Raw genomic sequence first — 57,116 nt, forward strand, 5'->3', positions numbered from 1 at the left:
GGTGCCCGTGGGGACCGGGTTGCCCGTGGGGACCGGGTTGCCCGTGGGGACCGGGTTGCCCGTGGGGACCGGGTTGCCCGTGGGGACCGGGTTGCCCGTGGGGACCGGGTTGCCCTTGTGGTCCCGGCTGCCCATAAGGCCCGGGCGGGCCCGGCGGCCCGGGCCGTCCAGGCGGGCCGTACGGGCCGTAGGGGCCGCTCATAGGCCCATGCTCCGTTCCTCGCCCTTCTGCGCGAGACGGTCACGCAGGAGCGCGGCCTCCGCGGAGGGGAGCCCCGGAATCGTCGCGTCCGTCGCCGCGGCCGCGGTGTGCATCCGGACGGTGGCGACGCCCATCCACCGCTCCAGGAGCCCCGCGGTGACGTCCACGAACTGCATCCGGCCGTAAGGAACCACGATGAGCCGCCGGACGAAGACACCGTGGGTCACGATGAGGTCGTCCTGACGCTCGACATAGCCGTAGGCCCTGCGGTCCAGTTCCGCGACCAGCCAGGTGAGGATCACCCCGAGCACGACAGCGGCGACCCACATGGAGGCCGCCACGACGGTGCCGTTCCTCCATACGATGAATGCGCCCACACCACCGACGGGGATCGCCCAGAGGACCGCGGTGAGAAGCCTGTGCAAGGCGTGGCGTTTCGAGATGGGCGACCAGTGGAGGCCGGCCCCAGGCGCGAACGCCTGATCCGCCTGGTAGAGAGGCGGCCCTTGCTGCGGCGGGTAAGGTGCCCCTACCTGTCCCTGACCAGGGGGCTGACCGCCGTGGCCCGGGTCGGACGGCGCGGGCGGACGCACCGCGCCCTGCGGTCCAGGATGCGCGGCGGGATCGTATGGCGGTTCGCCGTGGCTCGCGTTCATTGCCCCCTAGTCAATCGGATAACGACTACCGCTCGCCATGGGACCATGAAGCGGTGATCGGAGTGGCGGAGGCGCGACCATGACCACCGAACGGATCGTCGGGATCGGTGCGGGCGCCAAGGAGCTCGCCACCGAGGACATGACGCTGAACATCGGCCCCCAGCACCCGTCCACGCACGGTGTGCTCCGGCTGAAGCTCACCCTGGACGGCGAACGCATCTCGGCCGCGGAGCCCATCGTCGGGTACATGCACCGCGGCGCGGAGAAGCTGTTCGAGGTGCGCGACTTCCGGCAGATCATCGTCCTGGCGAACCGGCACGACTGGCTGTCGGCGTTCTCCAGCGAGCTCGGCGTCGTGCTCGCCGTCGAACGCATGCTCGGCATGGAGGTCCCGGTACGAGCGGTCTGGGCGAGGACACTGCTGGCCGAGCTGAACCGGATCCTCAACCACCTGATGTTCCTCGGCTCCTACCCGCTGGAAGTCGGTGCCATCACTCCGATCTTCTACGCGTTCCGCGAGCGCGAGGTCCTCCAGCGGGTCATGGAGGAGATCTCCGGCGGGCGCATGCACTACATGTTCAACCGGGTCGGCGGGCTGAAGGAGGAGCTTCCCGCCGGTTGGACGGCGCGCGCGCGGACGGCGGTCTCCGAGGTGCGCGCCCGCATGAGCGACATCGACGGCCTCATCATGGGCAACGAGATCTTCCGCGCCCGCACCCGGGGGGTCGGCGTCCTCACGCGGGAGCAGATCCTGCAGTACGGGGTGTCCGGGCCCATCGCGCGCGCGTCCGGTGTGGACTTCGACCTGCGCCGGGACGAGCCCTACCTCGCCTACGGCGACCTGGACGTCCGCGTGGTCACCCGGTCGGAGGGCGACTGCCTGGCGCGCTTCGAGTGCCTGCTCGACCAGGTGCACGCGTCCCTCGACCTGGCGGACGCCTGCCTCGACCGCCTGGCCGAACTGCCGCCCGGCCCGATCAACCAGCGGCTGCCGAAGGTCCTGAAGGTCCCCGAGGGCCACACCTACGCCTGGACGGAGAACCCGCTCGGCCTCAACGGCTACTACCTGGTCTCACGGGGCGAGAAGACCCCGTGGCGGTTGAAGCTGCGTTCCGCGTCGTTCAACAACGTCCAGGTACTCGCCGAACTGCTGCCCGGCAACCTGGTCGCCGACATGATCGCCATTCTCGGCTCGATGTTCTTCGTCGTCGGCGACATCGACAAGTAGCACCGCGGCGGCGGTCGCTCAGGCGCGGGACGCGCCGTGCCCCTGGTGCTCGTCGTCCGGGCCCTTGGGCACCCGGCACGCGTACTCCAGGAAGAACGCCGCCGCCACCAGCACGACCGCCGCGAGGAACGTGGCGCCGCTCACGAAGAAGTCGTGCCGGGGGGTCGACTTCTCGAGCGCGCCGGCGAGGCTGATGGCGAACCCGCCGAACACGCCCGCGATGACCGCCGCGGAATGCGCGCTGGCCTTCCCCAGGGCCGCCAGGCGCGCCACCGCCATCGGATCCAGCGGCTTGGGCACCGGCTTGCGCGCGGCGTCGACCGCGCGCCGGTCGGTGGGCTTGCGGCGGATGCGGCGCAGCACGTTCAGGCCGGTGAAGGCCTCGCCCAGGGCGAGCAGCAGCAGCGTCGGCACCGCGGTCCACGGCAGCGGCGGCAGCGACAGGTAGGCGGAGCGCAGCACCGCCCAGGTGATCACCGCTATGACGACCACGACGGCGACGAGGAACAGCGGGCGGGAGGGCTTCATGCAGGCTGCTGGAGGGCCAGGTCGTCGCGCCGCCGGCAGGCCGAGGGGCCGCCCTCCGCCTGCTTGGCCTCGGCCAGGTCGCCGACGCGGCCGTGTCCGGGGAGCAGCACGTCCGGCTCGATGTCGGACCACGGGACGAGGACGAAGGCGCGCTCGTGCGCGCGGGGGTGCGGGAGCGTCAGATCGGGATCGTCGGACGTGATGTCGCCGAAGGTCACGATGTCGATGTCGAGGGTGCGGGGGCCCCAGCGGACCTCGCGCTCACGCCGCATCGAGTTCTCGATGTTCAGGACCCGCTCCAGGAGGTTCTCCGGTGGCAGGCGGGTGTCGGCGATGAGCACGATGTTGAGGAAGTCGCCCTGCTCGGGGATGCTCTCCCCGGGCGGCGCGTAGGGGGCGGTCTCGTAGACCGGGGAGAACGCCACGAAGTGCAGGCCGGGTGCGTCGAACAGCGCGTCGACCGCTTCCTGGATGTTGTCCATCCGATCGCCGAGGTTGCTGCCGATCGAGAACACGACACGGTGCTGGACCAGCATGTGCCCGCCGGTGGCGGTGCGGTCGGGCATGCGGTCGGACGCTGTCATGGGCGACTCCTCCTGATCTTCACGGCGACGTCCGTGAAGGGGTGCGGGATCGGGGCGCTCGGCTTGTGGACGGTGATCTCGACCTCGGACACCGTCCGATCTTCCAGACATATCTTCGCCAACCGGTCGGCCAGCGTTTCGAGCAGGTTGAGGGGCTCACCCTCGACGGCGGCGACCAGCTTGCCGGCGAGCGTGCCGTAGTCGACGGTACGCGAAAGGTCGTCGCCCTCCGCGGCGGGGCGCGTGTTGAGGCCGAGGACGGCGTCCACGACGAACTCCTGGCCCAGTTCGCGCTCGGCGGGCAGGCATCCGTGCCGTCCCCGCGCCCTGAGGCCGCGCAACTCGATGCGGTCGAGAGTCATTCTTCCTCTGCATCCACGACGTTGAGGACGGGTGAACCGTGGTGAAGCAGAAGCCGCCACTCACCGCCCGCCCGTACGAACACGTTCGTCGCCACGATGCTTCCACCCGCGAGGAATCCGGCTTCGGTGTCCTCGTCGGCGGTCAGGATGTTCTCCTTGCACGTCACCACGGCGTGGTCGCCGTAGACGTCCGTCTCCACGTCGGTCAGCACGAACTGGATGTAGGACGTGTTGGCCATGATGAGCGCCCACGAGCGCAGCACCGCCTCTCGTCCGCGCAGCATCGTCCAACCGGGGTGCACGCAGGAGACGCCGTCCGCGTAGGGGCCGTCCGCCCAGACCGCCGACATGCGGTCGAAGTCGCCGGCCTCGAACGCGGCGTAGAACTCGGCATGGACCTCGTCCACGTCGGCGCGGTTCACGGCACGGCTCATAGGCGGGGACTCCCATTGTCGTAGCTGGCGCTGTCGTCGCCGGCACTGTCGTCGCTGGCGCTGTCATCAGTGGCGCCGTCGTAGCTGTAACTGACCGGACGCGCCGCGCGCATCGCGGCCGCCACTCGTACCGCGTCCGCGTTGGGCCGGACCCTGTGCACCCTCACGCACCACGCCCCGGCGGCCGCCACGAGAGAGGTGATGGCCACGGTCGCGTCGTCGCATTCGCCGAAGGGGCGGCGCGTCCCGTCCGGTTCCGCTAGGAGCCTTGTCAGGAATCCTTTGCGGGACGCTCCCACGAGGACGGGGTAGCCGAGGCTCGTGAACGCGTCGAGATGGGCGAGCAGCGACCAGTTGTGCCCTGTCTCCGGGTTCTTGGCGAAGCCCAGCCCCGGGTCGAGCACGATCATCGAGGGGTCGACGCCCTCCCCCAGCACGGCGTCGACCCTGTGCGACAGCTCGTCGCGAACCTCGCGCACCACGTCCGTGTAGACGGCGCGGGTCTGCATGTCGTGACTGTGGCCGCGCCAGTGCATGACCACGTAGGGGACGCCCGCGGCGGCGACCACTCGCGGCATGTCAGGGTCGGCCAGGCCGCCGCTCACGTCGTTCACCAGCCGGGCGCCCGCGTTGACGGCGGCCTCGGCGACCTCGGCGCGCATGGTGTCGACGCTCACCGGAACGTTCTCGGCCACGAGCGCCTCTATGACGGGGACGACGCGGCGCAGTTCCTCTTCCTCCGTCACGCGCTGCGCGCCGGGGCGCGTGGACTCGCCGCCCACGTCGACGATGTCGGCGCCCTCGGCCACGAGGTCGAGCCCGTGGCGGATGGCCTTCTCCGGGTCGAACCAGGCGCCGCCGTCCGAGAAGGAGTCGGGGGTCACGTTCACCACGCCCATGACGAGGCAGCGCCCTGGCTCGGGCAGCCCCGGAACGGCGGCAGTGGTCATGTCACCCCACCCTATGCCTTGGAATCGACCTGCCAGGGCGGCGCATCGACCGCCTCATCGGTCCGGCATACCCTCTCTGGAAGCAGCAGAACGGGCCTCAGCGCGATGCTGAGGCCCGTTCAGACGTTCAGGCGACTCGGGGAGCCCCGAAGTCGCGTCAGCGGCCGAGAATCAGGCTCATCGCCTCGGACCGCGTCTCGGGGTGGTCGCGGAAGTCGCCGCGCACCGCCGACGTCACCGTCTTCGCGCCCGGCTTGCGCACCCCGCGCATCGTCATGCACAGGTGCTCGGCCTCGATCACCACGATGGCCCCGCGGGGCTCCAGCACGGTCATCATCGCGTCGGCCACCTGGCTGGTGAGGCGCTCCTGGACCTGCGGCCGGCGCGCGTACACGTCCACCAGCCTGGCCAGCTTCGACAGACCGGTGATCTGGCCCTTCTTGTTGGGCGTGTAGCCCACGTGCGCGACCCCGTGGAAGGGCACCAGGTGGTGCTCGCACACGGAGTAGACCTCGATGTCCTTCACCAGGACCATTTCCTCATGGTCGGCGTCGAACACCGTGGTCAGCGCGTCCTCGGGCTGCTGGCGCAGGCCCGCGAACTGCTCGGCGTACGCGCGCGCCACCCTGGCGGGGGTGTCGCGCAACCCGTCGCGGTCGGGGTCCTCCCCGATGCCGATCAGGATCTCGCGGACGGCCTTCTCGATGCGCGCGTGGTCGAAACGCCCGCCGTGCAGGGTCTCGCCCGGCGGGTCGTTCTCGATCGGCGCCTCGTCGTACGGGATCGCCAAGGCCGTCAGCTCTCGCCCGAGGCCGGGTCGACGGCCTCAGAGGTGACGCCGCCCTGGCCGTTGTTCTTGGTCAGGTCGGTGACGTCCTGCGGGCCGAGCAGGGCGAGCTCCTTGGGCGTGAGCACCGGCGGACGGTCGGACGGGAGGCGCTTGCCGTAGCCGGTGTAGGAGTTCTGGTGCGGCCGCTTCTGGATCGGCGCGAAGATCTCCAGCACCTGGTTCTTGGACAGCGTCTCCTTCTCCATCAGGTTGACGACCAGCTCGTCAAGGACGTCGCGGTACTCGACGAGGATCTCCCACGCCGTGTCGTGCGCCGCCTCGATGTAGCGCCGGACCTCGTCGTCGATCGCGGAGGCGATGTCCTCGGAGTAGTCGCGCTCGTGGCCCATGTCGCGGCCGAGGAAGACCTCGCCCTGCCCGGTGCCGAACTTGCGCGCGCCGAGGCGCTCGCTCATGCCGTACTCGGTCACCATGTTGCGGGCGATGGAGCTGGCCTTCTCGATGTCGTTGGCCGCGCCCGTGGTGGGCTCGTGGAAGACCAGTTCCTCGGCGGTGCGCCCGCCCAGCAGCATGGCGAGCTGGTCGGTCATCTCCGAACGGGTCGTGAGGAACTTGTCCTCCATGGGGAGGGTCATGGTGTAGCCCAGGGCCCGCCCGCGCGGCAGGATCGTCACCTTGTGCACCGGGTCGGAGTTCGGCAGCGCATGCGCCACCAGGGCGTGGCCGCCCTCGTGGTAGGCGATGATCTTCTTTTCCTTCTCCGACATCACCCGGGTCTTGCGCTCCGGCCCGGCCATGACGCGGTCGATGGACTCCTCGAGGGTGTCCATGTCGATCAGCTTGCGGTCGAAGCGCGCGGTCAGCAGCGCCGCCTCGTTGATCACGTTGGCCAGGTCGGCGCCGGTGAAGCCGGGGGTGCGGCGCGCGATCACGTCCAGGTCGACGTCCTGCGCGAACGGCTTGCCGCGCCCGTGCACGCGGAGGATGCCCTTGCGGCCCTCCAGGTCGGGACGGTCCACGGTGACCTGGCGGTCGAAGCGGCCGGGGCGCAGCAGCGCCGGGTCGAGGATGTCGGGGCGGTTCGTCGCGGCGATCAGGATCACGCCGCCCTTGACGTCGAAGCCGTCCATCTCGACCAGCAGCTGGTTGAGGGTCTGCTCGCGCTCGTCGTGGCCGCCGCCGAGGCCCGCGCCGCGGTGCCGGCCGACGGCGTCGATCTCGTCGATGAAGATGATCGAGGGGGCGTTGGTCTTGGCCTGCTCGAACAGGTCGCGGACCCGGGACGCGCCCACGCCGACGAACATCTCGACGAAGTCGGAGCCGGAGATCGAGTAGAAGGGGACGCCGGCCTCGCCGGCGACGGCGCGCGCCAGGAGCGTCTTGCCGGTGCCGGGCGGGCCGTAGAGCAGCACGCCCTTGGGGATCTTGGCGCCGATCGACTGGAACTTCGCCGGGTTCTGCAGGAAGTCCTTGATCTCTTCGAGCTCCTCCAGGGCCTCGTCGGCCCCGGCCACGTCGGCGAAGGTGGTCTTCGGGGTGTCCTTGGTGATGAGCTTGGCCTTGGACTTGCCGAAGTTCATCACGCGCGAGCCGCCGCCCTGCATCTGGTTCATGATGAACAGGAAGATCAGCACGATCACCACGATGGGCAGCAGGCTGAACAGCAGGTTCAGGAAGAAGCTCTGCTTCGGGACATCAACGTTGTAACCGCCGGACAGCTTGCCGGCGTCGGCCTGCTTCTGCAGCTGCTGCTGCAGCTGGAGGCCCTGGCCGTCGACCCAGGAGGCCTGCTGCTGCTTGCCGTTGGTGAGCGTGAGCTCGATCCGCTGGTCCTTGTCAATGATCTTGGCGGACTTCACCTGGCCCGCGTTGATCTCCTGGACGACCTTGGAGGTGTCGACCTTCTCGAACGAACGGCCGGGGTTGACGCCCCACATGACAAGGGCGACCAAGAGGCCGAACAGCAGGATCCACAGCAGCGGCCCGCGAAAGTAGCGCTTCACGTCCATTTATCCGGTTACCCCTGAGGGGCCCGTCCCTCCTGACCAACGTCTGTGTGTGATCCTCGCCCGTCCCTGGGGACGAACGCCACTGCGACCAACAATGCGACCGACGGAAGGCCCGTCGCCCGGGGCTCCGGTCCCTCCGTGGCGGCTTCCCTCATTCGACTTCCCGAACCCGGGGTCCGGGACACCGACGGTACACCGCAGGCGCAGGAGACGCAGCCGACGCCGTTCTCCCGCATCCCTTCCCTATACCCGTCAACGACCTTTGCAACGATTCGTCACGGTCCCTTGTTCCCTGGGAGCGTTGGTACGCCTCTGACCAGTGTGGCCCTGTCCGGGGCGATCGGCCCTCCAGTCGCTCGGGTCCGTCCGGTCGCCCGGGCTCCGTCGGTGGCTCAAGTCCCAGGGTGCTCAGGCCCCGTCGCCGCCGTACACGTGCGGGGCCAAGGTGCCGACGAAGGGGAGGTTCCGGTACCGCTCCGCGTAGTCGAGCCCATAGCCGATGACGAACTCGTTGGGGATGTCGAAGCCGATGTACTTCACGTCGATGTCGGTCTTGACGGCCTCCGGCTTGCGCAGCAGCGCGCAGATCTCCAGCGAGGCGGGGTCGCGCGAGCGCAGGTTGCTCACCAGCCAGGACAGCGTCAGGCCCGAGTCGACGATGTCCTCAACGATCAACACGTGCCGGTCGAGGATGTCGGTGTCGAGGTCCTTGAGGATGCGGACGACGCCGGACGACTTCGTCCCCGAGCCGTAGGACGACACGGCCATCCAGTCCATGGAGGCGGGCGAGTGCAGCGCCCGCGCCAGGTCGGCCATGATCATGACGGCGCCCTTGAGGACCCCGACGAGCAGCAGGTCCCTGCCCTCGTAGTCGGCGTCGATCTGCGCGGCGAGCTCCCTCACCTTGGCCTGCAGGTCGTTTTCGGGGATCAGTACCTTCGCCAGGTCGTTGCCCAGGTCCTTCTCGTCCACAACCCCACCCTCATAGCTCAGACCTCGCCCGTCCGGTGGGACGGACGTCGGACGGACTCCGCCGCGCGCCGTTCAGGTGCGCGGCGGACGCGGCACGTGGCGATGCGCACACGCCGCGACGTCAAACCGGGCCGAACAGCAGCTTCCCAGACCTCCGCAGGGCGCGCAGCCCCCCGGGCAGATCCACGTGCCGCTGGCCGTGCCAGGCCGTGACCAGCCGATCCACTGCATCGACATGGACCGCCGCGAGCGTACCCGGTGGGCTGCCGGCCCTCACCGCCGCCATCCGGAGGACCCTCGTGCGGACGGCTCTGGGCAGGTTTCCGAGCCCTTCCAGACGGACGGCCGCGCCGTAGCCGTCTTCGGACGCTTCCAGGTCGGAGTAGGCGCGAGCGGCCAACTCGTCAAGGGCGTCTGCGTCGTCGCGCAGCATCCTGGCCGTCCTCGCCAGCGCTTCGGCCACTCCCGGGCCGAGCGCCTTCTCCAGGGCGGGAAGGGCCTCGTGCCGGACGCGCACGCGCGCGTAGGCGGGGTCGATGTTGTGAGGGTCGTCCCAGGGATCGAGCCCCATGGCCTTGCAGGCACGTCGCGTAGTGACGCGATCCAGCCCCAGCAAGGGCCGCAGATACAAGACGCCCTGGGAGCGCCTGAAGCCGGCGGGCATCCCGGCCAGCGACCGGGCGCCGGAACCACGCGCCAACCCCAGCAGGACGGTTTCGGCCTGGTCGTCTTGGGTGTGACCGAGCAGGACGGCAGCGGCCCCCAACCGATGGGCGGCATCGTCCAGGGCGGCGTATCTGGCGTCGCGGGCGGCGTTCTCCGGGCCGCCGGCCCCACCAACGGTGACGGCGACGGATCCTGATGGGTCCAGGCCAAGGTCCGCCATGGTGCGGACCACCGCATCAGCACGCTCGTCCGAACCGTCCTGCAGGCCATGGTCGATCGTGATGCCTCCGGCCGGACGCCCCGCCCTGGGCGCCTCAAAGGCCAGCGCCCCAGCGAGAGCGAGCGAATCGGCGCCCCCGCTGCACGCGGCTAGCACCATCGCCCCCTCAGGGAGGTCGGCGAGAACCCGGCGCACCGCAAGACGTACCGCCGCCACAGCCGGATCAGGGCCCATGGCAAACGTTTACCATCACACGCCGCCGCCCGCCCGGGGCAGGGGCGGCCTGCGGTCCCGGCCGGGACGGCGCGTTGGTTCAGGCCTCGTTGGCCGTGGGCGGGGCGTCAATGGCGCGGGTGCCCACGACCCTGCTCATCCACAGGGTCGGTTCCTTGATCTCGTCGTGGGTCGGGAGCGACTCCGGCGACTCCCAAACCCGGTTGAACCCGGTCATGCCCACCTCGGTGACGACGCGCCGCACGAACCGCGACCCCTCCGCGTACTGCTTCATCTTGAGGTCGATGCCGAGCAGGCGCCGGATCGTCTTGTCGAGCTTGGAGCCGCCGCTGCGCCGCCCCTGGAAGCGCGACCGGATCTGCTGGACGGACGGCACCACCTCTGGGCCGACGGCGTCCATGACGTAGTCGCCGTGCCCTTCGACGAGCGTCATCACGGCGGTGAGGCGGTCGAGGATCTCCCGCTGCTCCGGGGTCTGGATCGCGTCGATGAGGTTGGAGTCGCCACCGCGCACGGCGTCGGCGACGGCCTCGGCCGCGTCCCGGATGCGGTCCAGCATCATGCCGGGATCGAGGTCTGACGCCAGAAGGAACTTGGTCATCTGGTCCTGGACGTACTCGCGCAGCCATGGGACGCCGGTGAACTGGGCGCGGTGCGTCTCCTCGTGCAAGCAGACCCACAGGCGGAAGTCGCGCGACTCCACACCGAGCTCCTGCTCCACATGGACGATGTTGGGAGCCACCAGGGTCAGCCGCCCTGTCGGCGCACGCCCTGACGGGTCCGGCGGCAGGAACAGCTCGTACTGTCCAAGGACGCGGCTGGCCATGTACGCCAGAATCGCGCCCACCTGCATGCCCGTGACGCGGGATCCGACGGCCTGGACGACGACGTTCCCCGCGCCGCCCAGCGGACCGGCGCTGCGCCGCTCGGACATCTGCTCCATGAGCGGCTCGAGCACGACCCGGAAACCGTCCACGTTGGCACGGATCCAGCCCGGCCTGTCCACGATCGTCGCAGGGTCGGGGTCGAGCTCGGAGGCCATGCCGGTGAAGTCCCGCACGTGCCCGTGCGCGAGCTTCGAAAGGCCCCGCAGCTCCTTCACGACCTCACGGGCCTCGGTGTGCGTGACCTGCGGCCCCGGCCTGACGAGCCTGGTGCCGGCCTGGACCGCGAGGTTCCAGTCGATCATTGAGGCGCTCATGTGACTCCACCGTACGTTGACAACGTGGCGCCGGGGCGCCCTGCACGGTCGTTCAACGAACGACCGTTCTGGTTATCTCCCGTACGGCCGCCCCCACACCCGAGCCAAGGCCCGGCCGCAGGAACGCGCGGATCAGCCGCACCCGCAGGACGCGACCGCGGCGGCGAGCTGGTCGAGCTTGCCGGGGTCGACCGGCCCCTTGCCGTCTCCGGCCATGAACGCGAAGGCGAGCAGCCGTCCGTCCGCGTCGTGGGCGAGCCCCGCCAGCGTGCTGACCCCCGCCAGGGTGCCGGTCTTGGCGCGCACCGTCCCCGCGCCGGCCTGACTGGCCGCGACGGTGTAGCGGGGCGGGCTCAGCGTCCCGGAGAACCCCGCGATCGGCAGGCCGGTGATGACCGGGCGCAGCTGCGGATGGTCCTCGCCCGCGGCGAGCGAGACGATCCGGGCCAGCGCGATCGGCGAGATGCGGTTGAGGGGCGACAGCCCGCTGCCGTCGTTGACCGAGACCCCCTCGGCCACGCCCAGCCCGGCGAGGACCTGCCGGACCGCCTGCGCGGCGTCGGCGAACGTCGCGGGACGCCCCGCCTTGATGGCGACCTGGCGGGCCACCGCCTCGGCCACGTCGTTGTCGCTGTCGGTCAGCAGATGCTCCACGAGCGCCGACAACGGCGGCGACTGGACGGCGCCGAGTTGCGCGGCCCCGTTCTTCGCGACCGTCAGTCGGCCCGCCCTAGCGCTGACGCCGTTCTTGGACAGCAGACGCGCGAACTCCTTCGCCGCGGTGGCGGGCGGGTCCGAGACCCGCGTCTTCCTGGACGGGTCCGACGGGGCGACACGTCCCTCATCGACCGTCAAGGCGCTGACAGGGGCGACCTCACCGTCCGGCAGGTAGTTGGGCTTCCACCCCGCGGCCGTACGGGGCCCCTGGTAGGCGGACGCGTCGTAATCCACGCGCACCTGGCTCGCACCGGACGTCTTCAGAGCCGTGGCCGTCTGGCGGGCCAGGTCTGCGAGCGACGCGTAAGGCGGATGCCCGGCCCCAGGGCGCGGGGGAAGGGCCGTCAGGGTAGGATCCCCGCCTCCGACCAGAACGATCCCCCCGCCGGAGCCGCGCACGACCCGGGTGGTGATCCGGTGCGCGGGACCGACCGAGGCCAGCGCCGCCACCGACGTCGCCAGCTTCGTCGTCGAGGCCGGGGTGGCGGGCTGGCCGGCCCGCAGCTCGTACAGCGGCCGCCGGGTCTCCGCGTCGACGACGACCGCGTTGATCTTGGCCTGCGGGCCGCCGATCAGCGCCGACAGCCGTCCCGCCAGGGCGGACGGGTTCGGCGCGCGGCCCGCCCCGGGCTCGGCGGCGAGGATCACGGCGGAGGACCGCGGGACCTGGACCAGGTCGCGCGCCGCCACACTCGGCGGTTGCGGCGACAGATGGCGCGCGGGTGTGAGTTTCACCACTGCCAGACCTGCGGCGACGGCGAAAACGTTAAGGAGGGACAGCGACAGGACTGCGAGGGCTCGGCCCCGTCCAGGCACGTGACCGCCCCTCTCCCACTCACCACTCACCAACGTGCGACATCCTTATACAGGGGAACACTCACCTGTGGTGCCGGCCTCGCCCACAGGCTCCCGAAAGACTATTCACTGCGAGCGCGCAGGGAGCGGAGGACATCTTGGATTTCGACGTCACGATTGAGATCCCGAAGGGCCAGCGGAACAAGTACGAGGTGGACCACGAGACCGGGCGCATCCGGCTCGACCGCATGCTCTTCACCTCCACGCAGTACCCGGCCGACTACGGGTTCGTCGAGGACACGCTCGGCGAGGACGGCGACCCCCTGGACGCCCTGGTCCTGCTGCAGGAGCCGACGTTCCCCGGCTGCCTCATCCGGTGCCGCGCCGTGGGCATGTTCCGCATGACCGACGAGGCCGGCGGCGACGACAAGGTCCTGTGCGTCCCCGCCACCGACCCCCGCATGGAGCACCTGCGCGACATCCACCACGTCGCCGAGTTCGACAGGCTGGAGATCCAGCACTTCTTCGAGGTCTACAAGGACCTGGAGCCCGGCAAGTCCGTCGAGGGCGCCAGTTGGGTGGGACGAGTGGAGGCCGAGCAGGAGATCGAGCGTTCCTTCAAGCGCGCCTCCGACCAGGGCGGCCACTGAGCCGTCCCCGCCCCGTGCGGCACGGCCGGGCCGTGCGGAGTCGCGGACGGCGCTGATCCGCTCCCCGCTGCTTACGCGACGCGCCTTGCGAGGAACCCTTCCGCAGACCCTGCGGAAGGGTTCCGGCTTTCCGGGGCTGGAGCGGAGGCTCCGGTGAAGCGGGGTCTGCATCAGCCTGCGGGACGCGTCGCACCGATCAGGTCGGACCGGTGGATGCTCGCGATGCGCACCCGTGCCCCGGTGTAGGGGGCTTCCACCATGCGGCCGCCGCTGAGGTAGAGGCCCACGTGGTGGATGGAGGCGGGGTCGGACCGGCTGGTCGCGAAGAAGACGAGGTCGCCTGGACGCAGTTCGCTGATGGGGACGTGCGGTCCGGACGTCCACTGCGTGCCCGTCCAGTGGTCGAGCCGTACACCAGCCTGGCCCCACGCGTACATGGTGAGGCCCGAGCAGTCGAAGCCGACGATCCCGGCGCCCTGGGCGATGCCGTATGTGGGTCCGTTCGCGTCGCCCCCGCCCCAGGAGTAGGGCGTGCCGAGCCACTTGAGCGCCGCCTGGACCGCGACGGCTCCGCGAGTCTCCGACAGCAACCCCGCTGGAGACCTGGGGACGGGGAAATCCGCTCGTGCTTTGCGCGCCTTCGCCCTCTCCAGGGCACGTTCCCGCGCGCGCTTGACTTTCGCAGCCTTCGCCTGGGCCTTGCCCAGCCTGTGTTCCAGACGGCGCTTGTCAGCCTCGATGCGTTGGACCGCCTCCTGTTGCGTCGCCACCGCGTCCTGCGCGAGCCGTTTGGCCTCGTCGGCGCGCCTCGTCGCTGCCTCCTGCTCGTCCAGCGCCGTCTTCGCCTGGCGGCGGAACAGGCCCGCGACCGTCTTGGACGCTTCGACCTCGCGGAACATGGCGGTCCGCCGTTCGGCGAGCATCTTGACCATGCTGGCGCGGTCCATGAACCCCTGGGGCCCGCCCTCGCCCGCGACGGCCGAGGACATGGGGTCGTAGCCGGTGTTGTCGCGGTAGACCTGCGCGGCGAACGACGCCAGTTCGGCTCTGGCCTCCTCCGTTCTCCGGTTCGCCTCGGCAAGCCGCCCCTGGACGTCCCTGTACGCCTCCTGCGAGCGCCGTAGGCTCACCAGTTCGCCGTTGTAGCGCTCCACCGCGGCCTCCGCGGCTATGGCGAGCCTGTCGAGTTCGCCGTCCGCCTGGGCGAGCATCGCCTTCGTCCGCCCGACCTCGGCGGCACGCTCCCTGACGTCGCGTTCGCTTTGTTCGACGTCCTTCGCGCTGGGGCCGGGAGGATCGGACGGGCGGGCCGACGCGAACGGCACCAGCAGGCTCATGCCGATCGCCACTCCGGAGGCGAGGGCGACCACGCGCAGCGCCGTGCTGCGGGCGGGAGACGGGGTCACGCGACGGCGACGGATCTCTGGAGCGCCAGATGCCATGATCACCTTCTCCCCGCCCGCGATGCTGCTTAGCGCAAATGATCGGCTACGAAGCGTAGTGAATTCGGGAAACGGCAGGTAGGCACGCCACACGGGGGTAGAACACGCCGCTCGCCCTCGGGCGCGGTGCTCTTGTTCGGAGTCGGGCGCAGCGCTCGTACTGGGCGCGGTGCTCGTGTGCTGGGTCGGGCGCGGCGCTCGGTCTCAGGCGCCGTGCGCTGGGCCCGGCCCGGACGACGCTGCCCCTGAGGGCGTGGGCACCGTCGACTCCGAGGGCGGTGCGCTTGACGGGACGGTGGACGGCAGGCGTTCCGGTACCGAACCGGCCGACGGCAGGCGTGGGCCGCGCCTAGAACGAGAGTGGCGTCGGGGAAGGTCGGAATCACCGGGATGCGCGTCCGACCGCCGCCCGGACCCGGGCCGCTGGGAGATGCCGGGTATGGCCGTCGGATGCGGGCCCGCGTTCCGGTACGCGTCCTCCCGCCCGGCACCTACGCCGTACATGGAAGCGACCCCACCCGCGGATAGGAGCGCCACAGCCACGAGCACGGCGGCGGCGCGAACGACCTGCGCGTAGAGCCTGGCCGCCCCCTTCTCCTTTGCCGCCTCACCCTCCTTCGGCTGGTCCTCCTTGGACGCTCTCCGGGGGCGCCCGAACCGCCGCCGCCTGCCTCGGCGAGAGACCCGGCCGAGGCGTCCAAAGGCGGTCTGGACGGGAAATCCATCGGACCTGAACTCCGTCACACGGGTGGCCACGAAGAGCCTGTAGCCGACGAGTTCCGGATCCAGAAAGCAACTCATCACCCTGAGCCGCATCTCGGGCGCGGGAGTCACTACCGGCAGCATCCCGTACACCTTGGCCGCGGACACGGAACGGGGACGGAGGGCTCCACAAACGGGGCAGCCTTGCGCATGCTCCATCAACCGCTCGCTGATGTCCCAGGCAGGGTCATCTTGCCGCTCACGCAGAAGCAGCGCCCGCTCGTCGCAACCGCATGGCCCCTTATGCGCGAGTATCTCCGCGGTCAACGCCACTTTGAGTTCGTCTTGCGCGTCGTCGAGCGCGGCTTCGGCGGCCGTAACCGACATACCGAACACGGCGGCGAGGTCAGGGACGGACAACCGGTGCCGGACGTGAAGCTCCAGGATCTCGCGGGAGATGGGCGGCAGCGCCAGCACCGCCTGCCACGCAACGATGCGCTGGTCGGCGTCCTCCTGATCCGGGCCGACGACCGGTACGTCCGGCGCCTGATGCCGGCGAGGCATGCGCCGGGCGCACTCCAACCGGGCGATGGCGTAGAGCCATGGCCCGAACCGCTCGGGTTCCCGCAGCTTGCCGATGTACGCCTCGGCCACGATGAAGGTGTCGCGTAAGGCGACCTGTGCCGCGTCGCGGTCCCGCAACTGGAACCAGCAGTACGCGTAAAGCCCGTCGGCGTGGGCGTCGTACACCGCGGCCGCGGCACCCGGGTCACGCTTCCGGAGCGCCTCGACCAGGACATGGTCGCTCATACCGAAAAAGGTAAATGCTCCGGGCGCTCTCTACCAGGAAATTCAAGAGATCGCAGTCCGATACCGGACATCACCATCCTCTTTTAATTTAGACTTTTTGTAGAGTGTCCTACTTGAGCAGTTTGAGAGTTTCGCCCGAGATACTGCAAGGTTCGCATGGTTCATGTGACCAGGGCGTCATGGCGGCAAGTGATCATCAAGACACCGAGAGTGATGAGAATAATTCGGATTTCCAGCCTTGCTTGATCACATGAGACGGCCGTCCACGGGACGCCGGGAGATTATCCGTGCGCCAGGAACGATCAATTCCGCTGTCACGATGCCGGAGAAGGCAATTCGACGAAGACTTCGTCACTCCCCAGCCTCCCGAGACGCGCTACGACACTCGACATGCCGCCGCCACCACGCCAAGGACAGAGGCCCGAGACCACGAGACCGCACACGTCGCGCACCGCCACGGCGCAGGCTCGGATCGAAGCCGCCCGGCGAGATCTATTTGACACTGTCATCGTGACAGTGTCATCATCGGGCCATGGACGACACCTGGACGATCGCCGAACTGGCGGACCGTGCCGCCGCGGCCCTCGCGGCGGACGGGTCCGCGCAGGCCAGCGGCCGGGTGCGCGACCTGCCCAACGAGCGGCTGATCCGCTGGTACACCACGATCGGCCTGGTCGACCCGCCCCTCGGCCGCCGCGGCCGCACCGCCCTGTACGGGCCCCGCCATCTCCTCCAACTCGTCGCGGTGAAGCGGCGCCAGGCCGCCGGCCGCTCCATCGCCGAGATCCAGGTCGAGCTCGCCGCCGCGACCGACACGGCCCTCGCCCGCATCGCCGCCCTCCCCGCCCCGCAGGACTCCGCGTCGACCGACCTGCCGCCGACTCCCCGCACGCCCCCAGGCCCAACAGCGAGTCCCCCGGGCTCGAACGCCCAGATCGCAGAGGACGGCGATCCCTCCCTCAGCCATGACGGCCCGGCAAGGCCAGACGACCAAGGCACTTCCCCGACGGCGCCCAAGGGCCCGGAGGAGGCAGCGGGAGGCGGCGACGGAGGGAGCTTCTGGAGCCGGCGCCCCGATGTGTCGTTCCGCCAGAACATCGTCGCCTCCGGCTACGGAGAACCCGCTCCCGCGGTCGTCCAGGGAGTCCGCCTGGCGCCCGGCCTCACCGTGCTCCTCGAGGTCCCGGCCCTCAGCGGCGACGACCTCGCCGCCATCGAGGCCGCCGCACGTCCACTGCTAGACGAGCTGCGCGACCGCGGCCTGCTCGCCCCCGCGAAGAACACCGCCGAAAGCCCCGCCTTCCAGCACGCCGACCCACCCGGGAGGACCCAGTGACCGTGCGCATCCTGCCGCTACCCGACACCGCGCCACCGGCACCCGACCACGGGCTCGGCGCGCTCAGCACCGACATCGGCAATCTGCCGCTCGACTCCGTGGACGTGCACGCGTCCATCACCGGCCTCGCCGCCGGAATCGAGATCGTCCAGGGCTTCCGCAACCCGTCCGACAGGCCGCTGGAGGCCACCTACATCTTCCCCCTGCCCGACCGCGCCGCCGTCACCGCGCTCCGCATGGAGGCCGCCGACCGGGTCATCGAAGGGAAGCTGAAAGAGCGCGGGCAGGCGCGGCAGGACTACGACACCGCGATCGCCGCGGGTCAACGCGCCGCCATCGCGGAGGAAGACCGCCCGGACGTGTTCACCATGCGGGTGGGCAACATCCTGCCGGGCGAGAGGGTCACGATCAGGCTGTCCCTCGACCAGCCGCTTCCGCACGAGTCGGCGTCGAGCGCGACCTTCCGGTTCCCGCTCGTCGTCGCCCCCCGCTACATCCCCGGCGCTCCGCTCGCCGGCGGGCGCGCCGGATCGGGGGTGGCCGACGACACCGACGCCGTCCCGGACGCGTCGCGGATCAGCCCGCCCGTCCTGCTGCCCGGCTTCCCCAACCCGGTCCGCCTGGCCGTCACCGTCGACATCGATCCGGCCGGGCTCCCGCTCACCCAGATCCGGTCGGCGCTGCACGTGGTGGCCGAGGAGGGCGACGGCGAGCGGACGACCGTGCGTCTGCAACCGGGCGAGCGACTCGACCGCGACTTCGTCCTCCGCCTCGACTTCGCCCCGCACGAGAGCGCCGCCCTGTGCCTCATCCCGGACGAGGCCAGCCAGGAGGGGACGTTCAACCTCACCGTCCTGCCCTCCGGGGAAGCGAAGCCCCGCCCGCGCGACGTGGTGCTCGTCCTCGACCGGTCCGGCAGCATGCACGGCTGGAAGATGGTCGCCGCGCGCCGCGCCGCCGCCCGCATCGTCGACACCTTCCGCGCCGAGGACCGGTTCGCCGTCCTGTCCTTCGACACCGTCATCGAGCGCCCGCGCGACCTCGGCTCCGGGCTGGCCGACGGCACCGACCGCAACCGGTTCCGCGCCGTCGAGCACCTGGCGGCGCTGGGCGCGCGGGGCGGCACCGAGATGCTCACCCCGCTCGACGAGGGCTGCCGCCTGCTCGCCGACTCCACCCGCGACCGGGTGCTCGTCCTCATCACCGACGGCCAGGTCGGCAACGAGGACCAACTCCTCGCCCACCTCGAGCCGCGGCTGCGCGGCGTCCGCGTGCACACGGTCGGCATCGACCAGGCCGTCAACGCCGGCTTCCTGAACCGCCTCGCCGCGATCGGCGGGGGCCGCTGCGAACTGGTCGAGTCCGAAGACCGCCTCGACGAGGCGATGGAGCACATCCACCACCGGATCGCCGCCCCGCTGGCGACCGGCCTCACCCTGCACGCCGACGGCCTGGAGATCGTCCCCGACACGGTGGCGCCCGCCCGGCCGAGCGCCCTGTTCCCCGGCGTCCCCCTCCAGATCGCGGGCCGGTTCCGAGGCGCGCCCTCCGGCACCCTGTCCGTCAGGGGTACGGCGTCCGACGGCACGCCCTGGGAGCAGCACGCCACCGGCATCGTGGTCGAAGACTCGGCCGCCCGATCCATCTGGGCCCGCGCACACCTGCGCGACCTGGAGGACCGCTACACGGTCGGCGGACCCGACGACCTGGAACAGCGCATCATCGCGACGTCCCTCCGCTTCGGCGTCCTGTGCCGCTTCACGGCGTTCGTCGCCGTGGACAGCCGGGTCGCGACCGAGGGAGAAGCACCGCACCAGGTCGTCCAGCCGGTGGAGATGCCCCGGGGCTGGGGAGGCGCCGCACCGATGGCCGCCCCGCGCATCGCCCCCGCCACCTTCTCGATCGATATGGACATGGAAGTCCCCGACGCTTTCTCAAGCGCTCCGGCCGCCCCCTCCGGCCCGCCCCCGATGCCGCCCGCATCCATGCCGCCCGCTCCCTCCGGCCCGCCGCCGATGCCGCCCGCCCCTTCGGGCCCGCCCCCGATGCCGCAAGGCGCCCCTCCCGGCTACGGCGCCCCGCCTCCAGTCTCCGGCCGCCCCTCCGGCCGCCCCCACGGTCGATCCGCCGCACGGACTCGCCGACCGGCGGGCTCCGCGCCCCCCGCCCTCACCGGATTCCAGCAAGAACTGGCCAACGTGCTGGGCCGCCTACGCCAGGTCCCCGAAACGCGAGAGGAGCGCATCCACCGCCTGCTGAGCGAGCTCCTCCCCATCCTGGAGTCGATCGTCCAGCGAATGCAGGCCCTGTCCCTGGACGCCACCCCTCTCGCCGCCCTTCGCGACGACCTGCACCGCCTGCCACCCACCGCAGACGAGACCACCGTCAACGACCAGTGGACCAGTGCCTTGCAGGTCCTGGCCGACTTCACCGGCGAACCCCAACCCCGCCGCCCCTTCTGGAAGCGCCCCAGATAACCCATGGCGGGGGCGGCCCCACGAGAGACCGCCCCCGCCACCCGCTCGCCCCCACGTCCAAGAAACCCGCCCGGGCAGACCACCCCGGGCGGGCCTGCGGTCAACACTCCGCGCTTGGGGTGGCGCTACTGAAGACAACGAAAGCCGTCCGATCTCCACTGCCCGCGCGAGTCGCCAGGCCAAGCGCCACAGTGCCGAAGGCGAAGAGTGTTGAGAGCTAGGGGCAGGGCTCATGCGAGCAAAGAAGTGTCGGCCGCGAGCAAGGGTCGGGCCGCAAGCAGAGGGCGAGGCCGCGCGAGCAAAAGCCCCTCGGCGGAGGCGAGGCCGCGCGCGTAGAGAGTGGGGCGGCGCAAGCACTGGGCGAGGCGGCGCGAGCAGAAGCCCCACGGCGGAGACGAGACGGCGCAAGACAGGGCCAGATGGCTCGGGCAGAGAGTGGGGCGGCGCAAGCACAAGGCGAAGCGACGCAAGCAGAAGCCCCACGGCAAAGGCGAGGCAGTGCAAGCACAGGGCGAAGTAGCTCGGGCAGAGAGTTGGGCGGCGCGAGCACAAGGCGAGACGGCGCAAGCAGAAGCCCCACGGCGGAGGCGAGGCCGCGCAAGCACAGAGCCAGATGGCTCGGGCAGAGAGTGTCGGCCGCGCGCGCTGAGTAGGGGCCACGCCAGCAGTGGTAGAGGCGGCGCGAACGGAGAGGGGCTGCGCCGGTAGCGAGTATGGGCCGCGTCGGAGGGGGAGGCCGTGTCAGCAGCGAGCGACTGGCGGGTCGTCTGGGAGGAAAGGGTGTGGGCCGGGCCGCGGGGTGGAAGGCGCGGCCCGGCCCAGATCGGCGGAGGGCGGTCAGACGTGCTTCGGGTGGTAGCGGCGGATGAGCGGGATGAGGTTCAGGGCCAGGCCGACCACGGCGACCGCGCTGACCAGGTTGACGCCGGGGTGGAACTCGGCGAAGCCGTCGCCGCCCGCGGCCGTCCCGCCCGCGACCAGGGCGGTGACCACGGCCAGGACCAGGGCGGCGCCGACCTGGCCCGAGGTCTGGACGAGGCCCGAGGCGAGCCCCTGCTCGGAGTCGTCGATCCCGTCCGTGGCCTGCGCCATGATCGAGCTGAAGCCGAACGCGAACCCGCCGCCCAGCAGCAGCATCGTCGGCAGGATCGTGAACACGTAGTGCGGAGCGTTCCCGGCCGTGCCGAGGAACCAGGCATATCCGAGGCTCAGGGAGGTCATCGAGCTGATGATCAGGCGGGGCGTCCCGTACCGGTCGATCAGGCGGCCGACGAAGGGCGAGCCGAACGCCACGAGGAGCCCGGCCGGAAGCAGCGCCATGGCCATCTTCAGCGGCGACCAGTGCAGCACGTCCTGCAGGTAGAGCGTCATCATGAACTGGAAGCTCAGGTACGAGCCGAACAGCGCGACGATGCTCAGGTTGGCCCGGACGATCGAGCCGATCCGCAGGATGCCGAGCCGGATCAGCGGGTGCCGCACCTTGTTCTCGGTGACGAAGAACGCGATCAGCAGGGCCGCCGCGACCCCGATTGAGCCCAGCGTGAGCGGGTCCAGCCAGCCGCGATCGGGAGCCGACACCACGGTGTAGACCGCGAGCAGCATGCCACCGGTGAGCGTCACGGCGCCGAGGACGTCGTGCCCTCCACCGGCTGCGGGCCGGTCCCGCGGGATCAGCGCGATGCCCGCGACAAGGGCGAGGATGGCGAGCGGCACGGGCGTCAGGAACGTCCAGCGCCACCCGAAGCTGGTCAGCAAGCCGCCGAGGATCAGCCCGGACGAGTAGCCGCTGGCTCCGAAGACGGAGAACACCGACAGAGCCCGGTTGCGTGCCGGCCCCTCATGGAAGGTGGTCGTCAGGATGGACAGCGCGGTCGGCGCGGTGAAGGCGGCGGCCAGACCCTTCACGAAACGGGTCGCGATGAGCAGCGCGCCGTCGTCGACAAGACCGCCCACCAGCGAAGCCAAGGCGAACACGGCGAGGGCGGCGAGAAAGACCCGGCGGCGGCCGAGGAGGTCGGCGGTGCGTCCGCCGAGCAGGAGCAGTCCGCCATAGCCGAGGACGTAGCCGTTGACGATCCACTGCAGTGACGTGGTCGAAAGGCCGAGCTCCGCGCCGATCGACGGCAGCGCGACGCCCACCATCGAGACGTCGAGTCCGTCGAGGAACAACACGGCGCACAGGACGGCCAGGACTCCCCACAACCGCGGGGTCCAGGTCTGCTCGGCCGGTGCGCCCACGGCGCCCGGCGCACCGACAGCGGAGTCGGGTGAGGTCTCGGTGATAGTCACGTCGCAGGACAGTACATGCATATGCATCAAATGTCCACGCACAAAATTCTGCGGAATTTAATTCCTGTGCATCTGATGCGTGCGCATGGTAAGGTGCGCGGCATGGAGGCGGAGTCTGCTCTGGTGAGCCGCTGGCGCAAGCTGGCGACCTGCTACAACACGGTCGCGTGCGCTCTGGACCGCGCCCTGCAGGACGTCCACGGCCTGAGCATGAGCGAGTACGAGACGCTCGACCGCCTCGTGGACCAGGACTGTGAGAAGCGCCGCATGCAGGACATCGCCGCGGCCATGTACCTCAGCCAGAGCGCCCTGTCACGGACGGTCGCCCGCCTGGAGAAGCACGGCTACGTCCAGCGCGGGCTCTGCGAGGCCGACCGCCGCGGCGTCTTCGTGGAGATCACCGATGCCGGCCGCCGCTGCCACGCCGAGGCGCGCGACACCCACCTGAAGATCCTCGCCGAGCACCTGACCGACTGACTGTGCCGGTGCTCGTGGTGCCGCCGCCGGGCGGAGCCTGACCCGCCGACTGACTGTGCCGGTGTTCGTGTGACGTGCCGGGATCACTGAGATCCCTGGCCCGGCCACTCGGTGAGAGGGGCGCGTGACGTCCTGGCCGGGGCGTCCGGCCCGGGGCTACTCGCCGGTCGTTCCGTCGATCAGTTCGCGGGCGACATCGAGGTGGCCCACGTGGCGGGCGTACTCCTGGAGCAGATGGAAGAGGATCCGTCCGAGGGAAGGGGCCTCTTCGGACGTCTGGAAACGACCGCCCAGCCGGGCCTTGTCGTTCAGCGAGGCGCCCTCCACCAGATCACGTGTCCTGGCGACCTCCAGACGGTAAGCGGCCATGATCTGCGCGCTGGACCGATCGAGAGGGACGGTCCATTCCGCCTCGTCGTCCCCGGGCGGGTAGGCGAGGACGTCTTCGGCGGCGAATCCCCACCGCATCCAGCGGCGCTCGACCCAACCGAGATGCTGGACCAGCCCGAGCGGTGACCATCCCAGCGGCTCGACCGGCGCGCGGAGCCGGTCGTCGGGCAGCCCGGAGAGCTTGCGCATCAATGCCTCGCGATACCACTCCAGGTAGCCGAGGAGGAGTTCACGAGCGTCCGTCACCTCGACGCCTGGGCCATCGAGGGACGCGGGAACCTGGTCTGGAGGGTTCTGCATCCGCCGAAGGGTAGTGCGGTCCGGGCCCCGCAGCGGGGCTGTGATCAGGCGGATGACGACGAGCTCATTGGCTGGGCCCCTCGATCCCTGTCACGCCGTCTCGTCAGCCGAAATCGGCTTCTGTCATCCCAGCCGGATGGCCCGGTGGCCATTGCACGAGCTCGATCCTGTAGCCGTCGGGGTCGGTCAGCCATGACGTCCTGATCCCCGGCCCGGGGTCGGCAGGCGGCTCGGCAGCGACACCCTTGGCGGCGAGATCAGCGATCGTGGCGTCCAGATCGTCCACCTGTACGACGAGATGGTTGACGGCGCTGATGTCCTCGACCGGCCTCTGGGGATCGTGCACGAGCTCAAGGCTGACGAACGGATCGTCGGGCAGCTTGAGCATCGTGAGGCTGCCGAAACCCGTCTCGGGGACGCTGCCGAGTTTGGTGTATCCGAGCGCTGTGTAGAAGGCGAGCGAGCGCTCCAGGTCGGTGACCCGCAGCCCGATGTGCAGCATGCGCATGGACGGCACACTAGGCCGTCCCGCACCAGGCCACCATGATCCCAGGTGCCCCAACACGAGCAGGGAAGCGTTAGCGGAAGCCGTATACGCCAGCCCGCGACAAGCCTTCAACGTGGGAGCCGCCTCTCGAAAGGCAGCCGACAATCCGCTCGTCCCAAGGTGCCCCACCTCGACGCTGCCGCCCTTTCCAAGAGGGGCATCGGGGTCGCCGGGTGGCAACCGGTCGCGGGCTCAGGAGGCCTCTCGCACGGGAGTGAACCTGATCTGCCAGTTGCCTTCGGCTCGCACATGGAGATAGGTCGGGCCCGACAGGTGGGCTTCGGCGTAGCAGGAACCCTTGCCGGACAGGACGTGCGGTCCCTGCTCAAATTCCGTTGTGAGCTCGGTGAGGGAGAAGTCGCCGTCCTCGGTGTGGGTCATCTGGACGATCGCGGGACCTCCCGTGTAGCGGAAGACAAAGGAGCCGCGTGAGGATATGCGGTCGTCGACCATCGGGACAGTGTCGAAGGGCTGCAGCCATGCAGCCCACCGCACCTTGGAGTCGATACGCAAGTGAACGTGCTTGTCCTCGCGCACGGGGAGAGGTTCTACGACGCGGTTCCGCTCCTGGCGACCTCGTAGTAGCACCCTCGCGTATCCGTCCTCGAAGAGCTTGACCACGCTTTTCCGATCGCCGCCGTGCAGGCGGACGACCAGCACCTGGGGCCTGCGTGGTTCACGGTGGGGGAACTTGAACTCTCTGTTCCCGCCTCCCTGGGCTTGTTGAGTCTTGCGCACGCCCGGCGGGCACGTCTTGAAGGGCGCGGGCTGTGCGGGAGGACGCGGAGCCTGGGCTCTGGGTTGGGGCTTGCGCGGCTGAGGCCTGGACTGAGGCTCGCGCGGCTGAGGTCTAGTGGCCGGCACGCGCGGTTTGGGTTCCGGGCGCGCGCGCCGACCGGTGTCGATAGGAGCCATGCCCTCTCGGATCCTCACCGCATCGGCGGCGCACACGTCGATGATCCGGGTGGCGCCCCCTTCAGGCGTCCAGGAAACGCGATCGGCGGACGACCCGTGGCGCGGGTCGAAGAAGCACAAGGGTCGGCGAGGCGGCGTCGGGCGACCCGCAAGACGGGCGTCGACGCAGGCGAGCGCGTGACGACCCTCGTCCAGCGCGATCAACACATCTGCGGCGTCCGCCAGGTCGCGGTCTCCGACGAAAGCCCTCTTGGCCTGCTCGTAAGCGTCGAGCGCACGCGAGTAGTCGGCCAGGAGCCCGGCGTCCGCGGCGTGCCGCTCAGGTACGAAGGGATGCCCCGCCAGCGCCTCCCCGAGGGCAGTGATCTCTGCGTCGATGACGGCCAGTTCATCCTCGCGTCGCCGACGGAAGATCCTGAACATAGGTCCGACCTCGCCATCCCCCGAATTCCCACAAGATCGTACCGAACGCCCCCTCCACGCGGCGCTCCCTGTGTCCGGTTGGTCCCATCTGCAATCCGAGCGCATGCCCTGGGAGGCAAGCCGGCCACTACCCGACCGTCGCAAGGCGCGGCGACGACCCCGGCCCCCTCGGCGGGCGTGTGCCGGACGTGGTTGACGAGCGCCCCGACGAACTGGATCGCAAGGATCGGCGGCAGCGCCACCATCAGCCACACAAGACCGCGCCCGACGACGACGCGCGTCGGCTCAGCGGCGTCAGCCCAAGCTGGCGCAGCCACCCGAGGCTCTTGTCCTCTCGGCGATGCCGCTGTTGAGAACGGCGTCCATCGCGCCGAACGCAGCCATGGTGACGGTAAGGAGCATCAACGTCACGGCGCGGTCCGGGTCCTTGGCGCTGTTGCCGAGCACGAAGTACATGAGCATCGGCGTGATGGGGCCGACGTCGAGGTAGAGGCGGGTGCCTTCCAGGCGCAGTAGGCGAACATGGCCGCTAGCAACTCGACCAGGCGCTCGACCTCCCTGCTCCTAGTCCAGCGCGGACGTCCAGAAGGACATGGCGTGGGGCCTGCCCGCTCACACCGATCGCGGGGAAGCCGAGTCTGCGCATGAACCCGAGTCTGGGCAGAACCTCGGCATCCTTGGACGTACCCGGGCAGCCGACGGGCCGGGGCCCAGGTGGCGGGCGCGGCGAGGGAGCGGCGCCAGCCACCTGAGCCTCCGGGTCTACCCCCGGCGCCACCGTGACCGCGCGTCGCCTGGTCGTCCTGGACGACCGCAGTGACGGCCGATCACCTCCGAAGTGAGCGCGGAAGTGCGACGGCATCGCCCCCTCGCACTCGACATCGGCGGAGCGCCGCTACTCACTGCTCGCGTCCCTTGTGGGTCTTCGTGGCCTTACCGGACGGAGTCGTGCAGGGCGCATCGCCGGTCGCGCCGCAACGCGGGCACGCGGCAGCCTTCGTGCTCGACTCCGCGTCCGTCTCAGCGGCCGTCTCAGCGGTCGGCTCAGCGGTCGGCTCAGCAGCGGGCTCAGCAGCCGCCTCGGCGGCCGGCTCAGCAGCGGACTCCGCAGCCGACTCAGCGTCCCGCTCCGCAGCCGCCTCCGCGGCCGGCTCAGCAGCGGACTCCGCAGCCGACTCCGCAGGCGCCTCGGCAGCGGGCTCCGCAGGCGCCTCCGCGGCCGGTTCCGTGGCCGACTCAGCGGCCGACTCGCCGGCGGACTCCGCAGGCGGCTCAGCGTCCCGCTCCGCAACCGACTCAGCCGCCGACTCCGCAGGCGCCTCGGCAGCGGACTCCGCAGCCACCTCCGCGGCCGATTCCGTGGCCGATTCCGTGGCCGACTCAGTGGTCGGTTCGGACTCCGGCGTCTCGGGGGTAGTGGATTCCGCGAGCTTCTTGTCCTCGCGGTCCTGCTCGTGCTCAGCGCGGTCGCGCTCAGCCGGGGCGGGGTCGACGTCGCGTCCCGTTATCTTTCGGGCGTACGTCTTGACGCGGTCGATGATCTTCACAGGTGGGGGCTCCTTTGCGTCGGGCACCAGGCTGGGCGGGTAGTTCGGACATGGCCTCTCGGGATGGCGTCGGTGCGACCCGGTGGTGCTCCTCGAAGGTCATCAGTTCGTAGTGTGATCCAGTCGAGTACGGCCAGATGTTACGCCTTAAGCCCGAGTGTGAATCGTCCCCGTCGCCGCAGAGGACGCCCGGTCAAGCGATGCGCCAGGTAGTCATGCAGAAGACCACCGCAGTGACCGCGATGGACCTGTCAGGTCAGGGCCGCTGTCAGTGCCCGCTCAACACAGACCTCGGCGACGGCGAACGGCATCGTCAGCGGAAGCGGAGGACTTTGGGATGATCGAACGCGGGGTCGTCGATGAGGACCTCGGCCAGTCGGGCCGGTCGGCTTCGGCGATGTAGCAGCGTTCGGCCGGAGTACCGGTCTCGATGCAGAGCTTCAGTTCCGCCACCGGCGCCGAAGCCCTGGAAGGTGGCGTTCCTGCACTCGCCGAGGCCAACGCTGCTGTGCACCGACCGTGAACATGCTCGATTCGCTGCCCCGCCGATCCGGCTACCCGTCGAAACCTCGGAAGGTACCCGTCTCGTCCGCGCCGTCCGCGAAGTCGTCGAAATCCAAGTTGGCGATGCTGAGATTGGCCGAGACCTCGCCGTACCAGCGAGCCGGTACCCGGAAAGTCCGGCCGGGGTCCGTGTACAGGTCAACTGCGAGCAGCGGCCGTTCGTCGTCGCTCAGGGTGGCTGCGTCGGCGAGAAAGAGGTAGGTGAGCTTGTCGTCGTCATCTGCCGCGGCGTTCAGGTCGACGAGCCTGGAAATACTGATGCCGGAGTACTTCGGGTCGCTGACGTAGGTCGCGTTCGCGCACTCCTGCTGCCCGTCGATCGCCGCCTTCAGCGCGGCCCACGCCGAGTCGCCGCTGAAGTCGGTCCGCAGGATCAGCGACGTCAGGTCGCGAGGTTGAGGCAGGGGAGTCACCCCGCCGATCTTTCCAGTCCGCCGAGCTGCGTCGAGACGGCTCATAGCGAGGCCATGCGGAAGGCAGTCATGCAGAAGGCCCATCGCGGGTGGTCGCGATGGGCCTCTGAGCTGGGAGCCGCCTATCGGAATCGAACCGATGACCTATTCATTACGAGTGAATCGCTCTGCCGACTGAGCTAAGGCGGCCTGCCGTGCGGGGCACGGCGGGAAGAAGTCTACCGGGTGTTGGAGGTGGGTGTGCACCGGTTAATCAGCGGCAGGTGGTTCCGTCCTTGGGCGGGTCGGTGGTGATCAGGTAGTCGTCGGTGGTCTTGGTGATGCAGGAGTTGCCCTGGAGGTAGGCGGTGTGGCCGTCGCCGTCGAAGGTGAGCAGGACGCCGCTGGAGAGCTGGCCGGCGAGGCTCTGGGCCCACTTGTAGGGGGTGGCGGGGTCGCGGATGGTTCCGATGACGACGATGGGGGCGGCGCCTTGGGCGGTGATGGGCTTGGGCGCCTGCTTGGTCTGGACGGGCCAGTAGACGCACGGGAGGCCGCCCCAGACGACGAACGGTCCGAAGCGGGGGGCGACCTTCTTGGCCTGCTCGGCGGACTTGCCGTAGGCGGCGAGGTCCGGCGGGTTGGGCTTGTCGACGCAGTTGACGGCCATGTTGGCGTCGGTCTGGTTGCTGTAGGTGCCGTTGGGCTTGCGTTCGACCATCTCGTCCGCGAGCGCTAGGAGGAGGGTGCCGTCGCCCTTCTGCATCGCCTGCGTGAGCGCCTGGCGCAGGACGGGCCAGTACTCCTTGACGTAGAGGGCCCGGGCGATGCCCATCACGGCCAGCGACTCGGTGACCTTGCGGGAGTCGCGCGTGTTGGTGAGGGGCTTCTTGTCCGTGGCGGTGAGGAAGGACGAGACCTGACCGATGACCGCGTCCGGGGTGGCGCCGAAGGAGCAGGCGCCCGACTTGACGCAGTCGTCGGCGAAGGCGCGCAGGGCGGTCTCGAAGCCCTTGGCCTGCTCGATCAGGAGGTCCGTGGAGGAGAGCTTCGGGTCGACGGCGCCGTCCAGGACGAAGGCCCGGATGTTCTTGGGGAACTGCTCGGCGTAGAAGGCGCCCAGGTAGGTGCCGTAGGAGGCGCCGTAGTAGGTGAGCTTCTGGTCGCCCAAGGCGGCGCGTAGGACGTCCATGTCGCGGGCGGCGTTGACCGTGCCGACGTAGGGAAGCTCAGAGTCGGCCTTGGCTTTGCAGCGCTCTGCGAAGGCCTTGCTCGCGCTGCCCAGTTGGTTGGTCTCCTTCGGGTCGTCCGGGGAGGCGTCCGTGGCGAAGAACTCGTCCAACTGCGGCCCGGTGTTGCAGCGGACAGGGTCACTGGACGCCACGCCGCGCGGGTCGAAGCCGACGATGTCGAAGCGGCGGCGCAGGTCGTCTCCGAAGGAGCGGGCGGCCTGGCGGACGAAGTCGACGCCGGAGCCACCCGGGCCCCCAGGGTTGGTGAGCAGGGAACCGATCCGGTTCTTCTCGTCTTCCGCCGGAAGCCTGATGACCTTGATACCGACCTTCTCGCCGGACGGCTTGGCGTAGTCCAACGGGACCTGTACGGTCGCGCACTCGAACCCGTTGCCGCAGCCCTTCCAGGAGGGCTTCTGCCCGTAGAACTGCCCGAGGCCCGTGGGAACGCCCGCGGCCTGGGTCGTGTTCTTGTCACCGCTGTCGCAGCCGGTGGCCGTCGCCAGGACCAGCATGATGGCCACGCTGATGAATCTCGCTGCCCGCACCTGGCCCCCGTCTCGTCGTCGCGGCACGTACGCCGCCGCCTACGCTACGTCGGCACGATGGTCGACGGCTACTTGCCTCGCTAATCGTGTCCGATGCCGTCGAGCGGCCACTTGAGCCCCTGGTCCGGGGGCGCGTCTGGGATTGAATCGCGGCTTCTGGTGGCCGACTTGGCACGAGGGCGGTCTTCGGGTGGGTGCGGGGCTTCTTGCTCGGCCTACAAATCGTGCGGCGGCTTTTATCAGTTGGCGTTACATCGGTGGATGGAACATCAATCGATGGTGTGATGCCTGTCGCTTTGGCGGTCGAAGTCTTGAATCTTCCCCGATTCCTACGTGACCGTAGGTTACGCGAACGTAAGTTAGCGCCCCCCGGGGAGGAAACCGTGACCATCGCACCGCGACGTCCAGGCCGCTCCAGCGCGGGACGGCGGATCGCGGCGGCCGCCCGGCTTCTCACGACGCCGCTCCTGCCGGAGGATTACCTCGGCCTGGTCAACCCTCTGTGGTCCACGGCCGAGCTGCGCGGACGGATCGAGTCCGTCCGGCGCGAGGCCCCCTCCACGGCGACCCTGGTGATCAAACCGGGGCCTGCCTGGCGTGCCCATCGGCCCGGCCAGTGGGTCAAGATCGGCGTGGACGTCGGCGGCGTCCGGCACTGGCGGACGTTCTCGCTGTCGTCGCCGCCGCGCCGGGACGGCCGCATCACGATCACCGTGAAGGCGGCCCGCGACGGGTTCGTCTCCGCGCACCTGGTCAGCGGGATCAGGGTCGGGACGATCGTCCGCCTGTCACAGCCGGAGGGCGAGTTCACCCTCCCCTCACCCGTCCCCGGCAAGCTGCTGTTCGTGACGGCCGGCAGCGGGATCACGCCGGTCATGGCCATGCTGCGGCATCTCGGCGGCGCGGCCGACGCGGTGCTCGTCCACTCGGACCGGACGGCCGGGGACGTCATCTTCGGCGACGAGATCCGCCGGATGCCCGGAGTGCGCCTGCACGAGCGGCACACGACCGCCGAAGGCCGCCTCAAGCCGGCCGAACTGCCCGACATCTGCCCCGACTGGGCGGAGCGCGAGGCGTGGGCGTGCGGTCCGGGAGAGATGCTCGACGACCTCACCGCGCACTGGCGGGCCGCCGGGATCGAGGAGAGGCTGCGCGTCGAGCGGTTCCGCGCCGTCCTGGACGGCGGCGGGGGCGAGGGCGGGCGCGTCACGTTCACCAGGAGCGGCGTCACGGCCGACGCGGACGGGGGCACGCCCCTCCTGGTGGCCGGCGAGGACGCCGGTGCGCTGCTGCCGAGCGGGTGCCGGATGGGCATCTGCCGCGGCTGCGTCGGGCGGCTCGCGTCCGGCAAGGTCCGCGACCTGCGCACCGGCGAGGTGCACGGCGACGAGGGCGAGATCGTCCAGACCTGCGTCTCGGCGGCCGCCGGGCACGTGGAGATCGAACTGTGAAGGGAGCAGCATGACCGAGCACCTGACGGCCGAGGACTACGAGACCATCGCCGCCGAACTGGACGCGCTGCGCGAGGAGATCATGTCCGATCTCGGCGAGCGCGACGCGTCCTACATCCGGCGGGTGATCCGCTGGCAGCGCGGACTGGAGATCGGCGGCCGGGCGCTGCTGCTCGCCTCCTCGCTGCCGCCCGCCTGGATCGCCGGGACGGCGACGCTTGCCGTCGCGAAGATCCTGGAGAACATGGAGATCGGGCACAACGTCATGCACGGCCAGTGGGACTGGATGCGCGACCCGAAGATCCATTCCACGACCTGGGAGTGGGACAACGTCTCGCCGGCCGAGCAGTGGAAGCACTCGCACAACTTCGTCCACCACACGTTCACGAACATCCTCGGCAAGGACAACGACGTCGGCTACGGCATCCTGCGCGTCGCGCCCGAGCAGCCGTGGTCCCCGGCGCACCTCGCGCAGCCGCTCTACAACCTGCTGCTGGCGATGTTCTTCGAGTACGGGGTGGCGCTGCACGACCTGGAGATCGACAAGATCCGGGCCGGGACGGCCGACGAGGCGGTGACCAAGGAGAAGCTGCGCGCCATCGGACGCAAGATCCGCCGCCAGTGGGGCAAGGACTACCTGGCGTTCCCGCTGCTCAGCGGCCCGCAGTTCCTGTCCACGCTGACCGCGAACGCCACCGCGAACGTGCTGCGCAACGTCTGGGCCCACATGATCATCTTCTGCGGCCACTTCCCCGGCGACGTGGAGGTGTTCGAGGAGGAGCGGCTGGACGGCGAGACGCAGGGCGAGTGGTACGTCCGGCAGCTGTGCGGCTCGGCCAACATCACGGGCGGCGAGCTGTTCCACCTGATGACGGGCAACCTCAGCCACCAGATCGAGCACCACCTGTTCCCCGACATGCCGAGCAACCGGTACGCCGAGATCGCCCCGCGCATCCGCGCCCTGTGCGACAAGTACGACATCCCGTATCACACGGGCTCGCTGTCGAAGCAGGTCACGGGCACGTGGAAGAAGATCGTCCGCTATGCGCTGCCCGGTGGGAGCCCGTCCACCGCGAAGGGATAGATCCGCAGGCCCTGGACCACGCGAAGGCGCAGGCCGGTCGAGGTCAGCCGAGCGCTTGGGCCACGGGGAGGTAGAGGCGCGCCGGGTCGTTCGCGATGGGCGCGCCGTACTCCATGACCGTGGTGGTGAACGCCGGACGCAGGCCGTGCCCCCGCGCCCACTCGACCAGCTCGGGATGTCGGTGATCGATGTCCAGGCGGATCGGCCCGGCCGGGACGATCTCTTCGACGAGCGCGAGCGCGGTCTCGGCGTCCTGGGCGGTGACGGGGCCGACCACGGCCCGGTCGTCGTTCCACCACACGCCGCCGAACCCCTTGACGCCGGCCTCGTCCCGGACGACGCGGAAGGTCTCGCAGAACGACGGCAGTCCTTCGACCAGCCGTGAGCGGTCGGCGCCGAAGACCTCGGTGTCGAGCGCGTGGACGGCGGGCATGTCCGCCGCCTCCGCCGGCACGGATACGCCCCGCTTGGACGGCCCCTCCCCTGTGCCCTTGTACGTCGTGCAGAGCCCGACTGAGCGGAACCCCAGACGCTCATACAGCGGACGCCCGTATTCGGTGGCCGTCAGGCAAAAGCTCTTCGTATCGGTGTTGTCCATCGCGTGCCGCATGATGCGACCGCCCAGGCCACGCCGCTCGTAGCGCTTGGCCACGAGCACCATGCTGATGGCCGCGACGTCCCCGCCGTATGGGGTCGACACCAATGCGGCAGCGAGTTCGCCGTTCCCGTCGTCGATCCCGTAGACGTCGCCGACCGAGAACAGGAACCGCCACTTGCGGTCTTCGCGGCCCCACTCGCGGTCTTCGGCGAGCCGCTGGCAGGCGGCCAGGTCGTCTTGCCCGAGCCGTCGTGCGGGCCTGTCCAAGTCCATGCGACGGACGCTAGGGCGGCCGCCCTGGCGCCACAACCCAATTACGCGGCATTACCTCACGCGTCATCGCCTTCACGACCTCCCCGGCGAGATCGTCTAGGTGCGGACAACAACGACCTGAGGAGAACCATGTCGCACACGGCGACTCCAGTGGCGGGACGGCACCCGCGCGAGGCCGCGCCTCCGCCGGCCGCGTCCGTCGGCGCCCTGCTCGTCCTGCTCACCGGCATCTTCATCACCACCCTCGACTTCTTCATCGTGAACGTGGCGATCCCCGACATCCAGGCCGACCTGGGCGCCGGTGCGACGGCGATCCAGTGGGTCGTCGCCGGGTTCGGGCTGGCGCTCGGCAGCGGGCTGATCACCGGTGGCCGCCTCGGCGACCTGGCCGGACGCCGCCGGATGTACGCGCTCGGCCTCGCGGTGTTCACGGCGGCCTCGCTCGCGTGCGGGCTCGCCCCGTCCCCCGGCACGCTGATCGCCGCCAGGGTCGTGCAGGGGATCGCGGCCGCGCTGCTGATGCCGCAGGTCCTCGGGATCATCAACGGCGTGTACACCGGGGAGGCGCGCGCCAAGGCGTTCACCGCCTACGGCCTCGCGATGGGCCTGGGCGGCGTGTTCGGGCAGCTCATCGGGGGCGTGCTGATCCAGGCGGACCTGTTCGGCACCGGCTGGCGCAGCATCTTCCTGATCAACGTCCCGGTCGGGCTCGTCACGCTCGCGCTGATCCGCCGGACCGTCCCGTCCCAGCCCCGCTCCGCCGGGACCCGGCTGGACGTCCCGGGGACGATCCTGGTCACCCTCGGGCTCGTCGCGCTCGTCCTGCCCCTGATCGAGGGGCGCCGCCTGGGCTGGCCCGCCTGGACGTGGGCGTCGCTCGCCGCTTCGGTCGTCCTGCTCGCCGCGTTCGCCCTGTCCCAGCGCCGCAGCAGCGCGCCCCTCGTGGCGCCCGCGCTGTTCCGCGAGCCCGCGTTCCGCGTCGGCAGCGGCCTGGCGCTCGTCTACACCCTGGCGATGGCGTCCTTCTTCCTCTACCTCGCCCTGTACCTCCAGCAGGGACGCGGCCTCAGCGCCCTGGAGTCAGGACTGCTCTTCGTCGCCTTGGGCGCGGGCTACTTCGCCGCGTCCACCCGCGCCACGTCCGTCGCCGCCCGTCTGGGACGGCAGGCCCTCGCGCTGGGCGCCGCGGTGCAGGCCGCCGGCTGCCTGCTCCTGCTCGCCGAGACCGGGCAGGCCATCGGCCGGCTCGTCCCGGGCCTGGCCCTTGTCGGGGCGGGCATGGGCTTCGTCCTGGCGCCGCTGTCGGCGCTCGTCCTGTCCGGCGTGACCGACCGGCACGCCGCCTCGGCCGCGGGGGTCCTGTCCACCGCGCAGCAGGTCGGCAACGCCCTCGGCGTCGCGCTGGTCGGGATCGTCTTCTACGGCGCGCTGGGCGAGGTCGAGGACGCCTTCCAGGCATCCCTCTTCCCCGTCATGGCCTTCTGCGGCGTCACCGCGGCCCTCGCCCAGTTCCTCCCCAAGCGCTAGTAGACGCTGACACCGAAGGCGCTGAGCACCGGGGAGATCGGCAGGAAGTAGGACGTTCCGCCGGTGGTGCAGTTCCCCGAGCCGCCGATCCCCAGCCCGACCGCGGTGCTGCCCGAGAAGTACGGAGCCCCGGGACCGTCCCCGGGCTCCGTGCATATGTTCGTCTGCGCCACCCCGGTGACCGTCCCGTCGGGGAAGTTCACCGTCACGTTGACCGCCGTCACGCTGCCGCAGCGCAGGCCCGTGGTGGGCCCGCTGCGGCAGACGCGCTGCCCGACCACCGGCCTGCCCGCCGTCGTGATGTCCTGGGACCCGGGGTAGAGGTACACGCTCCCCGGCCTTTCCACGGAAGGCTCCACATACCGGACGAGCGCGACGCCGCCGGTCGTGGCCGAGACGACCGTCCCGAGCTGGACGGTCAGCCCCGGATCGGCGTAGACCGCCATGCCGACCTGTGCGCAACCGCCCGCGGTGAGGAAGTAGTACGTCCCGCCCTGCCGCACGTTGAACCCGAGGACGCAGCGCGTTCCCCCGGCGTAGACCGCCTGGCCCCCTTCCGCACCCGGCGCCGCGACGGGACGCACGTCCCGCCCGGCCCCCGGCGAGGCGGACGCCGCGGGGCTGACGGCGGCCAGGACGGCGGCGATGCCCGCGAGCAAGGTCGCGACGCGCGGTCTCACGGAATACCTCCTGCGGGAAATGGCACCTTGCCCGGAATGGTGCGAAAACCAGAGGGCCGCGACAAGGGGAGGAAGGTGCCAAGGTTGCCCGCGACCGTATATCAATCCTTGAGCTTCGATGTGGCGATCACCTGCGCCCCGGGCTTGAGCGCGGCGCTGGTCATCCAGATCGGGGACGTGTGAGCGAGGCCAGTGCGGTGGGTCGCACCGCGCCGGCGGCGGACGAGCCGAGGAGCAGTCCGGTCATGTCATGGGGCTCAGCGTGTTCACCGGTCGGAGCCGCCGCCGTGATCCGGTCCAGCCGGAAGCCCCGTCCGGCCCGGCGTGAGCGGCACCAGGCGATGAGGTACCAGCGGCCGTTGGCGGTCAGCAGTCCGGCCGGTTCCACGACGCGGTCGCTCTCGCGTCCTGCGGCGTCGGTATAGGACAGCCGCAGCACCAGGTTGCCGGCGAGGGACTGCTCCACCGCGGCACGGATCGCGGAGTCGCAGCGCGCGGGCAGGGTGAGGATCCGTGCGGCAAGGTCCCGGGCCGCCGCCGAGGCGGGGCCCGCCATCGAGGCCGCGATCTTCTGAGCCGCCGTGCGGGCGGCGCCCGCGTAGGGGGTCGAGGCGTCGGCCGCGGCGAGCACGGCGGTGAGCGCCGAGGCCTCATCGGGGGTGAGGTGGATCGGAGGCAGGGTCATCCGCGGATCGATCGACCAGCCGCCGCCTCGCCCGGTCACGGAGCGCACCGGGACACCGGCCTGCATCAACGCCTGCAGGTCGCGCTGCACCGTGCGCGCGCTGACCTCGAACCGCGCGGCGAGCGCCGCGACCGTCAGCGGTCGCGGCGCCGCCGCACGCAACTCCTCGACCAGCGCGTACAGCCGGGCGGTTCGCTTCATTTCACCGACGCTACTGTCATGCGGAGGCCAGGAAGTCCCGCTGGCGCCGCAGTTCCCGCTCGGTGACGGTCAGCGGGAAAAGGGTGAAGCCGTGCATCGCGCCGGCGACGACGTCGAGCCGCACAGGCGCCCCTGCGGCCTGCCACCGAGCGGCCAGGAACAGCGAGTCGTCCAGCAGGGGGTCCTCGGTGCCGACGACGATCCGGGCGGGCGGCATCTCCGCCAGGTCGGCGAACAGGGGCGAAACCTCCGGGTCGCGGCGCCGCTCCTCCTCCATTCCTGGCGTGAACATTTCATAGCTGCCCCGAAGCGAGTCGGTGTTGCTCAGCAGCCGTCGGGGGCCGAACGTCCGCTGGCTCGGTGTCATCGAAAGGTCGTAGGCACCGAAGAGCAGGTGGGCCGCCCGGAACGCGCCGGTGATGCCGTGCCGGTCGCGGAGGCGCAGCAGCGTCACGACGCTGAGGTGGGCGCCCGCCGATTCACCGCCGATCAGCAGCCGTTCGGTACCGAAATCGGCCGGGGCGTGTTCCACCAGCCATCGGGCGGCCGCTTCGCAGTCGTCGGGCGCGGCGGGGAACGGGTGTTCCGGCGCGAGGCGGTAGTCCACGGTCACCACGGCCAGCCGCGCCTGCTCTGCGAGCCGCCAGAGCCTCTCGTCCTGCCCGTCCGCGGACCCGAACGCCCAGCCCCCTCCATGGATGTGCAGGTACACGCCGTCGACGTGGTCCGGAATGAAGACCCGCACCTTCACTCCACCCTCGACGACGCGGTCTTGTCCGTGCGGCAGCCTGACCGGCGGCGTGTCGCCGCCGAGCCGGTTGCGCCGCAGAAGCGCCAGCGTGGCCGCGCTCGGCATCCTCCCCCGAGCCGGACGGCTCGCGGCGCCGGCCTCGAACTGCTCGTTGAACGACAGGGTCTCGGGAAGGCAGTCCTCATCTGTGAGCGTCATGCCGTCGACCGTCCCAGCCACCCGCGACAAGGCCCTGTCACCCTTCTTCTATGAACCACATCACACCGCAAAGAGACGGGGCCGTCAGGATGGCGGACTGGCCGCCGGCATGAACGATCGGTCAGCCGAGGATGCGGGCGGGGTCGCTGGCGGGGGCGAAGCCGGCCAGGGCGCTCGGGTCGCGCTCGGTCTTCATGTCTTCCACCCAGCCGACGGCAGTGGTCACTACGTAGTCCCGGTCGTCGCCCGTCTCCAGGATCAGACAATGCTCCCCGAAGCCTTCTGAGACGTCGGCGTGCTCGGCGTAGATGTGCTCGGCCTCCGCCTGGTCCGCGCAACGGATGACGAGGCCGTCGCCGTACTCGATCCGGACCTTCATGGCCAGGACGGGCTTGAAGACGATGTCGATGCGGGGCGTCCGCCTCCCGTCCCGCATGGTCGTTCGCGTCCGCAGCAGCAACTGGCTGTGGCTGATCGTGTAGGCCCACACCGTGAAGGGGCGGTCGGAGCGGAACAGCTCCCTGCCCGGGACGAACTGGTCGGCGGTGTTCAGCCAGGTTCGCTCGCTCATGCCGGGGATCCTGTCACGGGCGGGCGGCGGTCAGGTGGGGTCGTCTGAGGGGTTGTAGTGGGCGTCGTGTTGTTGGCGGGGGGAGCAGACTGAGGCGGAGGGGCAGGAGCAGCGGCGGGAGCCCACCTTCACCGTGACGCGGTCGCCGGGGACGTTGTAGCCGATGACCTGGCCCTCGCCCTCCGGTGTGCTGACGCGCGAGCCCAGGCGGGGCGCCTTCTCCTTGAACTCCATGTAGAGGGGGTGCTCGTACTTGAGGCAGCACATCAGGCGGCCGCAGGCGCCGGCTATGCGGAGTGGGTTGACCGGGAGGTCCTGGTCCTTCGCCATGCGGACGGAGACGGGTTCGAAGTCCTTGAGGAAGGTGGCGCAGCACAGGTCGCGGCCGCAGGGGCCGATGCCGCCCTGGAGGCGGGCCTCGTCGCGGGGGCCGACCTGGCGCAGTTCGACGCGGGCCTTGATGCCGCGGGCCAGGTCGCGGACGAGGGCGCGGAAGTCGACGCGGTGCGGGGCGGTGAAGTAGATCTTGAAGACGTTGTCGGCGTCGAGGTAGTCGACGCCGATGACCTTCATCGGGAGGTCGTGCTTGCGGATGAGGCGCTTGGCGATCGAGCGGCCCTCGGCGCGGCGGCGGCGGTTGGCCTCGTCGCGGGCCAGGTGCTCGTCGGTGGCGGGGCCCGCGCACTCGGGGAGGCCGTCGATGTCCTCGGAGACCCACTGGGGCGCCCACACGCACTCGGCGACCTCGGGGCCGGAGTCGGTGGGGACGAGGACCTTGTCGCCGACCCTGGGGCTGTGCGGGCCCGGGTCGAGGTAGAACAGCCGGCCGTAACGGGTGAAGCTGACTGCCATCACCATGCCCACGGTTTCGCTCCGTTCGCCCGGTTTTGCGACCCACTCTAGGTCTCACCAGGCCGCGTCGGCGAGATCCTCTCCCGGGACGGTCGGGACGCCCTGCGCGTAGAGGTCGCCCGCGGTCGCCATGACGCCGTGGCCGGTGTGGGCGATGTCGAGGGCGGTGGGCTGGGCCTTCACCTTCTGCGTCCACAGGGTCTTGGTGGGGGCTCCCTGCAGTGTGAAGGTCTGGAGCGTCAGTTCGGAGTTCTTCGCCACGGCCGCGATGAGGGAGTTGCCGTCCCGGCTCAGGACGGCGTTGGAGCTGCCCTTGGGCAGGGGCATGACGGCCTTGCTGGTCTTGAGGTCTCCGGCGGCGCCGTTGGTGTCGATGCTGCGGACCTGGTGCTTCGTCGAGCCGACCGGGCTCCACACAAAGGACAGCGTGGTACCGGACCAGGAGAGGCTTCCGACGCGGGCGCGCAGTTTCGTCGTCCACACCTTGTGGACACCGGTCTCCGGCGACACGACGTCCACTCGGGCGCGTGCTCCCTTGTAGATGACGTAGGCGATGCTCGCGCCGTCCGGGCTCACGGCGAGGTCAGACCAGGCGGTGGAGACGCCGGGGACGGTGGCCTTGGGGATGGGCTTGAGGTCCTTGGGGCGCCCGTCGTCCAGGCGGAGGCGCTGGAAGGTGACGTCACGGTCTCCCGGGGACGCGACGATGTACGAGCCGTCCTTCAGGGCGGCGACGCGGTGGAAGCGTCGGCCCTCCGGAGCGGCGACGGGTAGCCCCACGTTCGCCCCGGTCTGCACGTCCCGGACGAGGAGCGACGCGCCCTGCTTGGCCACGCCGACGACGACGGACGGTTCGGTCTTCTCGGCCTTGGCGGCGGGCTTCGCCTCGTGCTCCTTCTCGGCGGCGCGCTGGTGGCGGTGCACCGTGTCCACGCCGCCGCCGATCAGCAGCGCGGCGGCCGCGGCCACGCCGAGCGGGACGAGGCCCTTCCAAGAGCCGAGACGGGTACCCGGGTCCTCGCGCCTGCCGTCGTCCATGGGGTTGCCAACCTGCCCTTCCTGCCGGATCGCCCGTCGTTTCTACCGCATATGCAACGCGACAAAAACCCATGAAGGCGGAGTTACCAAGTCGTGAGCCGCGTCAGCCGAGGGACGCGCGGGCCGCCTCGACCAGAGACCCCCGGTACGACCCGCCGAACAGCGCCACATGGACGAGCAGCGGGTGCAGCTGGTGCAACGGGACGCGGGAGCGCCATCCGTCCGCCAGGGGCGCGGCCTCATCGTAGGCGCCGAGGACGGTGTCGAGGTGCGGTGTCCCGAAGAGCGCCATCATCGCGAGGTCGGTCTCGCGGTGCCCGCCATGCGCGGCCGGGTCGATGAGCAGCGCCCGCTCGCCCGTCCACAGGATGTTCCCCGACCACAGGTCGCCGTGGATGCGGGACGGCGGCTCATGCGGCCCCGCGAGCGTCTCGATGTCGGCCATGACGCGCTCGACCAGGCGGACGTCCTCGGACGAGAGGTGCCGGGCGCCGAGGCGGAGGAACGGTTCGAGGCGGCGTTCGGCGTACCAGGCGGGCCAGGGGCGGTCGTCCGGTGTGTTGTCCAGGGGGAGGTCGGCGATGAAGCCGTCCCAGGGCGCGCCGTAGACGTCGGGGCGGTTCCCGGTGTGGAGGGCGGCCAGTTCCCGTCCGAGGCGTTCGGCCGCCTCGCGGGACGGCGCGGACGTCGGGAGCCACGGCAGCACGAGCATGTGGTCGTCGGCCGCCACGACCTCGGGGACGGAAGTCCCGGGGCCCGCCTCCCCCAGCCAGCGCAGCCCGGCCGCCTCCGCCGCGAACACGCCGTCCTGGTCCTGGGCCGCCTTCACGAACACCTCGCGGCCGTCGGCCAGGGAGGCCCGGTGCAGCGTCCAGGAATGGCTGGAGCCGAGGTCGTGCACCTTCTCGACCCCGGTCCCGAGCAGCCGCTCCAGCCGCACTCCGGTCAGGCCTCCTTGAGCGCCGCGCGGATCTCCTCCAGCAGGCCGGGCATCGCCGCCTCCACCTGCTCCAGGACGAGGTCGAAGTCGGCGCGGCCCCCGTAGTAGGGGTCGGGGACGTCGAGATCGCCGGCCGCCCCGGGGTCGAACTCGCGCAGCAGCCGGATCTTGCCGTGCGCCTCCCCGTCCGGCGCCATCGAGCGCAGCGCCCGCAGGTGGCCCTCGTCCAGGGCGAGGATGAGGTCGTACCGGTCGAACCAGTGGTCCTCGAACTGCCGGGCGACGTGCGCCGACCGGTAGCCGGCCCGCGCCAGCGCCGCGACCGTCCGGTCGTCGGCCCCGTCGCCCGCGTGCCAGCCGCCGGTGCCCGAACTGTCCACCTCGACGTCCAGGCCCTCCTCCTCGACGTGGTGGCGCAGGACCCATTCGGCCATCGGGGACCGGCAGATGTTGCCCGTGCAGACGAACGTGACTCGGTACGGCATCCCTCCATGATGCACGAGGCACCGGAGGGCGGAAGACCAGGGAAAGGCCGGGCGGCCCCGGAAAAGAACGCGACCCCCGGCCGGAGCCGGGGGTCGCGTCCTGGGGTGGTCCAGGCGGGGGGTCAGCGCGAGACGGCGTGCAGCGCGTCCACGATGCCGTTGCCGAAGAACCCGTTCTGCTCCTTCGAACCCTCACAGGTCTGGGTCGAGGTGTGCTTCACCCACTGGCCGTTCGACTGGGTGTACCAGACGTACTCGACCGTCCGCGGGCTCGGGCATTCCTTGGGGGTCGCGGTGCCGCGCAGAACCTGCTCGACGAGGCGCGGGTCCATGGTCAGGCCGCCGGCGCGGTCCTTGTGCCCGTACTTGCTGATGATGAGCGCCGCGACGCCCACCGCGTGCGGCGAGGCCATCGAGGTGCCCTGCAGCGACGTGTAGTAGGCGCACTTGTCGCCCTTGCAGCTGCGGATGATGGACGCCACCTTCGGCGTGCCGTCGGCGTTCAGCTCGCCGCGCTCCTTCGCGAGCCGCTCGGGGTAGGCCGCCCAGATGCCGCCGTTGTTGTCCGGACGCTGGGCGGCGTTGTCGACCTTGTCGCCGCCGGGCGCCGCCACCGCGACGTAGCCGTTGCCGAAGCTGCTGTAGTACGACTTGCGGCCGCTCGGGCCGGTGGCCGAGATCGGGATGACGTGCTCGCCCTCGGACGGCATCGACACGCAGCTCGCCGGGACGGTGCGCTCGCGCGGCTCCTCGCCCGGGGTGGACGGGAAGTCGGGGCTGCTGTCGTCGACGTTCGTCTTGGTGTAGTCGACGAGGTCGTTGCCGGCCGCGGAGATCAGGGTGACGCCGCGGTTGTGCGCGAAGTCCAGGGCGCGCTGCGCCGCCTTGATGATCGTCCGCTGCTCCAGCTGGTCCTCGGGGCTGTCGGCGGGGTTGTCGCCGCAGTTCCACAGCCACGGGTCGATGTAGTACGACATGTTGACCACGTCGATGCCGTTCTTGGCCGCGTAGGTCAGGCCGTCCACGGTCGGCTGGAGGAAGAAGTAGCCGGAGTCCTGGCCGACGCGCAGGTTGACGATCGACACGTTCGGCGCGACGCCCGCCATGCCGAGGCCGTTGCGGGGCGAGGCGATCGTGGACGCGACGTGCGTGCCGTGGTCGTTGTCGTCCCAGTCGTTGGGGTCGACGCACGACGTGAACTCGCAGGGCCCGTCGACCTCGTTGCCGTTGGCGTCGGTCGGGATGTCGTGGGTGAAGTTGCGGCTGAGCTTGCGGTTGAAGTTCGGCGCGATGTCCGGATGGTCGCCGTCCACACCGGTGTCGAGGACGCCGACCAGCACGCGCCTGTCACCCGGCTCCTTCTTGTAGGAGCCGTCGGCGGTGGCGTGGATCTGCTTCATGTCCCACTGCAGGTCCGCCAGGGGCTCGGCGTCCTTGGACGGCTTGCCCGCGGGGCTGGTCCTGGTCGCGGCGCCGTGGCCCGTGCCGTTGAGCTTCTCGACCTTCTCGGCCTTCTTCTTGGTCTTCGGCGCCTCACCGATGACCCGGTTGTGCGCGACGCCCTCCAGGGCCCGCTGGTTCATCACGGCGTGGATGAACTCCGGGTTCTGGGACTTGACGGTCGCGACGCCCACGTCGCGGTTCTCGTGCACGACCTTGCCGCCCGCGGCCGAGACGGCCCGGTGGGCCTGGCCGAGGGAGACGCCCTCCTTGTAGAGGACGACGTACTCCGAGACCTCGCCCTTGGTTTCGGTGGGGCCCGGAGCTGCTGACGCTGGGAACGCGAGAGCCGTCACGGTGGTGACGGCGCACGCGGCGGAAATCAAGGCTCGCCGCAAGGCAGACCTCCTGGCTTGGGGGTAATCAACCGGTTTTCGGTTGATCAGCCAGCGAACGTTACGTGTGCGCTAGTTGAGAGTTGCGTACGGAAATGTAACGAATGAGGACAGCTCTTGTAAGCCCCCATCGACTTATCCCTGACGCAACGCCAAGGTCAGCGCCTCGAAAGCCAGCTGCGGATTGACGTTCGCGGCCAACCGCTCCCTGCAGTCCATGATCGCATCGAGCCGGCGGAGGGTGTCCTCGGGGCGGCCGTCCGCCGCGGCCGACCGCAGCTCGGGGCCGAGCTCGATGTTGACCAGCTCGCTGCCCGCCCCCAGCTGAAGGGTCAGCACGTCCCGGTAGTAGGACGCGAGGTCGAGCAGCGTCCGGTCGAGGGCGTCGCGCAGCAGCCGCGTCGCCCGCGACTTCTGCCGGTCCTCCAGCTCCTTGAGGGCGCCCGCCGTCCCGCGCGGCATCCGCCCCTTCTCGCTCTCGCCGAGCGCCTTGCGCAGGGCGGAGGTCTCGGTCTCGTTCAGCTCGGCCGTCTGCGCGTCGCGCTCGGCCTTCGCCGCGTTCACGAGGGTCTCCGCCGCCGCCACCGCCGCGCTCACCCCGGTGAGCCGGCGCGGAACCGCCACCACCTGATCGCGCACCTGCCGCATCCGCGGCTCGGCGGCGAGCCGGCGCGCCCGGCTGATGTGGCCCTGCGCCGCCCGCGCCACGACCTCGGCGGTCTCGCGCGGGACGCCGTCGCGCTGGACGAGGAAGTCGGCGATCGCCGCGATCGGCGGGGTCTGCAGGGTCACCAGCCGGCAGCGCGACCTGATCGTGACGAGCAGGTCCTCCGGCGACGGCGTGCACAGCAGCCACACCGTGCGCGGCGGCGGCTCCTCGATCGCCTTCAGCAGCGCGTTGGCGGCGCCCTCGGTGGCCCGGTCGGCGTCCTCGAACAGCACGATCTGCCGGCCGCTCCCGCTCGGCGAGGACGAGGCCCGCAGCACCAGCGCGCGGGCGTCCCTGATGCCGAACGACAGCCCCTGCGGGCGGACGACCTCGACGTCCGCGTGCGTCCCCTGGAGGACCTGGTGGCAGGACGCGCAGTGCCCGCACCCGCGCGGCGTCCCGGTGCACTGCAGCGCGGCGGCGAACGCCCGCGCGGCGGTGACGCGCCCGGACCCGGGCGGCCCGGTGAACAGCCACGCGTGCGCCGGCCCGCCCTCCCGCTCCGCGGCCGCGGACAGCTGCGCGATCACGGGCTCCTGCCCCACCAGGTCGTCCCACACGCTCATGGAACAGAGGCTAGCGGGCTCAGAAGTCGGTGATGACCGGGAACGTGCTCGTGGCGTCCTCGGTGCCGAGCGGAACGGGGTCGGGCAGGATCTCCCGGATGCGGTACTGGATCTCCCGGCTCAGCTCGCCCTGGGGGCGGCTCGCGTCCAGGATGAGGTAGCGCTCGGGGTCGGCCTCGGCGAGCGCGTGGAAGCCCGCGCGGACCCGCTCGTGGAACTCCTGGGACTCCGACTCCATGCGGTCGGCGGGGGCCGACAGCCGGCCGAGGCCCGCCTGCGGCGGGATCTCCAGCAGGACGGTCAGGTCCGGGACGAGGCCGCCGGTCGCCCACGCGTTGACGCGGGCGATGTCCTCGACCGGCAACTGCCGCCCGAAGCCCTGGTAGGCCAGGGACGAGTCGACGTAGCGGTCGCTGACCACGATCGCGCCGCGCTCCACCGCCGGCCTGATCACGTTGGCGACGTGGTCGGCGCGGTCGGCCGCGTACAGCAGCGTCTCGGCGCGGTCGGACAGGCCGGTGGTGTCCCGGTCCAGCAGCATCGCGCGCAGCCGCATCCCGATCTTGGTGGCGCCGGGCTCGTGCGTGGTGACCACGTCGTAGCCGTGGTCGCGCAGCCAGATCGCGGCGAGCCGCGCCTGCGTCGTCTTGCCCGCGCCCTCGCCGCCCTCGAACGCGACGAACACGCCGCGGTTGCGGTGGACGGGCTGGGGCGCCGCCGCGGCCTGCTCCGGCGGCGTGTAGATCTCGCCGTGCAGGGCGGCGCGCAGGTCGGGGACGAGCGGGATGCCGCGCCGGTCGTCCAGCCGCCGGTAGGCGACCAGCCCGGCCAGCAGGGCGACGACGGCCGCGGCCAGCATCGCGACCCCGGATCCGTAGGCGTCGTAGACGCCGCCGCCGAGGTCGAGGCGGTGCGACCCGACCAGCGCCGCGATCAGCGGGACGGCGGCGAACGTGATCAGCACGGCGATCAGCGCGACCGACCGCAGGAAGGCCGCCGGGCGCGCGTCCTCCGGCGCGTCGGGGTCGCGCGCGGCGTCGGCCTCGCGCAGCGCCGCGGTCGCCGTCGACCAGGCCGCCCCGGCGAAGACACCGAGGAACGCCGTCGTGAACACCACGACGACGAGGTTCTGGACGAGGGCGAGCACGACCAGCGCGAGCGCGGCGGCGATCACCGCGAGGCCGAGGAGCCGGCGGCGGCTGAACGGGACGAGCACGCGCGGCCCGAGGAACAGCCCGAACCCGAGCCCCACCGTCAGCGCGGTCAGGACGGAGCCGTACCCGGCGTCGCCGCCGCCGAGCTCGCCCGCGTGGACGCGGGCCACCGAGACGACCGCACCCGCCGTGACGGACGCGGCCGCGATCGCGAGGCCGAGGCCGCGCGCGGCGGCCGACCCCGGGCCCTGGAAGATCAGTTTCAGCGGCGACGGCGCCGCGACCGGCTCGGTCGCCGGGATCTCGCCGGCCGTCGCGACGACGGCGGCCGCGACCAGGAACAGGCCCGCCGTCACGTACAGGGCGAGGTCGGCGCGGGAACCGGCGCCGAGCGTCCCGTTCGCGACGAGGGCGAGGACGGCGAACAACAGCGCGGCGGCCGGCGCGGGGCCGTAGCGGACGCGGGACGCGGCGCGGCGGGCGGCGGGCCGCGACTCCTCGTCCGGGACCAGGCCGGGCAGGGCCGAGCGAGCCGCCGGGATCCACAGCAGGCTCAGGCACGAGACGAGGAACGCGGCGGCGAACGTCCACGGCAGCGCGTCCACGAGCGGGACCGTCACGACGACCACCAGGCGCAGCACGTCCGCGATGATCAGCATCAGCCGGCGGTCGACGCGGGCGGCGAGCAGCCCGGCGACCGGCGGGAGCACCACCGCGGGCAGCAGCAGCAGCGCCAGCGTGCCCCCGATCGCCTGCGCCTGCGCGGCGGGATCGTCGCCGCGGGCCAGCACCGCGGCCATGGCGGTCAGCGCGGGGACGCCGAGCCACTGGGCGGCGCTGGACAGCGACAGCGCGATCCGGAGCCGGCGGAACGGCCCGATCGACGAAAGCGACGAAACGCCCGGCGGCGGTGGCGCTGCGGGGTGCGGCCGGGGTGCGCCCGTTCTGGTCATGTCGGTCAGGGTATCGGCGTAGATGTCCCTATGAACCGGACTTTGCGGAGGTTCGACGACGCGTCGTCGTCTTCTTCTTCCCGCCGCCCGCGGCCACCTTCTCACGGCGCTCCGCGAGCAGTTCCGCGGCGCGCTGGATGGTGATCGACTCGACCTCGTCGCCCTTGCGCAGGCTGGCGTTCGTCTCGCCGTCGGTGACGTACGGGCCGAACCGGCCCTCCTTCACCACGACCGGCTCCCCGCTCGCCGGGTCCTTGCCCAGCTCGCGCAGCGGCGCGGCGGCCGCGGCCCGGCGGCCGCGCTGCTTGGGCTGCGCGAGCAGCTCCTTCGCGCGCTCCAGCGTGACCGTGAACAGCTCCTCCTCCGAGCCGAGCGACCGGCTGTCGGAGCCCCTCTTGATGTACGGGCCGAACCGCCCGTTCTGCGCGGTGACCGGCTCGCCGTCCAGCTCGCCCAGCGTGCGGGGCAGCGACAGCAGCTTCAACGCGTCGTCGAGCGTGATCGTGTCGAGCGACATCGACTTGAACAGCGACGACGTGCGCGGCTTCGGGGTGTCGGCCTTCTTCGTCCGCTTCTTGCCGTCGGCGGGCGGCGGCTGCTGCTCGGGCAGGATCTCGGTGACGTAGGGGCCGAACCGCCCCGACTTGGCCACGATCGTGTGGCCGGTCTCGGGGTCGGTGCCGAGCTCCCGGTCGCCGGACGGCTGCGCGAACAGCTCCTCGGCCTTCTCGGCGGTCAGCTCGTCCGGCGCGATGTCCTCGGGGATGTTGACGCGCTCGCCGTCCCGGTCGAGGTACGGCCCGTACCGGCCGACCCGCACCATGATGTCGGTGCCCTTGATCGGGAACGAGCTGATCCCCTTGGCGTCGATGTCGCCGATGTCGCCGACCAGCTCCTTCAGTCCCTCTTCGCCGTTGTCGCCGAAGTAGAACCGGGAAAGCCAGCGGACGCGCTCGGCCTCGCCCCGGGCGATCTCGTCGAGACCGTCCTCCATGTGGGCGGTGAAGTCGTAGTCGACGAGGTTGCCGAAGTGCTGCTCCAGCAGGTTGACCACGGCGAACGCCAGGAACGACGGGACCAGCGCCGTGCCCTTCTTGAACACGTACTCGCGCGCCAGGATCGTCCCGATGATCGAGGCGTACGTCGACGGCCGCCCGATCTCGCGCTCCTCCAGCTCCTTCACGAGGCTGGCCTCGGTGTAGCGGGCCGGCGGGCGGGTCGAGTGGCCCTCCGCGTCGACCGCGCTCGCGGTCAGCGGGTCGCCCTCGGTCAGGTTCGGCAGGCGCCGCTCCTGGTCGTCCCGGTCGGTGGACGGGTCGTCGGCGCTCTCCACGTAGGCCTTGAGGAACCCGTGGAACGTGATCGTCTTACCGGTCGCCCCGAACTCGGCCCGCTCGTTCCGCGTCGACACCCCGGTGACCCGGATCGACACCGACTGGCCGACGGCGTCCTTCATCTGGGACGCGATCGTCCGCTTCCAGATCAGCTCGTACATCCGGAACTGGTCGCCGGACAGGCCCGTCTCCGCGGGCGTCCGGAACGTGTCGCCCGCCGGGCGGATCGCCTCGTGCGCCTCCTGCGCGTTCTTCACCTTGGAGGCGTAGACGCGCGGCTTGTCCGGGACGTACTCGCCGCCGAACAGCGACGCCGCCTGCCGCCGCGCCGCCGTGATCGCCGTCTCCGACAGCGTGATCGAGTCGGTTCGCATGTAGGTGATGAAGCCGTTCTCGTACAGCTTCTGGGCGACCGACATCGTGTACTTCGCGGAGAAGTTCAGCTTGCGGCTGGCCTCCTGCTGGAGGGTCGTCGTCCGGAACGGGGGGTACGGGCGGCGCGTGTACGGCTTGCGCTCGACCGACTTGACCTCGTACGGACGGCCGCGGAGCCGCTCGGCGAGGGCCGTCGCGGCGGCCTCGTCCAGGTGCAGCGCGTCCCGCGTCTTCAGGGTGCCGTCGGACGCGAAGTCGCGGCCCTGCGCGACGCGCTTGCCGTCGACCGAGACGAGCCCGGCCTTGAACGCCGTCGGCTCCTCGTCCTTGCCGGTGTCGAACTGGGCCGCGATGTCCCAGTAGTGGGCGGGAACGAACGCGATCCGCTCCCGCTCCCGCTCGACGACCAGCCGCGTCGCCACCGACTGCACGCGGCCCGCCGACAGCTTCGGCATGACCTTCTTCCACAGGACGGGGCTGACCTCGTACCCGTAGAGGCGGTCCAGGATGCGGCGCGTCTCCTGCGCGTCCACCAGGCGCATGTTCAGCTGGCGCGGGTTCGCGGCGGCGCGCTGGATCGCGTCCTTGGTGATCTCGTTGAAGACCATCCGGTGCACGGGGACCTTGGGCTTGAGGACGTCCTGGAGGTGCCAGGCGATCGCCTCGCCCTCCCGGTCCTCGTCCGTCGCGAGGTAGAGCTCGTCGGCCTCGGCGAGCAGCTTCTTGAGCTTCTGGACCTGCTGGCGCTTGTCGGAGTTGACCACGTAGAGCGGTTCGAACTCGCGCTCGACGTTCACGCCGAGCTTGGCCCACGGCTCGCCCTTGTACTTGGCCGGCACCTCCGAGGCGCTTCCGGGCAGGTCCCGGATATGGCCGATACTGGACTCCACGATGTAGCCGCGGCCCAGGTAGCCCGCGATCGTCTTCGCCTTCGCGGGCGATTCGACGATCACCAGGCGCGTCCCCACGCCGTTGCCGCGGCCACTGTTCGCGGTGCCGTTCTTGGCTGGCACAGTCGCTCCAACCTCGCTGTCTCGGTCCTCTGGTTCAGGCTCTTCCTACCGGCTTCGTACAACGTCGCATGACGGCGTGTTTGTGCCCGCGCCTTCCGCCACCGTCTCGCGATCATCGCTGCCGCCCCCGCCGGGAGGCGGGATTCTCACCGCCGCGCGCCTCCGACAGGATTGCATGCCGCCGGACGGCGCGCGGACCGGGACGCCACGGTACGGTGCCGCACGGCCGGTAGACCAAGTAATAATGGTCGCAATGGCGGAGTACACCTACCTCGTCCTGTCACTGCCGCGCGGCACCACCCGTGACACCGCCCGGCAGATCATGACCGAGCACGCGGAGCACGGCGGCTGGGAACTCGATCGCTTGCGCCTGTACCCGGACGGCCGCCGTCGTATTCAACTGCGCCGCAAGGTCATCCGAGCCGTCCGTACGTTCTGACCGTTCCCAGCGGCCTGTCGGGAGCGTAGCACTGCGTACGGATTCCATGACGTGACGTTACTGTGTCCACCCCCGCCACGCCTCCCCACCCCGGCCACGAGCCCGCCACCCCCTGCGGACACGGGCTTCGCCCCGCCTCCAGCCACGAGCCGGCCTGCGTGAGGACCAGCACCGCCGCCTGCCGTCCCCGCTCACTTGCCTCGGACACAGAACGCCCAGTTCGGGCCCCGCCCCGCCTTTTGGCGCCGGGACCTGCCTGTCTGGGGACGCGGCTTCGCCCGCCCCGGTCCGCGCCTCCGGGACGGGCGAAGGTCTTCCGCTGCCGGCCGTGCGGCCGGCTCACCCGCGTTCTGGTGGATCTAGCGGCGACCCACCCGGATGCGCCGCGCCAGCACCGTGATCCCGGCCGCCACGGCCAGCAGCCCGGAGACCGCCGTCAGCAGCGCCGCGCTGGTCTTGGACTCCGGCGTGATCGTCTCCGTGGCCGCGACGTGGCGGGCCGGGCCGATCTCGCCGGGCACGTCCGCCGCCTTCGGGGCGGGCACGCCGTGGACGTCGGCCGGGACGACCGGCTTCACGGGCACCGGGAGCGTGACCGGCGTCCCGCCGTCCTGCCGGACGCGCTGGGCCCCGGTCTTCGGCAGCAGGGCCGTCGCGCCCGTCTGGGACACGGCGTTCAGCACCGGCGACAGGGGCGCCGGCGCGCCGTCACCGCCGAGGGACGGGGCCGCGGTGCGCTGGTTCGGCGCGGAGATGGGGAGGCTCGGGGCTCCGAGGCCGCCGACCAGCCCACCGGCGAGGCCGCCGACCAGGGGCACGTCGATCGGCGAACCGGGGCGCGGGGCGGTGCTCGCCATCCGGTAGGGGGAGGGCTCGTACCCGCCGTTGTCGCCGGGGTCGTCGCACTGGGGGGCGGGGGAGGCCAGGCCGATCACGGCGGCGCCGTTGCCGCACACGTCGACCGGGGCCTCGACCGGCACGTCCGCCTGGTTCCCGGAGCCGACGCCGCCGGTGCCGGACGTCGTGCCGCCGGAGCCGTTCGACCCCTTGACGACCGCCTTGCCGGTGCAGGCGCCCGTCGCCTGGCCGATGACCGCGACGGCGTTGCCGCACACGTTGACCGGGATGGAGATCGGGGCCAGCACCTGGTTCCCGCCGAGAACGCTGCCTTCGCCGGAGGTGGTCTGCTGCGCACCGCCGGTGCCGCCGTTCTGCTTGACCGTCGCGCCGCCCTCGCAGGCGGCGCCGGCCTCCCCGATGACCGCGACGGCGTTGCCGCACACGTCGACGGGGATGGAGATCGGCACGTTGGCCTGGTTGCCGGACAGGACCCCGCCCGCGCCGGAGGTGGTCTGCTGCGCGCCGCCGCTGCTGCCGTTCTGCTTGACCGACGCGCCGCCCTCGCAGGCCGCCACCGCGTTGCCGACCGCGTTGCCGCAGACGTTCACGGGCACGCTGATCGGGACGTCGGCCTGGTTCCCGGACAGGACGCCGCCCGTGCCGGACGTCTCCTGCCTCGATCCGGTGGATCCGGTGGTGCCGCCGTCGGTGACCTTGGCGCCGCCCTCGCAGCCCGCGACCGCCTGGCCGATGACCGCGACGGCGTTGCCGCACACGTCGATGGGGGCGGAGATCGGGGCCTTCACCTGGTTGCCCGCGAGGACGCCGCCCTTGCCGTCCGTGACCTGGCCGCCCGTGCCGGTGTCCTGGCCACCGGTGTTCTTGACCTTGGCGCCGCCCGTGCAGCCCGCCTGCGCGATGCCGAGGACGGCGACCCCGTTGCCGCAGGCGTTCACCGGGACGGAGATGGGGGCGTCGACCTGGTTCCCGGACCCGACGCCGCCGGCGCCCGAGGTGGTCTGCTGCGCGGCGCCGCCGCCGTTCTGCACGACCTTCGCGCCGCCCTTGGACGTCGCCTGGGCGATGCCGAGCACGCCGACGGCGTTGCCGCTCACGTTGACGGGGGCGGAGATCGGCGCCTTCACCTGGTTGCCGGACAGGACGCCGCCGTCGCCGTTGGTGACGTCGGCGAAGGCGTTGGCGGGGACGGCGCTGACACCGAGGGCGACGAAGCCCGCGGTGAGCATGGCACGTGATGTGCGTCGCATGATGCTCCTTAGGGGAGTTTGGTGGAGAAGAGACACGTGTGTCTCGGGGGAAGGCCGCGCATGAGGGCACGGCAGGAGACCGGATCGGCGCGCCCGAGCCGCACGGGCACACGTCCGGAGAGTGGGATCAGGGACTAGTCGGGCGCGAAGGACGGCTCGTCCGCAGCGGTGCGGACGGCCGGCAGCACAGCGCCGAAGACCCGGCGCAGCGATGCCTGTCGGGGCGCTGGGACCCACGTCCCGGCAGCCGGGAACCCGACGGCGATGCCGGTCGCGATGAAGCCGCCGGTCACCGAATGCGTGCCGGGCCTTTCGGGGGCCGGCATCGGCTCGGGCCGGTGCTGGACGGCGACATGGCGGACCTCATGACCGGCACTCGGGCGAGGCCGGGAAACGCTGCGGGACACGTGCGGCCGGCGGTGCGTCTCAGGCGCGGCCGCGACCTTGGTCACGTGCGGCCTGGGCTTGCGCTTGACCACGGGCTCGACCCGTACGTCCGCCTTGGGCGGCGACACATCCCGCGGGGCGCTCACTTCACGCGGCGGCGCCTGCGCCACCGCGCGCACGACCTCGACCAGCTCGGTGACGCCGCTCGCCTCCCGTACCGGTGGACGCTCCTGGACGGTCTGGACGGTCTGGACCGCGTCTCCCAGCACAGGCGTCTTCGCGACGACCCCCGTCACGAGCTCGGGCGGCTGTTCGTCGGCGTGCGCGGACTGCGCCGCGCACCCGAGGAGCCAACCGGCGATCAGCAGCCCGCCGAGGACCAGCAGGCGCCGGACGCAGGGGCCGACGGCGACGCGGCGCGGCAGGGCGGAAACCGCCCCGACCCGCGCCGCGCCACCTGCCACCGGACACCCTCCGTTGCGACTGCTCCGTCCTCAACGAATGGTGACGATAGCACCACGGAAAGCTCCGGTGATGGCAAATTCAAGAGCGATCAAGGAATTTGTCGAGAACCCTGACTCCGAAGCGCAGTCCGTCCACGGGAACGCGCTCGTCCACCCCATGGAACATTCCGGAAAAGTCCAACTCTGGAGGCAATTTAAGCGGCGCGAAACCGAAGCACCGCATGCCCAGCGTGGAGAAAGCCTTGGCGTCCGTCCCACCGCTCAGGCAGTACGGCACCGGCAGGGCGCCCTCGTCCTCCGAGGTCAGCGCCGCCTCCATCGCCGCGACGAGGGCTCCCTCGTAGTCCGTCTCGACCGCGCGGTCATGGTGGATGAAATCCCGCTGAACGTCCGGACCGAGAAGTTCGTCCACCACCGCGAAGAATTCCGACTCATGTCCGGGAAGGAATCGTCCGTCCACCTGAGCCGTGGCGGTCTGCGGAATGACATTCGCCTTATAACCGGCATCGAGCCGCGTCGGATTGAGCGTGTTCCGCAGCGTCGCCCCGATCATTCGCGCCAGCGGCCCGATCTCCTCAAGGCACTTTTCCGGACGTTCCGGGTCGAATTCGACGCCGTACGCCATGCACGCCCGCTCCAGGAACGCCCGCACCGACTTGGTCAGCCGCACCGGGAACTCGTGCGCCCCCAGCCGCGCGACCGCCGCCGCCAGGGCGGTGACGGCGTTGTCCGGATGCACCATCGACCCGTGCCCCGCCGTCCCCTTGGCGGTCAGGTTCATCCACGCGATGCCCTTCTCCGCCGTCTCGATGAGGTACATCCGCCGGTCCCCGGGCACCGTCAGGCTGAACCCGCCGACCTCCCCCACCGCCTCGGTGCACCCCTCGAACAGCTCCGGATGCTCCCGCACCAGCCAGTGGGCGCCCCACTTCCCTCCGGCCTCCTCATCGGCCAGGAAGGCGAGCACCACGTCCCGCGGCGGCCGGCGCCCCTCCCGCAGCCGCTGCCGCACCACCGCGAGGATCATCGCGTCCATGTCCTTCATGTCCACGGCCCCGCGCCCCCAGACGCACCCGTCGGCGATCTCCCCGCCGAACGGGTCGCGCGTCCAGTCCTCCTTGCGCGCCGGCACCACGTCGAGATGCCCGTGCAGAAGCAGCGCGTCCCGGCTCGGATCCTCCCCCTCGATCCGCGCGACCAGGCTGGCCCGCCCCGGATGCGACTCGAAGATCCGCGTCTCGAGCCCGACCTCCTCGAGCTTCTCCGCGACGTACTCCGCGGCCGCCCGCTCCCCCGGCCCCGAGTGATCACCCGGGTTGCTGGTGTCGATCCGGATCAGCTCCTGGCAGAGCCGGACGACCTCGTCCTCGGCGGTCGGCTGGTCGACCACAATGATCACCTCGCGTCCTCGGCTACCGTCCCATGGTGCCCCGCCGATCGACTTCGCCGCGACTCGCCACCTTTGGTATGGTGAACTCCGCCGCCGCAGCCCAGCTGCGGCCTGCGACCGGTCCGGGTGGCGGAATAGGCAGACGCGCTAGCTTGAGGTGCTAGTGCCCTTTACGGGGCATGGGGGTTCAAGTCCCCCCTCGGACACATACTGACCGCACATGTGGGGGCTCCGAATCATTCGGGCCCCCACTTCGTGTTTCTGGGGACAGCAGGTCATCGCACGATGCTCGATCATCTGCGCCAAGCGGCCCCGGCGGCGCGGAGGCCTGGCCGGGACCTCGCGGACGGCATGCCCTCCACCGTCGGCCCTCTGGTCGAGCGGACGTGCTCATGGAGATCCGATAGTCTTACAGACACTGTTGTTCTGTCGAGATGGGGGCGGGATGGGGCCACTCCAGCCGGGGGATCCCGCCGGCGTGGGGCGGTACCGGATCCTCGCCCGGCTCGGCGCGGGCGGGATGGGCGTCGTCTACCTCGCCCGGTCGCCGGGCGGTCGGCCGGCGGCCCTCAAGCTCATCCGGCCGGACTCCGCCGACGACCCGGGTTTCCGGGAGCGGTTCCGCCGCGAGATCGCCGCCGCGGGGAAGGTCAGCGGCCTGTACACGGCTCCCGTGCTGGACGCCGACGCCGACGCGCCGCAGCCCTGGTTCGCCGCCGCCTTCGTCCCCGCGCCCACGCTGAAGGAGGCCGTCGAGGACGGCGGGGCGCTGCCCGAACCGGCCGTCCGTGCTCTGGGCGCGGGGCTCGCCGAGGCGCTGCAGGCCGTCCACGGCGCGGGGCTGGTGCACCGCGACCTCAAGCCCGGCAACGTCCTGCTGGCCGAGGACGGTCCCAAGATCATCGACTTCGGGATCGCCAAGGTCGTCGACGCCACGCAGATCACCCGTACCGGCGGCATGATCGGCACGCTGGCGTATCTGGCGCCCGAGCAGATCGCCGGGGCCAAGGACGCGGGGCCCGGCGCGGACGTGTTCGCGCTGGGGGGCGTGCTGGTCTACGCGGCCACCGGGGCCCGGCCGTTCGGCGAGGGCGACCCGGGCGCGCTGCTCTACGAGATCATGTACGGCGAACCCCGTCTGGACGGACTGCCCGCGTCGCTGCGGAGCATCCTGGCCGCCTGCCTGGACAAGCGACCGGACCGGCGGCCTCCGCTCACGGACGTGCTCGCGGCGCTGACCCCCGCCGATCCTTCGGTGCTCATCTCCCCGGCGCTTCGCCGGGACCTGGCGGCCAGGGAGGCCGAGGCGAACCGGATCTCGTCCGGGCCCGTGGCCCTGCCGCCGCCGCTGCCGAGGATCGAGGAGACGGTCCCCCGCGGCCTGCGGCGACGGCGGGTGCTGGGGCTGGCCGCCGGGGCGGCGGTCGCCGTGACCGGTATCGGCGCGGGGACGGCGGGCTGGGCCCTGGCGGGCGGGAGGTCCAAGCCCGCCAAGCCCGCGCCGCGCGGGACCGCCATCGCCGCGGCGCCCGCGCCGGCGTGGACGTTCGTCCCGCCCGGGCCTGTCGGGTCCGACGAATCGCACCTGCTGGTCGCGGGCGGTGTCGTGCTGTGGGGCGGCGAAGACGCGGCGTACGGGGTGGACGCCGCGTCGGGGCGGCGGCTGTGGACGGCGGACGTCAGCATGTTCGCGGGCTGCGCGGTCCACGGGTCGACGTTCATCCTTCCGAACGGCGGTGGTCTCGACGGAAAGTCGACGATCACCCTGGTCGACGCGGCGTCGGGTGAGGCGACGCATCTGCCGATGCCCGACGACGCGTTTCCCCGCTCCGTCTTCGGGGTGGCCGACGGCGCGGCTCTGCTGCAGTCGGGGACGTACTCGGACGAGGACGTCCCCGTCGTGTGGGCCGTGGACCTCGCCCGCGGCAAGGCCCGGTGGCGGCTCCCCCTCGCCGACTCGGACGCCCACGGCGCGGTCGACCCGAACGGCCTGTACCTCAATGTGAAGCACACGCTCAGCGCCGTCGACCTCGCCACCGGCCGCAGGCGCTGGACCGTCGACTGGTCCAGGAACGGGCGTGAGTGGCTGACCCAGGGCATCGCGGTATCCGGCGGCAGGGTCTTCGGGAACTTCGCCGACACGCTCCAGGCGGTCGACACGGCAGGTGGGAGGAAGGTGTGGTCGCGGGCCGCCGGCGCGGAGTTCCCCTCCGTCCTGCTCGCGGCCGGCAAAGTGATCTTCAGGGGTGACGACCTGCACGCTCACGACCGCGCGACCGGGGCCCCCACGTGGACCCTGGCCGGTCCGGAGAAGTTCGTCACGGAGGCGGGGCGCGAGGCGGCGTCCGACGACGTCCTCGCGGTCGCGTTCGGGGGCGGCGTCTTCGCCGCCACGGCCTCCGGCCGGGGGCTGTGGGCGCACTGGGGCGACGTCCCCCGCGCCGGGAAGTGGGACGTCGCCGTGTCCGGCTCGTCGGTCTTCGCGACCGATCATGAGCGGCTGCTCTGCTTCCGGGCGGCCTCATGACGGCCCCGCCGGTGCCCGAGGACCCCGACCGCATCGGCAGGTACCGGGTGCTGCGGCGGCTGGGCGAGGGCGGCATGGGACGGGTGTACCTGGGCGCGTCCCCGGCCGGACGGGCGGTGGCGGTCAAGGTGGTGCGGCCGGAGCTCGCCGGGGACCCCGGGTTCCGGGCCAGGTTCCGGGCCGAGGTCGCGGCCGCCCAGCGGGTCAGCGGCGCGTTCACCAGCCCGGTGGTCGAGGCCGACCCGGACGGGCCCGTCCCGTGGCTGGCGACCGCGTACGTCAACGGCCTCAGCCTTAAGGAGACGGTCGAACGGTACGGGCCGATGCCCGAGCCGCTTCTGCGCACGCTCGGCGCGGGGCTGGGCGAGGCGCTGATCGCGATCCACGCGGCGGGGCTGCTGCACCGCGACCTCAAACCGGCCAACATCCTGCTGGCCAAGGACGGGCCCCGGGTCATCGACTTCGGCATCAGCAAGGCCGCCGACCACGACGCGTCCCACGGGCCCACGCGGGCGCTCACCTCCGAGGGGCAGATCATCGGCTCCCCCGGTTACATGTCCCCCGAGCAGATCCGCGGCGGGACGCTCACCGCGTCCGCCGACGTGTTCGCCTTCGGGGCCGTGCTGGCCTTCGCCGCCACCGGTCGTCCCCCGTTCGGCAGAGACGCGTTGGCCGCGATCATTCACCGGACCCTGCACGAGGCGCCCGATCTGAACGGCGTACCGGCGTCCCTGGAGCGGTTGGTGGCCGCCTGCCTGAGCCGCGACCCCGGCGAGCGCCCGCCCACCGAGCTGCTGCCGTCGCTTCTGGCGGCCGAGCCGGTGACGCCCGGGTGGCTCCCGGGCCCCCTCGGCGAGGAGCTGCGGCAGCGGGAGGACACGCTCCTCCTGGACATGCGGGAGCTCGCCAAGTCCCGCACCCGCCGCCGGCTGCTGCTCG

General features: G+C 71.0%; 49 protein-coding genes and 2 tRNA genes (1 of these 51 cut by a window edge). 12 read left to right on the forward strand and 39 right to left on the reverse strand.

All coding sequences use genetic code 11. From position 1 onward, the window contains the following. Nucleotides 1-198 precede the first annotated feature (198 nt). A complete protein-coding gene (locus AB0C21_RS05850; protein ID WP_500202910.1) occupies nt 199-579 on the reverse strand; it encodes a PH domain-containing protein in 381 nt (126 codons plus the stop codon). 358 nt (nt 580-937) lie between these two features. On the opposite strand from AB0C21_RS05850, the gene AB0C21_RS05855 reads away from it, so the two are divergent. Next, nucleotides 938-2,086 carry an NADH-quinone oxidoreductase subunit D gene (locus AB0C21_RS05855; RefSeq protein WP_500202911.1) on the forward strand — a complete coding sequence of 383 codons (1,149 nt, stop codon included), beginning with the start codon at nt 938-940 and terminating at the stop codon, nt 2,084-2,086. An 18-nt stretch (nt 2,087-2,104) separates the two neighbouring features. On the opposite strand, the gene AB0C21_RS05860 is transcribed toward AB0C21_RS05855, so the two are convergent. The 11 genes from AB0C21_RS05860 to dacB all read right to left on the reverse strand — a co-directional run bounded on the left by AB0C21_RS05860 (nt 2,105) and on the right by dacB (nt 12,488). Then, on the reverse strand, nt 2,105-2,614 hold the full coding sequence (locus tag AB0C21_RS05860; RefSeq protein WP_500202912.1) for a DUF3180 domain-containing protein: 510 nt from the start codon (nt 2,612-2,614) through the stop codon (nt 2,105-2,107). After that, complete coding sequence (gene folK / locus AB0C21_RS05865) at nt 2,611-3,198, reverse strand: 2-amino-4-hydroxy-6-hydroxymethyldihydropteridine diphosphokinase (protein ID WP_149259784.1); 588 nt, start codon at nt 3,196-3,198, stop codon at nt 2,611-2,613. Before folK ends, AB0C21_RS05860 begins: the two co-directional genes overlap by 4 nt. Continuing rightward, a complete protein-coding gene (gene folB, locus AB0C21_RS05870) occupies nt 3,195-3,560 on the reverse strand; it encodes a dihydroneopterin aldolase (RefSeq protein ID WP_500202913.1) in 366 nt (121 codons plus the stop codon). The genes folK and folB overlap by 4 nt, the downstream gene beginning before the upstream one ends. After that, nucleotides 3,557-3,994: a nuclear transport factor 2 family protein gene (locus AB0C21_RS05875; RefSeq protein WP_141580195.1), complete on the reverse strand. Its 438-nt coding sequence runs from the start codon at nt 3,992-3,994 to the stop codon at nt 3,557-3,559. The genes folB and AB0C21_RS05875 overlap by 4 nt, the downstream gene beginning before the upstream one ends. Further along, nucleotides 3,991-4,944: a dihydropteroate synthase gene (folP, locus tag AB0C21_RS05880; protein WP_500202914.1), complete on the reverse strand. Its 954-nt coding sequence runs from the start codon at nt 4,942-4,944 to the stop codon at nt 3,991-3,993. The genes AB0C21_RS05875 and folP overlap by 4 nt, the downstream gene beginning before the upstream one ends. Nucleotides 4,945-5,101: 157 nt before the next feature. Then, entirely contained in the window at nt 5,102-5,707 is a 606-nt protein-coding gene (gene folE / locus AB0C21_RS05885) for a GTP cyclohydrolase I FolE (protein WP_149260152.1), read from the reverse strand. Nucleotides 5,708-5,739: 32 nt separating this feature from the next. Further along, nucleotides 5,740-7,743 carry an ATP-dependent zinc metalloprotease FtsH gene (gene ftsH, locus AB0C21_RS05890; protein ID WP_500202915.1) on the reverse strand — a complete coding sequence of 668 codons (2,004 nt, stop codon included), beginning with the start codon at nt 7,741-7,743 and terminating at the stop codon, nt 5,740-5,742. 408 nt (nt 7,744-8,151) lie between these two features. Then, the gene (gene hpt, locus AB0C21_RS05895; protein ID WP_500202916.1) at nt 8,152-8,715 is read right to left on the reverse strand and encodes a hypoxanthine phosphoribosyltransferase; all 564 of its coding nucleotides are present in this window, start codon (nt 8,713-8,715) and stop codon (nt 8,152-8,154) included. A 121-nt stretch (nt 8,716-8,836) separates the two neighbouring features. Then, on the reverse strand, nt 8,837-9,835 hold the full coding sequence (tilS, locus tag AB0C21_RS05900; protein ID WP_500202917.1) for a tRNA lysidine(34) synthetase TilS: 999 nt from the start codon (nt 9,833-9,835) through the stop codon (nt 8,837-8,839). Nucleotides 9,836-9,914: 79 nt separating this feature from the next. Beyond that, on the reverse strand, nt 9,915-11,024 hold the full coding sequence (locus AB0C21_RS05905) for a zinc-dependent metalloprotease (RefSeq protein ID WP_500203310.1): 1,110 nt from the start codon (nt 11,022-11,024) through the stop codon (nt 9,915-9,917). Nucleotides 11,025-11,168: 144 nt separating this feature from the next. Further along, a complete protein-coding gene (gene dacB, locus AB0C21_RS05910; RefSeq protein ID WP_500202918.1) occupies nt 11,169-12,488 on the reverse strand; it encodes a D-alanyl-D-alanine carboxypeptidase/D-alanyl-D-alanine endopeptidase in 1,320 nt (439 codons plus the stop codon). Nucleotides 12,489-12,706: 218 nt separating this feature from the next. On the opposite strand from dacB, the gene AB0C21_RS05915 reads away from it, so the two are divergent. After that, nucleotides 12,707-13,198 carry an inorganic diphosphatase gene (locus tag AB0C21_RS05915; RefSeq protein WP_179845738.1) on the forward strand — a complete coding sequence of 164 codons (492 nt, stop codon included), beginning with the start codon at nt 12,707-12,709 and terminating at the stop codon, nt 13,196-13,198. Between the two features lie 170 nt (nt 13,199-13,368). Here the strand turns inward: AB0C21_RS05915 and AB0C21_RS05920 are convergent, their stop codons facing one another. Both AB0C21_RS05920 and AB0C21_RS05925 read right to left on the reverse strand, forming a co-directional pair. After that, nucleotides 13,369-14,604, reverse strand: a complete 1,236-nt coding sequence (locus AB0C21_RS05920; protein ID WP_500202919.1) for a C40 family peptidase — start codon at nt 14,602-14,604, stop codon at nt 13,369-13,371. Between the two features lie 240 nt (nt 14,605-14,844). Then, a complete protein-coding gene (locus tag AB0C21_RS05925) occupies nt 14,845-16,152 on the reverse strand; it encodes an RNA polymerase sigma factor (RefSeq protein WP_500202920.1) in 1,308 nt (435 codons plus the stop codon). Nucleotides 16,153-16,684: 532 nt separating this feature from the next. Here AB0C21_RS05925 and AB0C21_RS05930 point away from each other — a divergent pair. Both AB0C21_RS05930 and AB0C21_RS05935 read left to right on the forward strand, forming a co-directional pair. After that, a complete protein-coding gene (locus AB0C21_RS05930) occupies nt 16,685-17,488 on the forward strand; it encodes a MerR family transcriptional regulator (RefSeq protein ID WP_500202921.1) in 804 nt (267 codons plus the stop codon). Then, on the forward strand, nt 17,485-19,965 hold the full coding sequence (locus tag AB0C21_RS05935; RefSeq protein WP_500202922.1) for a VIT domain-containing protein: 2,481 nt from the start codon (nt 17,485-17,487) through the stop codon (nt 19,963-19,965). The genes AB0C21_RS05930 and AB0C21_RS05935 overlap by 4 nt, the downstream gene beginning before the upstream one ends. An 837-nt stretch (nt 19,966-20,802) precedes the next feature. Here the strand turns inward: AB0C21_RS05935 and AB0C21_RS05940 are convergent. Further along, nucleotides 20,803-22,281 (reverse strand): MFS transporter, encoded by a 1,479-nt coding sequence (locus AB0C21_RS05940; protein WP_500202923.1) that lies wholly within the window; start codon nt 22,279-22,281, stop codon nt 20,803-20,805. 75 nt (nt 22,282-22,356) lie between these two features. Between AB0C21_RS05940 and AB0C21_RS05945 the strand changes: the two genes are divergently transcribed. Further along, entirely contained in the window at nt 22,357-22,731 is a 375-nt protein-coding gene (locus AB0C21_RS05945; RefSeq protein ID WP_149259797.1) for a MarR family winged helix-turn-helix transcriptional regulator, read from the forward strand. 156 nt (nt 22,732-22,887) lie between these two features. Here AB0C21_RS05945 and AB0C21_RS05950 read toward each other — a convergent pair whose 3' ends face one another. From AB0C21_RS05950 to AB0C21_RS05985, 8 genes are all read right to left on the reverse strand, one after another. Then, entirely contained in the window at nt 22,888-23,421 is a 534-nt protein-coding gene (locus AB0C21_RS05950; protein ID WP_500202924.1) for a DinB family protein, read from the reverse strand. Nucleotides 23,422-23,524: 103 nt separating this feature from the next. Then, a complete protein-coding gene (locus tag AB0C21_RS05955) occupies nt 23,525-23,929 on the reverse strand; it encodes a VOC family protein (protein ID WP_500202925.1) in 405 nt (134 codons plus the stop codon). A gap of 231 nt (nt 23,930-24,160) precedes the next feature. Continuing rightward, on the reverse strand, nt 24,161-25,306 hold the full coding sequence (locus AB0C21_RS05960) for a hypothetical protein (RefSeq protein ID WP_500202926.1): 1,146 nt from the start codon (nt 25,304-25,306) through the stop codon (nt 24,161-24,163). A gap of 294 nt (nt 25,307-25,600) precedes the next feature. Next, nucleotides 25,601-25,762 carry a hypothetical protein gene (locus AB0C21_RS05965; RefSeq protein ID WP_500202927.1) on the reverse strand — a complete coding sequence of 54 codons (162 nt, stop codon included), beginning with the start codon at nt 25,760-25,762 and terminating at the stop codon, nt 25,601-25,603. 443 nt (nt 25,763-26,205) lie between these two features. Beyond that, a complete protein-coding gene (locus tag AB0C21_RS05970) occupies nt 26,206-26,853 on the reverse strand; it encodes a hypothetical protein (RefSeq protein WP_500202928.1) in 648 nt (215 codons plus the stop codon). Between the two features lie 554 nt (nt 26,854-27,407). Beyond that, complete coding sequence (locus tag AB0C21_RS05975) at nt 27,408-27,875, reverse strand: DUF6924 domain-containing protein (RefSeq protein WP_500202929.1); 468 nt, start codon at nt 27,873-27,875, stop codon at nt 27,408-27,410. Nucleotides 27,876-27,946: 71 nt separating this feature from the next. Beyond that, nucleotides 27,947-28,019 (reverse strand) — tRNA-Thr (locus AB0C21_RS05980). A 64-nt stretch (nt 28,020-28,083) separates the two neighbouring features. Beyond that, nucleotides 28,084-29,556, reverse strand: coding sequence for an alpha/beta hydrolase (locus AB0C21_RS05985; RefSeq protein ID WP_500203311.1), 1,473 nt, complete (start codon nt 29,554-29,556; stop codon nt 28,084-28,086). A gap of 416 nt (nt 29,557-29,972) precedes the next feature. On the opposite strand from AB0C21_RS05985, the gene AB0C21_RS05990 reads away from it, so the two are divergent. Further along, nucleotides 29,973-31,040: a ferredoxin reductase gene (locus AB0C21_RS05990; protein WP_500202930.1), complete on the forward strand. Its 1,068-nt coding sequence runs from the start codon at nt 29,973-29,975 to the stop codon at nt 31,038-31,040. A 10-nt stretch (nt 31,041-31,050) separates the two neighbouring features. Continuing rightward, nucleotides 31,051-32,124, forward strand: coding sequence for a fatty acid desaturase family protein (locus tag AB0C21_RS05995; RefSeq protein ID WP_500202931.1), 1,074 nt, complete (start codon nt 31,051-31,053; stop codon nt 32,122-32,124). 43 nt (nt 32,125-32,167) lie between these two features. Here the strand turns inward: AB0C21_RS05995 and AB0C21_RS06000 are convergent, their stop codons facing one another. Next, complete coding sequence (locus AB0C21_RS06000; RefSeq protein ID WP_500202932.1) at nt 32,168-32,995, reverse strand: GNAT family N-acetyltransferase; 828 nt, start codon at nt 32,993-32,995, stop codon at nt 32,168-32,170. Between the two features lie 129 nt (nt 32,996-33,124). On the opposite strand from AB0C21_RS06000, the gene AB0C21_RS06005 reads away from it, so the two are divergent. After that, on the forward strand, nt 33,125-34,522 hold the full coding sequence (locus AB0C21_RS06005) for an MFS transporter (protein WP_500202933.1): 1,398 nt from the start codon (nt 33,125-33,127) through the stop codon (nt 34,520-34,522). Here the strand turns inward: AB0C21_RS06005 and AB0C21_RS06010 are convergent. The 12 genes from AB0C21_RS06010 to topA form a co-directional block, all read right to left on the reverse strand. Beyond that, nucleotides 34,519-35,202 carry a S1 family peptidase gene (locus tag AB0C21_RS06010; protein WP_500202934.1) on the reverse strand — a complete coding sequence of 228 codons (684 nt, stop codon included), beginning with the start codon at nt 35,200-35,202 and terminating at the stop codon, nt 34,519-34,521. The two genes, AB0C21_RS06005 and AB0C21_RS06010, sit on opposite strands and share 4 nt — an antisense overlap. Nucleotides 35,203-35,362: 160 nt before the next feature. Continuing rightward, complete coding sequence (locus AB0C21_RS06015; protein WP_500202935.1) at nt 35,363-36,088, reverse strand: helix-turn-helix transcriptional regulator; 726 nt, start codon at nt 36,086-36,088, stop codon at nt 35,363-35,365. Between the two features lie 16 nt (nt 36,089-36,104). Further along, nucleotides 36,105-37,037, reverse strand: a complete 933-nt coding sequence (locus AB0C21_RS06020; protein ID WP_500202936.1) for an alpha/beta hydrolase — start codon at nt 37,035-37,037, stop codon at nt 36,105-36,107. Between the two features lie 121 nt (nt 37,038-37,158). Then, complete coding sequence (locus tag AB0C21_RS06025; RefSeq protein WP_500202937.1) at nt 37,159-37,608, reverse strand: hypothetical protein; 450 nt, start codon at nt 37,606-37,608, stop codon at nt 37,159-37,161. A 30-nt stretch (nt 37,609-37,638) separates the two neighbouring features. Next, entirely contained in the window at nt 37,639-38,466 is an 828-nt protein-coding gene (locus AB0C21_RS06030) for a PSP1 domain-containing protein (RefSeq protein ID WP_500203312.1), read from the reverse strand. A 48-nt stretch (nt 38,467-38,514) separates the two neighbouring features. Beyond that, a complete protein-coding gene (locus AB0C21_RS06035) occupies nt 38,515-39,498 on the reverse strand; it encodes a TolB-like translocation protein (RefSeq protein WP_500202938.1) in 984 nt (327 codons plus the stop codon). A 103-nt stretch (nt 39,499-39,601) separates the two neighbouring features. Beyond that, on the reverse strand, nt 39,602-40,438 hold the full coding sequence (locus AB0C21_RS06040) for a fructosamine kinase family protein (RefSeq protein WP_500202939.1): 837 nt from the start codon (nt 40,436-40,438) through the stop codon (nt 39,602-39,604). Between the two features lie 5 nt (nt 40,439-40,443). Then, nucleotides 40,444-40,923, reverse strand: a complete 480-nt coding sequence (locus AB0C21_RS06045; protein ID WP_500202940.1) for a low molecular weight protein-tyrosine-phosphatase — start codon at nt 40,921-40,923, stop codon at nt 40,444-40,446. 122 nt (nt 40,924-41,045) lie between these two features. Further along, the gene (locus AB0C21_RS06050) at nt 41,046-42,761 is read right to left on the reverse strand and encodes a S8 family peptidase (protein ID WP_500202941.1); all 1,716 of its coding nucleotides are present in this window, start codon (nt 42,759-42,761) and stop codon (nt 41,046-41,048) included. Nucleotides 42,762-42,893: 132 nt separating this feature from the next. Continuing rightward, entirely contained in the window at nt 42,894-44,033 is a 1,140-nt protein-coding gene (locus AB0C21_RS06055) for a DNA polymerase III subunit delta' (protein WP_500202942.1), read from the reverse strand. 19 nt (nt 44,034-44,052) lie between these two features. Continuing rightward, a complete protein-coding gene (tmk, locus tag AB0C21_RS06060) occupies nt 44,053-46,140 on the reverse strand; it encodes a dTMP kinase (RefSeq protein WP_500202943.1) in 2,088 nt (695 codons plus the stop codon). Nucleotides 46,141-46,168: 28 nt separating this feature from the next. Beyond that, the gene (topA, locus tag AB0C21_RS06065) at nt 46,169-48,862 is read right to left on the reverse strand and encodes a type I DNA topoisomerase (protein ID WP_500202944.1); all 2,694 of its coding nucleotides are present in this window, start codon (nt 48,860-48,862) and stop codon (nt 46,169-46,171) included. 253 nt (nt 48,863-49,115) lie between these two features. Between topA and AB0C21_RS06070 the strand changes: the two genes are divergently transcribed. After that, nucleotides 49,116-49,301 carry a DUF5703 family protein gene (locus AB0C21_RS06070; RefSeq protein WP_141580137.1) on the forward strand — a complete coding sequence of 62 codons (186 nt, stop codon included), beginning with the start codon at nt 49,116-49,118 and terminating at the stop codon, nt 49,299-49,301. Nucleotides 49,302-49,660: 359 nt separating this feature from the next. Here the strand turns inward: AB0C21_RS06070 and AB0C21_RS06075 are convergent, their stop codons facing one another. The 3 genes from AB0C21_RS06075 to AB0C21_RS06085 all read right to left on the reverse strand — a co-directional run bounded on the left by AB0C21_RS06075 (nt 49,661) and on the right by AB0C21_RS06085 (nt 53,659). Then, nucleotides 49,661-51,409, reverse strand: a complete 1,749-nt coding sequence (locus AB0C21_RS06075; RefSeq protein ID WP_500202945.1) for a chaplin family protein — start codon at nt 51,407-51,409, stop codon at nt 49,661-49,663. A 134-nt stretch (nt 51,410-51,543) separates the two neighbouring features. Continuing rightward, nucleotides 51,544-52,260, reverse strand: a complete 717-nt coding sequence (locus AB0C21_RS06080) for a hypothetical protein (protein WP_500202946.1) — start codon at nt 52,258-52,260, stop codon at nt 51,544-51,546. 79 nt (nt 52,261-52,339) lie between these two features. Beyond that, nucleotides 52,340-53,659: a M20/M25/M40 family metallo-hydrolase gene (locus AB0C21_RS06085; protein WP_500202947.1), complete on the reverse strand. Its 1,320-nt coding sequence runs from the start codon at nt 53,657-53,659 to the stop codon at nt 52,340-52,342. Between the two features lie 111 nt (nt 53,660-53,770). On the opposite strand from AB0C21_RS06085, the gene AB0C21_RS06090 reads away from it, so the two are divergent. The 3 genes from AB0C21_RS06090 to AB0C21_RS06100 form a co-directional block, all read left to right on the forward strand. Beyond that, nucleotides 53,771-53,856: transfer RNA gene (locus tag AB0C21_RS06090), tRNA-Leu, on the forward strand. Nucleotides 53,857-54,095: 239 nt separating this feature from the next. Beyond that, nucleotides 54,096-56,177 (forward strand): protein kinase domain-containing protein, encoded by a 2,082-nt coding sequence (locus AB0C21_RS06095; protein ID WP_500202948.1) that lies wholly within the window; start codon nt 54,096-54,098, stop codon nt 56,175-56,177. Further along, nucleotides 56,174-57,116 carry the 5' end (the start) of a serine/threonine-protein kinase gene (locus AB0C21_RS06100; protein ID WP_500202949.1) on the forward strand. 1,226 nt of this gene lie beyond the right edge of the window, so 943 of the gene's 2,169 nt are visible here — the first part of the coding sequence; its start codon is at nt 56,174-56,176; its stop codon lies beyond the right edge, outside the window. Before AB0C21_RS06095 ends, AB0C21_RS06100 begins: the two co-directional genes overlap by 4 nt.

Origin of the sequence: Spirillospora sp. NPDC049024, assembly GCF_040649235.1 — a bacterium.
Lineage (GTDB): Bacteria > Actinomycetota > Actinomycetes > Streptosporangiales > Streptosporangiaceae > Spirillospora.

Excerpts from the sequence above, each read along its gene's own strand:
- AB0C21_RS05855 (WP_500202911.1), top strand. The coding sequence starts at position 938 with ATGACCACCGAACGGATCGTCGGGATCGGTGCGGGCGCCAAGGAGCTC.
- AB0C21_RS06015 (WP_500202935.1), bottom strand. The coding sequence starts at position 36,088 with ATGAAGCGAACCGCCCGGCTGTACGCGCTGGTCGAGGAGTTGCGTGCG.
- AB0C21_RS05965 (WP_500202927.1), bottom strand. The coding sequence starts at position 25,762 with ATGTACTTCGTGCTCGGCAACAGCGCCAAGGACCCGGACCGCGCCGTG.
- AB0C21_RS06055 (WP_500202942.1), bottom strand. The coding sequence starts at position 44,033 with ATGAGCGTGTGGGACGACCTGGTGGGGCAGGAGCCCGTGATCGCGCAG.
- AB0C21_RS06030 (WP_500203312.1), bottom strand. The coding sequence starts at position 38,466 with ATGGTGATGGCAGTCAGCTTCACCCGTTACGGCCGGCTGTTCTACCTC.
- AB0C21_RS05950 (WP_500202924.1), bottom strand. The coding sequence starts at position 23,421 with ATGCAGAACCCTCCAGACCAGGTTCCCGCGTCCCTCGATGGCCCAGGC.
- AB0C21_RS06020 (WP_500202936.1), bottom strand. The coding sequence starts at position 37,037 with ATGACGCTCACAGATGAGGACTGCCTTCCCGAGACCCTGTCGTTCAAC.
- AB0C21_RS05875 (WP_141580195.1), bottom strand. The coding sequence starts at position 3,994 with ATGAGCCGTGCCGTGAACCGCGCCGACGTGGACGAGGTCCATGCCGAG.
- AB0C21_RS05945 (WP_149259797.1), top strand. The coding sequence starts at position 22,357 with ATGGAGGCGGAGTCTGCTCTGGTGAGCCGCTGGCGCAAGCTGGCGACC.
- AB0C21_RS06025 (WP_500202937.1), bottom strand. The coding sequence starts at position 37,608 with ATGAGCGAGCGAACCTGGCTGAACACCGCCGACCAGTTCGTCCCGGGC.
- tmk (WP_500202943.1), bottom strand. The coding sequence starts at position 46,140 with ATGACCAGAACGGGCGCACCCCGGCCGCACCCCGCAGCGCCACCGCCG.
- tilS (WP_500202917.1), bottom strand. The coding sequence starts at position 9,835 with ATGGGCCCTGATCCGGCTGTGGCGGCGGTACGTCTTGCGGTGCGCCGG.
- AB0C21_RS05985 (WP_500203311.1), bottom strand. The coding sequence starts at position 29,556 with ATGCTGGTCCTGGCGACGGCCACCGGCTGCGACAGCGGTGACAAGAAC.
- AB0C21_RS06095 (WP_500202948.1), top strand. The coding sequence starts at position 54,096 with ATGGGGCCACTCCAGCCGGGGGATCCCGCCGGCGTGGGGCGGTACCGG.
- AB0C21_RS05925 (WP_500202920.1), bottom strand. The coding sequence starts at position 16,152 with ATGAGCGACCATGTCCTGGTCGAGGCGCTCCGGAAGCGTGACCCGGGT.
- AB0C21_RS05860 (WP_500202912.1), bottom strand. The coding sequence starts at position 2,614 with ATGAAGCCCTCCCGCCCGCTGTTCCTCGTCGCCGTCGTGGTCGTCATA.
- AB0C21_RS06045 (WP_500202940.1), bottom strand. The coding sequence starts at position 40,923 with ATGCCGTACCGAGTCACGTTCGTCTGCACGGGCAACATCTGCCGGTCC.
- AB0C21_RS06000 (WP_500202932.1), bottom strand. The coding sequence starts at position 32,995 with ATGGACTTGGACAGGCCCGCACGACGGCTCGGGCAAGACGACCTGGCC.
- AB0C21_RS06005 (WP_500202933.1), top strand. The coding sequence starts at position 33,125 with ATGTCGCACACGGCGACTCCAGTGGCGGGACGGCACCCGCGCGAGGCC.
- AB0C21_RS05955 (WP_500202925.1), bottom strand. The coding sequence starts at position 23,929 with ATGCGCATGCTGCACATCGGGCTGCGGGTCACCGACCTGGAGCGCTCG.
- folP (WP_500202914.1), bottom strand. The coding sequence starts at position 4,944 with ATGACCACTGCCGCCGTTCCGGGGCTGCCCGAGCCAGGGCGCTGCCTC.
- AB0C21_RS05930 (WP_500202921.1), top strand. The coding sequence starts at position 16,685 with ATGGACGACACCTGGACGATCGCCGAACTGGCGGACCGTGCCGCCGCG.
- AB0C21_RS06075 (WP_500202945.1), bottom strand. The coding sequence starts at position 51,409 with ATGCGACGCACATCACGTGCCATGCTCACCGCGGGCTTCGTCGCCCTC.
- ftsH (WP_500202915.1), bottom strand. The coding sequence starts at position 7,743 with ATGGACGTGAAGCGCTACTTTCGCGGGCCGCTGCTGTGGATCCTGCTG.
- AB0C21_RS06070 (WP_141580137.1), top strand. The coding sequence starts at position 49,116 with ATGGCGGAGTACACCTACCTCGTCCTGTCACTGCCGCGCGGCACCACC.
- AB0C21_RS05940 (WP_500202923.1), bottom strand. The coding sequence starts at position 22,281 with ATGCATATGCATGTACTGTCCTGCGACGTGACTATCACCGAGACCTCA.
- folB (WP_500202913.1), bottom strand. The coding sequence starts at position 3,560 with ATGACTCTCGACCGCATCGAGTTGCGCGGCCTCAGGGCGCGGGGACGG.
- AB0C21_RS05975 (WP_500202929.1), bottom strand. The coding sequence starts at position 27,875 with ATGAGCCGTCTCGACGCAGCTCGGCGGACTGGAAAGATCGGCGGGGTG.
- AB0C21_RS06035 (WP_500202938.1), bottom strand. The coding sequence starts at position 39,498 with ATGGACGACGGCAGGCGCGAGGACCCGGGTACCCGTCTCGGCTCTTGG.
- AB0C21_RS05995 (WP_500202931.1), top strand. The coding sequence starts at position 31,051 with ATGACCGAGCACCTGACGGCCGAGGACTACGAGACCATCGCCGCCGAA.
- folK (WP_149259784.1), bottom strand. The coding sequence starts at position 3,198 with ATGACAGCGTCCGACCGCATGCCCGACCGCACCGCCACCGGCGGGCAC.
- AB0C21_RS05905 (WP_500203310.1), bottom strand. The coding sequence starts at position 11,024 with ATGATCGACTGGAACCTCGCGGTCCAGGCCGGCACCAGGCTCGTCAGG.
- AB0C21_RS05960 (WP_500202926.1), bottom strand. The coding sequence starts at position 25,306 with ATGTTCAGGATCTTCCGTCGGCGACGCGAGGATGAACTGGCCGTCATC.